At 67.0% G+C, this 57,671-nt stretch carries 27 protein-coding genes (1 of these 27 running past the window's edge); 1 reads left to right on the plus strand and 26 read right to left on the minus strand.

Annotation, left to right across the window (positions count from 1 at the left end; all coding sequences use genetic code 11):
- Positions 1-14,628: non-ribosomal peptide synthetase (locus tag HNV26_RS02445; protein WP_171439486.1), on the plus strand; the 14,628-nt coding region annotated here is incomplete at its 5' end.
- On the opposite strand, the gene HNV26_RS02450 is transcribed toward HNV26_RS02445, so the two are convergent.
- The 26 genes from HNV26_RS02450 to HNV26_RS02575 form a co-directional block, all read right to left on the minus strand.
- Positions 14,615-17,176 carry a patatin-like phospholipase family protein gene (locus HNV26_RS02450; protein ID WP_171439487.1) on the minus strand — a complete coding sequence of 854 codons (2,562 nt, stop codon included), beginning with the start codon at positions 17,174-17,176 and terminating at the stop codon, positions 14,615-14,617. The two genes, HNV26_RS02445 and HNV26_RS02450, sit on opposite strands and share 14 nt — an antisense overlap.
- A gap of 125 nt (positions 17,177-17,301) precedes the next feature.
- Entirely contained in the window at positions 17,302-18,081 is a 780-nt protein-coding gene (locus HNV26_RS02455) for a DedA family protein (RefSeq protein WP_171439488.1), read from the minus strand.
- A gap of 407 nt (positions 18,082-18,488) precedes the next feature.
- On the minus strand, positions 18,489-18,959 hold the full coding sequence (locus HNV26_RS02460) for a cyclic nucleotide-binding domain-containing protein (RefSeq protein ID WP_090492638.1): 471 nt from the start codon (positions 18,957-18,959) through the stop codon (positions 18,489-18,491).
- A 41-nt stretch (positions 18,960-19,000) separates the two neighbouring features.
- Positions 19,001-19,516 (minus strand): gamma carbonic anhydrase family protein, encoded by a 516-nt coding sequence (locus HNV26_RS02465; protein ID WP_171439489.1) that lies wholly within the window; start codon positions 19,514-19,516, stop codon positions 19,001-19,003.
- A 4-nt stretch (positions 19,517-19,520) separates the two neighbouring features.
- Positions 19,521-20,909, minus strand: a complete 1,389-nt coding sequence (miaB, locus tag HNV26_RS02470; protein ID WP_171439490.1) for a tRNA (N6-isopentenyl adenosine(37)-C2)-methylthiotransferase MiaB — start codon at positions 20,907-20,909, stop codon at positions 19,521-19,523.
- A 73-nt stretch (positions 20,910-20,982) separates the two neighbouring features.
- Positions 20,983-21,492: a hypothetical protein gene (locus tag HNV26_RS02475; protein WP_171439491.1), complete on the minus strand. Its 510-nt coding sequence runs from the start codon at positions 21,490-21,492 to the stop codon at positions 20,983-20,985.
- A 32-nt stretch (positions 21,493-21,524) separates the two neighbouring features.
- A complete protein-coding gene (locus HNV26_RS02480) occupies positions 21,525-22,922 on the minus strand; it encodes a VWA domain-containing protein (protein WP_140862901.1) in 1,398 nt (465 codons plus the stop codon).
- A 254-nt stretch (positions 22,923-23,176) separates the two neighbouring features.
- On the minus strand, positions 23,177-24,472 hold the full coding sequence (locus HNV26_RS02485) for a class I SAM-dependent RNA methyltransferase (RefSeq protein WP_171439492.1): 1,296 nt from the start codon (positions 24,470-24,472) through the stop codon (positions 23,177-23,179).
- A 7-nt stretch (positions 24,473-24,479) separates the two neighbouring features.
- A complete protein-coding gene (locus HNV26_RS02490) occupies positions 24,480-24,848 on the minus strand; it encodes a TIGR02266 family protein (protein WP_090492651.1) in 369 nt (122 codons plus the stop codon).
- A 62-nt stretch (positions 24,849-24,910) separates the two neighbouring features.
- A complete protein-coding gene (locus HNV26_RS02495; protein WP_011553802.1) occupies positions 24,911-25,567 on the minus strand; it encodes a CoA transferase subunit B in 657 nt (218 codons plus the stop codon).
- Between the two features lie 11 nt (positions 25,568-25,578).
- Entirely contained in the window at positions 25,579-26,277 is a 699-nt protein-coding gene (locus HNV26_RS02500) for a CoA transferase subunit A (RefSeq protein WP_090492653.1), read from the minus strand.
- 81 nt (positions 26,278-26,358) lie between these two features.
- Complete coding sequence (locus HNV26_RS02505) at positions 26,359-27,540, minus strand: thiolase family protein (protein ID WP_171439493.1); 1,182 nt, start codon at positions 27,538-27,540, stop codon at positions 26,359-26,361.
- A 221-nt stretch (positions 27,541-27,761) separates the two neighbouring features.
- A complete protein-coding gene (locus HNV26_RS02510; protein ID WP_171439494.1) occupies positions 27,762-30,161 on the minus strand; it encodes a WD40 repeat domain-containing protein in 2,400 nt (799 codons plus the stop codon).
- Positions 30,162-30,397: 236 nt separating this feature from the next.
- Positions 30,398-32,110, minus strand: a complete 1,713-nt coding sequence (locus HNV26_RS02515) for a 30S ribosomal protein S1 (RefSeq protein ID WP_002639616.1) — start codon at positions 32,108-32,110, stop codon at positions 30,398-30,400.
- A gap of 370 nt (positions 32,111-32,480) precedes the next feature.
- Positions 32,481-33,626, minus strand: coding sequence for an acyl-CoA dehydrogenase family protein (locus tag HNV26_RS02520; protein WP_090492665.1), 1,146 nt, complete (start codon positions 33,624-33,626; stop codon positions 32,481-32,483).
- Between the two features lie 10 nt (positions 33,627-33,636).
- Entirely contained in the window at positions 33,637-34,089 is a 453-nt protein-coding gene (locus tag HNV26_RS02525; protein ID WP_171439495.1) for an AgmX/PglI C-terminal domain-containing protein, read from the minus strand.
- Positions 34,090-34,094: 5 nt separating this feature from the next.
- A complete protein-coding gene (locus HNV26_RS02530) occupies positions 34,095-35,237 on the minus strand; it encodes an acyl-CoA dehydrogenase (RefSeq protein WP_011553809.1) in 1,143 nt (380 codons plus the stop codon).
- Positions 35,234-35,941, minus strand: coding sequence for a hypothetical protein (locus HNV26_RS02535; protein ID WP_171439496.1), 708 nt, complete (start codon positions 35,939-35,941; stop codon positions 35,234-35,236). Before HNV26_RS02535 ends, HNV26_RS02530 begins: the two co-directional genes overlap by 4 nt.
- Positions 35,942-35,945: 4 nt before the next feature.
- Positions 35,946-36,722, minus strand: coding sequence for an enoyl-CoA hydratase-related protein (locus HNV26_RS02540; protein ID WP_140798526.1), 777 nt, complete (start codon positions 36,720-36,722; stop codon positions 35,946-35,948).
- A 39-nt stretch (positions 36,723-36,761) separates the two neighbouring features.
- The gene (locus HNV26_RS02545; protein WP_140862915.1) at positions 36,762-37,610 is read right to left on the minus strand and encodes a 3-hydroxyacyl-CoA dehydrogenase family protein; all 849 of its coding nucleotides are present in this window, start codon (positions 37,608-37,610) and stop codon (positions 36,762-36,764) included.
- Between the two features lie 76 nt (positions 37,611-37,686).
- Positions 37,687-38,130 carry a hypothetical protein gene (locus tag HNV26_RS02550; protein WP_140862917.1) on the minus strand — a complete coding sequence of 148 codons (444 nt, stop codon included), beginning with the start codon at positions 38,128-38,130 and terminating at the stop codon, positions 37,687-37,689.
- A gap of 2 nt (positions 38,131-38,132) precedes the next feature.
- Entirely contained in the window at positions 38,133-38,633 is a 501-nt protein-coding gene (locus HNV26_RS02555; protein ID WP_171439497.1) for a hypothetical protein, read from the minus strand.
- A 16-nt stretch (positions 38,634-38,649) separates the two neighbouring features.
- Positions 38,650-39,735, minus strand: a complete 1,086-nt coding sequence (gene apbC, locus HNV26_RS02560; RefSeq protein WP_011553815.1) for an iron-sulfur cluster carrier protein ApbC — start codon at positions 39,733-39,735, stop codon at positions 38,650-38,652.
- 554 nt (positions 39,736-40,289) lie between these two features.
- The gene (locus HNV26_RS02565; protein WP_171439498.1) at positions 40,290-40,901 is read right to left on the minus strand and encodes an immunity protein Imm33 domain-containing protein; all 612 of its coding nucleotides are present in this window, start codon (positions 40,899-40,901) and stop codon (positions 40,290-40,292) included.
- Complete coding sequence (locus tag HNV26_RS02570; RefSeq protein WP_171439499.1) at positions 40,898-54,724, minus strand: RHS repeat-associated core domain-containing protein; 13,827 nt, start codon at positions 54,722-54,724, stop codon at positions 40,898-40,900. The genes HNV26_RS02565 and HNV26_RS02570 overlap by 4 nt, the downstream gene beginning before the upstream one ends.
- 223 nt (positions 54,725-54,947) lie before the next feature.
- Positions 54,948-57,671, minus strand: partial view of an RHS repeat-associated core domain-containing protein gene (locus HNV26_RS02575; RefSeq protein WP_171452761.1) — the 3' portion only. 999 nt of this gene lie beyond the right edge of the window; the window shows 2,724 of its 3,723 coding nt (coding positions 1,000-3,723); its start codon lies off the right edge, out of view — the gene reads right to left on this strand; its stop codon occupies positions 54,948-54,950.

A 57,671-nucleotide genomic window follows, 5' to 3' on the forward strand; every position in this document is an offset into this window, starting at 1 on the left:
GTGCACTTCGTGCCGTCCATGTTGCGCGCCTTCGTGGAGGAGCCCGGGCTGGAGGGGCTGGGAAGCCTGCGGCGGGTGGTGTGCAGCGGCGAGGCGTTGAGCGCGGAGTTGGTGAAGAAGGCGTACGTGCGGCTGCCCGCGTCGGTGGGGGTGCACAACCTCTACGGCCCGACAGAAGCAGCGGTAGACGTCACGTACTGGCCCTGCCCTCGTGGCGAGGACTTCCACCGCGTCCCCATTGGCCGGCCGGTGGCGAACACGGTGCTGTACGTGTTGGACACGCATGGGCAGCCGGCTCCGGTGGGCATCCCGGGCGAGCTGCACATTGGCGGCGTGCAGGTGGGACGCGGCTACTGGCAGCGCCCGCAGTTGACGGCGGAGCGCTTCATTCCCGACGCCTTCAGCGGCATCCCGGGCGCGCGCCTGTACCGCACCGGAGACGTGGCGCGGTGGTTGCCGGACGGCACGCTGGAGTACCTGGGCCGAGCCGACTTCCAGGTGAAGCTGCGCGGCTTCCGCATCGAGCTGGGTGAAATCGAGACCGCGCTGCGCACGCATCCCGGCGTGCGTGACGCCGTCGCCGTGGTCCGTGAGGAGACGCGAGGGGATGCCCGCCTCGTGGCCTACATCACGGGTGACTCGGCGCCGCTGGAGGCCGAGACGCTGCGAGCACATCTGCTGAAGCAGCTCCCCCAGCACATGGTGCCGTCGACCTTCGTTCACCTGGGCGTCCTGCCGCTGACGCCCAGCGGAAAGGTGGACCGCAAGGCCCTGCCCGCCCCCGAGGCGCCCACCGTCCAGCGGGGCCTCTACGTCGCACCGCGCACGCCGACGGAGGAGTCCCTGGCCGAGCTCTTCGCCCAGGTGCTCAGCGTCCGCCGCGTCGGCATCCACGATGGCTTCTTTGAGCTGGGAGGCCACTCGCTGCTGGCCACCCAGGTGGTGGTGCGTGTGCGGACGCGCTTCGGCATCGAGCTCCCGCTGCGCGCCTTCTTCGAGTCCCCCACGGTCGCCGGACTCGCCGCGTACCTGGACGGCCAGAAGAACGCGCCCGCGCAGTCTGACGCCGCGGTGCCGGCACTGACCCACGCGGACCGGCGCGCCTCGCTGCCGCTGTCCTTCTCCCAGCAGCGGCTCTGGGTCATCAGCCAGTGGAGCGAAACGGGCAGCAGTGCCTACAACCACCCGCTGGCGCTCCAGCTCACGGGCGCGCTGAACCTGCCCGCGCTTCAGCGCAGCTTCGACACGCTGGTTGCCCGCCACGAGGTGCTGCGGACGACGTTCCGCATGGAAGGCGACGCACCCGTCCAGGTCATCCACCCGCCCTCTCAGGTTCCCATCCAGGTCCTGGACTTGTCGGGTGAGGCCGTCGCCCATCTTCGTGAGGCGGAGACGCTGCGACGGGTCCAGGAAGAGGTCCAACGCCCCTTCGACCTGGCGAATGGCCCGGTGGTCCGAGGCATCCTGTTGAAGCAGTCCGCGACGGAGCACGTGCTGGTGCTCAACATGCACCACATCGTCACCGACGGTTGGTCCAACGGCGTGATGGTCCGGGAGATGGCGGCGATCTACGGCGCCTTCCGGCAGGGGCAGCCGTCTCCCCTGCCCCCGCTCCCGTTCCAGTACGCGGACTTCGCGGCGTGGCAACGGAAGTGGCTCCAGGGCCAGGTCCTGGAAGCGCAGCTCGACTACTGGCGCGGGATGCTCGCGGACGCGCCGCCGTACCTGGAGCTCCCCACCGACAAGCCGAGGCCGGAGCAGCCGTCCTTCCTGGGCGACAACACGCCCATCCAATTGCCGGCGGCCCTGAGCGACGCCGTGGACGCGCTCGCGCTGAAGGAGCGGGCCACGCCCTTCATGGTGTTGCTCGCTGCCTTCCAGGTGCTGCTGAACCGGTACTCCGGGCAGGATGACGTGCTGGTGGGCTCGCCCATCGCCGGCCGTCGCCACGCGCAGACGGAGGGGCTCATCGGCTTCTTCGTCAACACGTTGGTCCTGCGCGCTCGCTTCGGACAGGATCCGACCTTCCGGGAGCTGCTGGCCCAGGTGCGTGACACCACGCTGGGGGCCTACGAGCACCAGGACCTCCCCGTCGAGCGGCTGGTGGAGGATCTCCACCCCGCTCGAGTGGAGGGCCGCACGCCGCTGTTCCAGGTGATGTTCGCCCTCCAGAACACGCCGGTTCCCGAGCTGACGCTCCCGGAGCTGTCCCTCCGTGGCTTCGAGTCGAAGCACACGGTCAGCCGCTTCGAGCTGGAGCTGATCCTGTCCCGGGTGACGGAGGGTTACCAGGGCGGGCTCGTCTACAGCGCCGACCTGTTCGAGTCCGCCACGGCGGAGCGACTGGTTGCGCACCTCCAGGTCCTGCTGGAGGAAGCCGTGACGTCGCCGGACACCCCCGTCTCCGCGCTGCCACTCGAAAGGGAGGAGGCTCCGCAGCCGGACGACGCAGCGGACATGGCCCGCGAGGCCACCTTCCACCTGCGCGTCGAGGAGCAGGCGGCTCGGACGCCCGATGCCCCCGCCGTGTCGCTGGAGTCCCAGGTCCTCACGTACGCCCAGCTCAACGCGAAGGCGAACCAGCTCGCCGCGCAGCTGCGCACGCTGGGCGTCGGCCCGGAGGTCCGCGTGGGCCTGTGCCTGGAACGCACGCCCGATGCCATCGTCGCGGTGCTGGCGGTGCTCAAGGCCGGTGGGGCCTTCGTCCCCATCGACCCGGCTGCGCCGGCGCAGCGCAAGTCCTTCGTCCTGAAGGACAGCAACGCGTCCGTGCTGCTCACCCTCCAGTACCTGGCCGATGCCTGGAAGCCCCAGGTCCGGCACCTGCTGTGCCTGGATACCGAGGCCTCGAAGCTGGCGTCACTCCCGACGCGGAACGTCGTGGTGAACGTCCTCGGGGAGAACCTCGCGTACGTCATCTACACGTCTGGCTCCACGGGCACGCCGAAGGGCGTCATGGTGCAGCACCGCTCGTTGCTCGCCATGCACGCGGGAACGACGGAGGCGTTCCAGGCAACGGGAGCCACCGGCCAGCGCATCAGCCTCAACGCTCCGTTCCACTTCGATGGGGCGTTGGAGCCGCTGGTCCATCTGGCGGACGGACACTGCCTCTGCCTGGTGCCCGAGGAGACGCGGAAGGATCCGGAGGCGATGCTGGCGTGGGTGGGGCAGCAGCGCGTGGACGTGCTGGACTGCACGCCCGCGCAGCTCACGCTCTTGCTCCAGGCTGGCCTGCTGGAGCAGACGCATGTGCCTTCGCGAATCGTGTGCGCGGGAGAAGCGATGGCCCCGTCGCTCTGGAAGCAGCTCGCTAGCTCGGAGCGCACCACGGCGTTCAACGCCTATGGGCCCACGGAGAGCACCGTCTGCGCCACCACGGCGAGCGTCCGGAACAGCACCGCGCCCGTGCCCGTCATCGGGCGGCCCATCCAGGGCACGCGGGCCTACGTGCTGGATGCGCGGCAGCGGGTGGCCCCGGCGGGCATCGCGGGGGAGCTCTACCTGTCGGGAGATGGCCTGGCCCGTGGGTACCAGGGGCAGCCGCAGCTGACCGCGGAGCGCTTCATCCCCGACGCGTTCAGTGGAACCCCGGGGGCCCGCCTCTACCGCACGGGGGACAAGGCGCGCTGGCGGCATGACGGCACGCTGGAGTACCTGGGTCGGCTCGACTTCCAGGTGAAGCTGCGCGGCTTCCGCATCGAGCTGGGTGAAATCGAAGCCGTGCTGCGGACCCACGACCAGGTGCAGGAGGCCGTGGTGCTGGTCCGTGAGGACGTGCCCGGCGACAAGCGTCTCGTGGCCTACGTCGTCGTGGTGGTGACTCCCGAGGCCCCGGTGACCGCGGAGATGTTGCGTCAGCACGCACAGGCGCGGCTGCCGGAGTACATGGTGCCGTCCGCCTTCGTGCTGATGGGCACCCTGCCCCTCACCCCCACCGGGAAGGTGGACCGGAAGGCCCTGCCCGTCCCGGATGTCTCGAACCTGGCCGTCAAACGCGACGTCGAACCGCCCGCGACGCCCCTCGAGGCTCAGCTCGCGGAGGTCTGGAAGGAGCTGCTGCGTGTCCCCACGGTGGGCCGGCGCGACAGCTTCTTCGAACTGGGCGGCCACTCCCTGCTGGCCACCCAGATGGTGGCGCGCATCCGCGCCACCTTCGACGTGGACCTGAACCTGCGTACGTTCTTCGCGGCGCCCACCGTGGCCGCGCTCGCCGAGCGCCTGGCCTCCGCCTCATCCGGTCCCCGGCTTCCAGCCCTGACGCGAGCCCGGGGGGACGGAGCACTGCCGCTCTCCTTCGCGCAGCAGCGGCTCTGGTTCCTGGATCAGCTCCAGCCGGGGAACGCGTCCTACAACATGCCGACGGCGCTGCGCCTGTCGGGTGCGTTGGACGTGGCCGCCTTGCAGCGCGCCGTGGACGAAATCGTCCGTCGGCATGAATCACTCCGCACCACCTTCCAGACCGAGGACGGCGCGCCTCGCCAGGTCATCCACGCGCCGCACCCCGTGGCGGTGGACCGGGTGGACCTCTCGGGCATCCAAGACGAGGCGCACCGGGAAGCGGAGGCGCTGAAGCGCGTCACCGCCGATGCCCGGCGTCCCTTCGACCTGACCCAGGGCCCGCTGCTGCGCGTCACCCTGTTGAAGCTGGCGCCGTCCGAGCACGTGTTGCTGCTGTGCATGCACCACATCATCTCGGATGGCTGGTCCATGGGCGTGCTGGTCCGCGAGGTGACCTCGCTCTACGGCGCCTTCCATGCCGGTCAGCCCGCGTCCCTGCCCGAGCTTCCGGTGCAGTACGCCGATTACGCGGTGTGGCAGCGGGGGTGGCTCCAGGGCGACGCGCTGAACCAGCAGTTCGGCTTCTGGAGGGAGCAGCTCGCCGGCGCTCCGCACGCACTGGAACTTCCGACCGACAAGCCGCGCCCAGCGTTCCTCAGCACCCGGGGCGCGTCGGTGCCCGTGCAGCTCTCCCTGGCGCACAGCCAGGGCGTGGAGACGCTGGCCCAGCGCGAGGGTGTCACGCCCTTCATGGTGCTGCTCGCGGCGTATCACCTGCTGCTGAACCGGACCTCGGCCCAGGATGACGTGTTGGTGGGCTCGCCCATCGCGGGTCGACACCATGCGCAGACGGAGAGCCTCATCGGCTTCTTCGTGAACACGCTGGTGCTGCGCGCGCGCTTCGGCCGCGAGCTGACCTTCCGCCAGCTCCTGGCGCAGGTGCGCGACACCACGCTGGGGGCCTACGAGTATCAGGACCTCCCCGTTGAGCGACTGGTGGAGGAACTCCAGGTGGAGCGCGACCCGAGCCGCACCCCGCTCTTCCAGACGCTGTTCACCCTGCAGAACGCGCCCATCCCCGAGCTCGTGTTGCCGGGCCTGACGGTGCGGCCGGCAGACGGTGAGGACACGGGCGTGGCGCTGTTCGAGCTGAGCCTGGACCTGTTCCGTGGCGCGGACGGCTTCAGCGGGACGCTCAACTACAGCACCGACTTGTATGAAGAGGCCACGGCCCAGCGGCTGGCCTCGCACTACCAGCGGCTCCTGGAAGGCGTCCTGGCCCGGCCGGACGAGCGTGTCGCCGCGCTGCCGATGATGCGTCCCGAGGAGCGTCTGGCCTTACTCGAAGCCGCGAGCGGCGCTCGGGAACCACTTCCGAACGACACGCGCATCCACGCGCTCTTCGAGGCGCAGGTGGCTCGCACGCCCGACGCGCTGGCCGTGGTGGCGGGTGCGGAGTTCGTGACGTACCGGGAGCTGGATGCGCGGGCGAATGCGCTCGCCCTCCGCCTGCGCGCGGCGGGCGTGGGGCTGGAGCAGCGCGTCGCGGTGTGCGTGGAGCGCTCGGTGGAGCTGCTGGTCGCGCTGCTGGGGGTGCTCAAGGCTGGCGGGGCGTACGTGCCGCTGGACTCGGAGTATCCGGCGGAGCGCCTGCGCTTCATGTTGGAGGACAGCGGCGCCCGGGTCATCGTGGCCCGTGCGGCGTTCCGCGAGCGTCTGGGGGCCGCGGAGGGCCGCGTCTGGCTGGACGCGGAGGTGCCTCCCTCTTCCGGCGTGCCCCAGGCCCCCGCTGTCCTGGTGCCCCCTGAGGCTTCTGCGTACGTGCTCTACACGTCCGGCTCCACGGGCCGGCCCAAGGGCGTGGTCGTCCAGCACCAGTCGCTGGTCAACTTCACCCGCGCGGCGTGGACGTCCTTTCCGGTGGCGCCAGGAGACCGGGTGCTCCAGTTCGCCTCCATCAGCTGGGACACCAGCGCGGAGGAGATCTACCCGTGCCTCACGAGCGGCGGGACGTTGGTCCTCCGGACCCCGGACATGCTCGACGAGCCCGGCGCGTTCCTGGCGAAGTGTGAAGCGGCGGGCGTGACGCAGCTCAACCTGCCCACGGCCTTCTGGCATGACGTGACGGCGAGCCTCGATGCGGGCACGGCCCGTCTCCCCCCAGGGCTGAAGTGGGTGGTGATTGGCGGCGAACGCGTGGCACCGGAGCGGGTGGCCCAGTGGCAGCGGAGCGTCGGGGTCGAGCTGCCCCTGCTGAACACGTACGGGCTCACCGAGGTGACGGCGGTGGCCACGTCCGTGAACCTGTCAGCGGCCGGAGTCCTGGCGTCCCCGGGCGTCGAGCGCGAGGTGCCCATTGGCCAGGCGCTGACGAACGTGCGGATGTACGTGCTGGACCGCGAGCTGGAGCCCGTCCCCCCGGGCGTGCCCGGAGAGCTGTTCATCGGCGGACGAGGTGTGGCCCGAGGCTACCTGGGCCGGCCGGAGCTGACGGCGGAGCGCTTCGTACCTTCGCCTTTCGTTGACAGCGAGCGGCTGTACCGGACGGGAGACCTGGCGCGGTGGCGCCGGGACGGGAACCTGGAGTACCTGGGCCGCGGCGACACCCAGGTGAAGGTCCGCGGCGTCCGCATCGAGCCTGGAGAGATTGAGGCCGCCCTCCGCGCGCATCCCACAGTCCACGACGCCGTGGTGCACGTCCGCGAAGACGTCGCTGGCGACAAGCGGCTGGTGGCGTATGTCGTGCCGTCGTCCGCGCCAGACGCGGGCCCACTGGAGGCGTCCGCCCTCCGGGAACACCTGCGCCGGAACCTCCCCGAGTACATGGTGCCCGCCGCCTTCGTTTCACTGTCCGCCCTGCCCCTGACGCCTGGTGGGAAGGTGGACCGGAAGGCCCTCCCCGCGCCGGAGGCCTCGCAGCTGGCCCTCAAGCGCGACAGCATGCCCCCCGCGACGCTCATGGAGGCCCGGCTGGCGGAGGTCTGGCAGGAGTTGCTGCGAGTCCCCACGGTGGGACGCCACGACAACTTCTTCGAGCTGGGGGGCCACTCCCTGCTGGCCACGCGCGTGGTCGCCCGCGTCCGCGCCGACTTCAACGTGGAGCTGAGCCTGCGCGCGTTCTTCGAGGCCCCCACCGTGGCGGCCCTCGCCGAACGTCTGGGCTCCGCCACGCCCGGCCCCCGGCTGCCACCGCTCACCCGGACCCGGCGTGACGGGCCGGCGCCGTTGTCCTTCGCCCAGCAGCGCCTGTGGTTCCTGGATCAGCTCCAGCCGGGCAACGCCTCCTACAACATGCCGTCCGCGCTGCGTCTGTCGGGGGCGCTGGACGTCGACGCCTTGCAGCGCGCCGCGGATGCCCTGGTGGAGCGGCACGAATCACTCCGCACGACGTTCCATGCCCAGGGCGGCGAGCCCCGCCAGGTCATCCATCCACCGCGAGCGCTGCCGCTGAAGGTGGTGGACCTCTCGGGACTCCAGGGGCGGGCGTATCGGGAATCCGAGGCGTTGAAGCTCGCCACCCTCGACGCACAGCAGCCGTTCGACCTGTCCACGGGCCCCCTGCTGCGCGTCACCCTGCTGACGCTGACGCCCACCGAACACGTGCTGGTGCTGTGCATGCACCACATCATCTCGGACGGCTGGTCCATGGGCGTGCTCGTCCGGGAAGTGGCCGCGTTCTATGACGCCTTCCTTCGCGGACAGCCCGCGTCCCTGCCCGAGCTCCCCGTGCAGTTCGCCGACTACGCGGTGTGGCAGCGCGGGTGGATGCAGGGCGAGACGCTGAAGCAGCACCTGGGCTGGTGGAAGGAGCAGCTCGCGGGCGCGCCGCACGCGCTCGACGTGCCCACGGACAAGCCGCGGCCCGCGGTGGTGACGCACCAAGGCGCTGGCGTGCAGGTCCAGCTTCCGCTCGCGCTCAGTCAGGCGCTGGAGGCGTTGGCGCAGAAGGAAGGCGTCACGCCGTTCATGCTGTTGCTCGCCGCCTTCCAGGCGCTGTTGTGCCGGCACTCGGGACAGGACGACGTGCTGGTGGGCTCACCCATCGCCGGGCGCCGTCAGGCCGAGTCCGAGCCGCTCATCGGCTTCTTCGTCAACACGCTGGTCATGCGCGCCCGAATCTCCCCGGAGACGACCTTCCGCCAGTTGTTGGCGCAAGTGCGGGACACCACCCTGGGCGCGTACGAACACCAGGACGTCCCCTTCGAGCGGCTCGTGGAGGAACTCCAGCCCTCGCGAGACCTGAGCCGCACGCCGCTGTTCCAGGCCATCTTCGCCCTGCAGAACGCACCGGGCTCCGAGCTGGCCCTCCAGGAGATCTCCCTGCGAGAGCTGGAGCCGACGCATGGTGTCAGCCGGTTCGAGCTGGAGCTGGCGCTGGCCCGCCTCCCGGAGGGCTACCAGGGCGCGCTCATCTACAGCACCGAGCTGTTCGAGCCCGCCACGGCGGAGCAATTGGTGGAGCATCTCCGGCTGCTGCTGGAAGGCGCCGTGGCGTCACCGGATGACCCCGTGTCCACCCTGCCCCTCCACACGGAGGCGGAGCAGCACCAGTTGATGGTGGACTGGAACAGCACCAGCTCCAGCGTCCAGCGCGGTGGCATCTTCCACACGCGCTTCGAGCAGCAGGTGGGACGCACGCCCAACGCGCCCGCCGTGGCGCTGGATGAGCAGGTACTGTCCTTCAGCCAGCTCAACGCGAAGGCGAACCAGCTCGCCGCGCACCTGCGCACGCTGGGCGTGGGCCCGGAGGTCCGCGTGGCCCTGTGCCTGGAGCGCACGCTGGAGGCCATCATCAGCCTGCTGGCGGTCCTGAAGGCCGGAGGCGCCTTCGTCCCCCTCGACCCGATGGCGCCCTCGCAGCGCCGTTCCTTCATGCTGGAGGACAGCGGGGCCACCGTGCTGCTCACCGTCCAGCACCTGGCCGAGGCCTGGCGGCCCCAGGTCCGGCATCTGCTGTGCCTGGACACCGAGGCCGCGAAGCTGGCGTCACTGCCCACGTACAACGTCCCCGCGAACGTGCGCGGAGAGAACCTCGCGTACATCATCTACACGTCCGGCTCCACGGGCACGCCCAAGGGCGTCATGGTGCAGCACCGCTCGCTGCCGTGGTTGCTCCAGGGAATGACGGAGTCGCTGGAGATGGCCGCGCCCGCCGGGCAGCGCCTCAGCCTCAACGCGCCGCTCTACTTCGACGGCACTGTCGAGCGGCTCATGCACCTGGCGGAGGGACACTGCCTGTGTCTGGTGCCGGAGGCCACGCGGAAGGACCCGGAGGCGATGGTGGCGTGGCTGGAGCAGCAGCGCGTCGACATGCTGGATTGCACGCCCGCGCAGCTCGCGCTCCTGCTCCAGGCCGGGCTCCTCGAGCGAAGCCACGTCCCCGCCAGGATTTTCTGCGGAGGCGAGGCCATGTCGCCCATGCTCTGGAATCGACTGGCCGGCACGGAGCGCACGACGGCTTTCAACGTCTATGGCCCGACCGAGAGCACGGTGTGCGCCACCTCCGCGCGTGTTCAGGGCAACCCGAGTCCTGTCCCCGTCATCGGCCACCCCATCGTGGGAACGCGGGTGTACGTGTTGGACTCGCGCCAGCAACTGGCTCCGCTGGGAACCGCGGGCGAGCTGTGCATCGCGGGAGAAGGTGTGGCCCGGGGGTATTTTGGCAGGCCGGGACTGACGGCGGAGCGCTTCATCCCGGACGCCTTCAGTGGACAGCCGGGGGCCCGCCTCTACCGCACGGGAGACAAGGCCCGGTGGCGGCATGACGGCACGCTGGAATACCTGGGGCGGCTCGACTTCCAGGTGAAGGTGCGGGGCTTCCGCATCGAGCTGGGCGAAATCGAGGCTGCCGTGCGCACCCACGGCCAGGTCCAGGACGCCGTGGTGCTGGCGCGCGAGGACGTGCCGGGCGACAAGCGGCTCGTGGCCTACGTCGTGGGCGACTCGGTCACCGCCGAGTCGCTGCGCCAGCACCTCCTGCAGCGGCTGCCGGAGTACATGGTGCCTTCGGTCTTCATGTCGCTGGCCGCCCTGCCGCTGACGTCCACCGGCAAGGTGGACCGCAACGCGCTGTCGGCACCGGACGCATCCCAGCTCGCGCTCACGCGCGCCGTCGAGCCGCCCGCGACGCCCACGGAGGCTCGGCTGGCGGACATCTGGAAGGAGCTGCTGCGAATCCCCACCGTGGGCCGGCATGACAACTTCTTCGAGCTGGGCGGACACTCCCTGCTGGCCACTCAGGTCGTGGCCCGCATCCGCGACGCCTTCGATGTGGAGCTGAACCTGCGCGCGTTCTTCGCGGCCCCCACCGTGGCGACGCTCGCCGAGTGGCTGGCCTCCACGACGCCCAGGCTCCGGCTCCCGCCCTTGTCGCGCGCCGAGAGGGACGGAGCATTGCCGCTCTCCTTCGCGCAGCAGCGGCTGTGGTTCTTGGATCAGCTCAATCCGGGTGACGTGTCCTACAACATGCCGTCCGCGCTGCGGCTGTCGGGGTCGCTCGACGTCGAAGCCCTGCGGCGAGCGGTGAGTGCCATGGTGGCGCGGCACGAAGCGCTCCGCACCTCGTTCCAATCGGTGGCTGGCGAGCCCCGGCAGGTCATCCACCCACCGCACGCCACGGTGGTGGAGGTGGTGGACCTCTCGGACATCCAGGACCGGGCCCAGCGGGAAGCGGAGGCGATGACACGCGCCACCCGGGATGCCCGGCAGCCGTTCAATCTCTCCACGGGGCCGCTGCTGCGCGCCACGCTGCTGAAGCTGGAGCCGTCCGAGCACGTCCTGTTGCTGTGCCTGCACCACATCGTCACGGACGGCTGGTCCATGGGCGTGCTGGTGCGTGAGGTGACCACGTTCTACGAGGCCTTCCACAACGGGCACCCCGCGGCCCTGCCCGAGCTCCCGGTGCAGTACGCCGACTACGCGGTCTGGCAGCGCGGGTGGCTCCAGGGCGAGACGCTGAAGGAGCAGCTCGGCTGGTGGAAGTCGCAGCTGGCCGGTGCACCCCGTGCGCTGGAGTTGCACACCGACAAGCCCCGGCCCGCGGTGCTTCGTCACCACGGCGCGGCGGTGCCGGTGCGGCTGCCCCAGGAGCTCGCGCTGATGCTGGATGCGCTGGCGCAACGTGAAGGCGTCACGCCGTTCATGCTGCTGCTCGCGGCCTTCCAGTCGGTCCTGGCCCGTCATGCCGGGCAGGACGATGTGTTGGTCGGCTCGCCCATCGCCGGCCGGCGCCACGCGGAGACCGAGCCGCTCATCGGCTTCTTCGTGAACACGCTGGTGCTGCGCGCCCGCTTCACCCCCGCGATGACCTTCCGTCAACTGCTGGCGCAAGTCCGTGACACCACGCTGGGCGCATATGAGCATCAGGACGTGCCCTTCGAGCGGCTGGTGGAGGAACTCCAGCCCTCGCGAGACCTGAGCCGCACGCCGCTGTTCCAGGTGATGTTCGCGTTGCAGAACACCCAGGTCCCCGAGCTGACCTTGTCCCAGCTGTCGGTCCGTCCCGCGGACGCCGACGACTCAGGGGTGACGCTGTTCGAGCTGAGCCTGGACCTGGCGCGTGTCCAGGACGGCTACGAGGGGGCGCTCGTCTACAGCACCGAGTTGTTCGAGCGCGCCACGGCGGAACGGCTGGCCACCCATCTCCAACTGCTGCTGGAGCGTGCCGTGGCCGCGCCGGACCTGGCCCTCGCCACGCTGTCCCTCCACACGGAGTCGGAGCAGCAGCAGTTGATGGTGGACTGGCACGACATCGAACCAGCCCGCGAGCGTGGTGCGCTCTTCCACACGCGCTTCGCGCAGCAAGCCGCGCGCACGCCCGATGCCCCCGCCGTGACACTGGGGGCGCAGGTGCTGTCGTTCGCCCAGCTCGACGCGCGGGCCAACCAGCTCGCCGCGTCCCTGCGCTCGCTGGGCGTGGGCCCCGAGGTCCGCGTGGGCTTGTGCCTGGAGCGCACGCCGGACGCCATCGTCGCGGTGTTGGCGGTGCTCAAGGCGGGGGGCGCCTTCGTGCCCATCGACCCGTCCGCGCCGGCACAGCGCAAGTCCTTCGTCCTGAGGGACAGCGACGCGTCGGTCCTGCTCACCGTCCAAGCGCTGGCGGACGACTGGAAGCCGCAGGTCCAACATCTGCTGTGTCTGGACACCGGGGCGTCGAACCTGGCGTCACGGCCCACGGATGAGGTCGTGGTGGAGGTCCGCGAAGAGAACCTCGCGTACGTCATCTACACGTCCGGCTCCACGGGCACGCCCAAGGGCGTCATGGTGCAGCACCACTCGCTGGCTTCGCTGCACGTGGCCTCGAGCCTCGCGTTCCACCTGGGGCAGGCGCCGGGGCAGCGGTTCAGCCTCAACGCACCGCTCTACTTCGACGTCAGCATGGACCAACTCGTCCATCTGGCGGACGGGCACTGCTTGTGCCTGCTGCCCGATGACACACGGAGAGATCCGGAGGCGATGCTGGCGTGGCTGGAGCAACAGCGCGTGGACGTCCTGGACTGCACGCCCGCGCAGCTGACGCTCCTGCTCCAGGCCGGGCTGCTGGAGCGTGCCCACGTCCCGGCGCGGATCCTGTGCGCGGGTGAAGCCATGGCCCCGTCGCTCTGGAGCCGCCTCGCGAACACGGAGCGCACGACGGCGTTCAACGCCTACGGCCCCACCGAGAGCACCGTGTACGCCACCTATGCGCGCGTGCAGCACAGCCCGAGTCCGGTCCCTGTCATCGGCAAGCCGCTCGCGGGGACTCGGGCGTACGTGCTGGATGCGCGGCAGCAGCTGGCCCCCCTGGGCACCGCGGGCGAGCTCTATCTGGCGGGGGATGGCCTGGCTCGAGGCTACCTGGGCCAGCCAGGCCTCACCGCGGAGCGCTTCGTCCCCCACCCGTTCGCGTCCACGCCGGGCGAGCGGCTCTATCGCACGGGCGACAAGGCCCGCTGGCGGCATGACGGCACGCTGGAGTACCTGGGGCGGCTCGACTTCCAGGTGAAGCTGCGCGGCTTCCGCATCGAGCTGGGTGAAGTCGAAGCGGCCCTGCGTACACACGAAGCGGTCCAGGACGCCGTGGTGCTGGCGCGCGAGGACGTGCCCGGCGACAAGCGGCTCGTGGCCTACGTCGTGGGCGGCTCCGTCACCGTGGAGGCGCTGCGTCAGCACCTCCAGCAGCGGCTGCCCGAGTACATGGTGCCGCCGGCCTTCGTCTCACTGCCGGCCCTGCCCCTGAACCCCAGTGGCAAGGTGGACCGCAAGGCCCTGCCCTCGCCCACGCTCGCGGACACCCGAGGCCAGGAGGTCCACGTGGCGCCGCGGGATGGGCTGGAGCTGCGGCTCGTGCGGACCTGGGAGCAGCTCCTGGGCGTGGAGCCCATCAGCGTGCGCTCCAGCTTCTTCGAGCTGGGAGGCCACTCGCTGCTGGCCGTGCGTCTGGTCGCGGCCCTGCGCGAGTCCCTGGGCCGGCCGCTTCCCCTGTCCGCGCTGTTCCAGGCGCCCACGGTGGAGCAGCTCGCCGCGCTCCTGCGCCGCGAGGACACTGGACCGACGTCGTCGCTGGTCCCGTTCGACGTGGGCCGGAGTGGAACGGAGGTTCCGTTCTTCTGCGTGCACCCGGTCGGAGGCAACGTCCTGGCCTACGCGGAGCTGGCCCGGCTGCTCGGGCCGGAGCGCCCGTTCTACGGACTCCAGGCGCAAGGGCTCGACGGCAGCACCCCGCCGCTGGGCACGGTGGAGGAGATGGCCGCCGCCTATGTGGAGGCCATCCGCACGGTCCAACCCGCCGGGCCCTACCTGCTGGGCGGCTGGTCCGTGGGCGGCGTCATTGCCTATGAAATGGCGCGCCAGCTTCGCGAGCGTGGCGACACGGTGGCCCTGTTGGCGCTCATCGACGCCTACACGCCCGCGGTGCTCAACGCCGCCGAGCCGGAGCCCGACGCCGCGCAGGTCGTCTCCGCTTTCGCGAGCGACCTGTTGGGCATCGGGTTCACGGACCTGGCCACGCCGGACGCGTCCCAGTCACCCGAGGCCCAGGTAGAAGCGCTCTGGGAAGCCGGTCAGCGCGCGGGCGCCCTGCCGCCCGGAATGGAGCCCGCGCACCTGCGAGCCCTGCTCCGGGTCTTCGAGGCCAACCTCCGGGCCGCCCGCCGCTACCAGCCGCCCGCGCTGAACCCGGGCCGGGTGTTGCGGCTCCAGGCGACGGAGGGCGCGGAGGGCCTGCCCGAGGACGGCGGTTGGAAGGCGCTCGTGGGAGCCGGACTGGAGCAGCACGCCGTGTCCGGCGACCACTACGGCGTGCTGCGCGCCCCGGGGGTCCGCGAGCTGGCGGACCGGCTCCGGAGCGCGCTGAAGGTCACCACCGCGTGAGGAGGAACTCGATGCCCAGGCCCAGCTCCTTGAAGTACTTGGGCGTCCCCCTGATGAGCCGCCGCTCTCCCTCCGTCTTCTTGAAGAGGTAGACCGGCATCGTGAGGCGCACGCCCACCATCTCCGCCAGGTCCACGCCCAGGCGGGCCTCTGGGACCGTCAGCGCCCATTCGTTGGGATGGCTGAGGTAGCCCGCGGACACGCCCAGTCCGGCGCGCCACCGGGCGTACGGCCCCAGGTCGAGGAACGGAATCGCGCCGGAGAAGCCGTCCATGTCGGAGACACAGTCGATGTAGAGGCCCAGCGAGGCCCAACGGATGCGGGTGTCGTTGGGCACGAGCTGGTCCATGTCCCGAACGCCCAGCCCGGACAGCACGGCGCCGAAGCGCCACTCATTGCGGCTGTAGGTGTAGTCCTCGCGCCCCTGCTCGGACGCGAGGAACGGAAGCTCCACGCCCACGCCCACGCCGCGCTGGCGCATGGCGCTGAGCGTCCAGACGTGGTGCGGCTTCGAGTACGTCAGCCACTCGTCCAGGAACGCGGCGCCCGCGGGACGGAGCGGAATCTTGAGGTTGCCCCGCTGCTGCGTGACGAGGCTGTGGAAGGCCGTGCCCACGCGTTGGCGGACCGGGATGAGGTCCTCTCGGGTCCCCGTGGCTTCAAGCTCCTCCATGACGCCTTCGCTGTACTGGTAGCCCACGTCGCCCAGCACGGAGAGCAGGTCGTCGACCCGCCCCTTCTGGAGCTGTCCCGCTTCCGCCCTCCGCGTCAGGGCATCGGTGGCCTGACGCAGCCGCCCCAACTGCGGCGTCGTCGCGCAGTCATTGCCCACGACACAGCGGAAGCCGGGCGAGTCGATGCCCAGGACGTTCAGGACGCGGAGCTCGCGATCCTTCAGGCGCTCCTTGCCGGTGCGAGGCACCAGCAGGTCGACGGCGCGCGTCGAGGTGAGCTGGGTTGACAGGAAACGGATGGCGTCCTGCATGCCACGGTAGAAGTCGTGCTCGCGGAAGCGCCGGTCGAAGAAGCCCATCATCGCGAACTGGAACTCCGACGGGAGCACCGACGTGCGGCGAGGAATCTGGATGCGGCCCGACAGATTGATGTCGTGCTCCAGGGTGTTGAGCACGGCGCTGTCGCGCGCGGCGTTCAGCACGTTGCCCAGGTACTGGAAGTAGGCCTCGTCCAATGGGCTGCGGGAGCGATCCGGCCGTTCGGGCGCTGATGCCCAGTCCCAGGCGACCGCGTCCTGGTCCAGGTAGACGACGGGGAATCGCTCGCGATTGAGCGTCGTCTCCCCCGAGGTGCTGCGCTCCACCCACCGCGAGCCGAGCCGCACCGCCAGGTCCACGGGGTTGTTGTTGAGCACGCCGCCGTCAATGAGCTTGAGGGACTCCAGGGGCCCCCATTGCGTCTGGTTGAAGAAGGAGACCTCGACGGGGACAGGCGGGAACGCGAGCGGAAAGGCCCCGGAGGCCTGCGGCGTGAGCAGCAGGTTCGACAGGGACACCTCATGTCCGCCGTCGCCCGTCGGTTGGGCGCCCAGCGCCGGGTAGTACGCGAACTCCTTGGGCTTCACCCCGATGTGGGGGAACGACGCGCTCGCCGCGCCTTCCATGAATGGCAGCCGGGCGGTGAGCTTCCCTTCGCCCTGCGTCATCACCTGGACGACCAGCTTCTCCGTCACGCGCTTCAGCTTGAACTGGGCGTCGGGGCCGCCCTCGCCGAACGGAACTTCGCGCCCGCGCAGGTTCGTCACGGTGATGCCGTAGGCGAAGCTGCAGTCCTCCTTGAAGCGGGTCGTCTGGGCCTTCTTCAGGATGAGCTGCAGGGTGTCCTGCATGTGGGGCTCGCTGAAGAGGTGCGTGCCCTGAGGTGGCTCATTCCGCTCTTCGGGGAGCAGCCGGCCCAGGTCGAGCTGGTCGATCCACACGGTCCAGAAGAGGCTCTGCTCTGGAGACCACGTGGGCTGTGCGAACGCCGTGTCACACGAAGCCAGCCCCCCGAGCAGCGCGTTCACCGCCCCCGCCGAGGCGCCCGTCCACACACGCGGCGCCGGGTTGCCCAGGTCCGCCTGCGCGCCTTCTCGCTGCGCGACGCTCCAGAACCGGACCAGCGTGGAGAGGAACCCCGCCTGATACGCGCCCAGGCTGATGCCGCCGCTGACGACCAGGGCCGGCGCGCTGCGCTCCGTCTCCTCGGCCAGGGCGCGGGCCTGCGCGGGGTCTTCGATGTGCAGCGGCAGGAACGGCGTTCCCTCGGGGACGAGCGCGGTGTCCTTCGCGAAGGCGCCACCGTTCGGCGGAACGGGCGGCGCCTCGGGGCTCACCGCCGGAACGTCTTCAGTGACAGCGCTGGCTGGCACTTCGCCCGGTTCGGCCTGGGGTGGCGCCGCTGGCGCATCAGGTGAGGCGTCCGCCGGCACGGGGTTGGCGGGCGTGGAGGCGTCCTCGGCCTCGGAGGGCGCCGGTGGGACGGCTTGCGCCTGCGCGGTGCTGCTGGCTGCGAGCAGGACCACGGCACAGGCACGAAGAAGGATCTTGGGCATTCGCGGGCTCAGATGAGGGTCGACGTTGAGGCTATCCCTCAATCCTGACCCTGATCCCGGAAGCCCGGCAACCACGGAAGGCGCCGGGGAAGCTGTCGTCCCCGGCGCCCTCGGTTCGAAGTGGCCTACGACTTCTGCAGCTCGTGCGAGCTGTCGGCGGCGGCCTGCTCCGGCGCCGCGACGAACAGGGCGTCGCCCGTGCTGGACACCTGGGGACGCAGCGGCGCGGCCACGGACTCGTGGACGAGCGCGGGAACCGCCACGGGCTCCACGATGGCGGCGGCCTGGGCGCGCTGCGCGGCCTGCCGGCGGCGCCACACGAAGTAGCCGATGGCGGCCACGGCCAGCACGCCCATTACGGCGAACTGCCCTTCCTTGAACTTGGAGATCATCGTGTCCAACTCGCCACCGAAGTGGAAGCCGAGCCAGATGAACACGGGCGCGGACAGCAGCGCGGCCAGGCCGTCCCAGAAGATGAAGCGCCAGTAGGACATGCCCACGGAGCCCGCGGTGAAGTACGTCACGGCGCGCACGCCCGGCATGAAGCGGGCGATGCAGACGATCTTCTGGCCGTGCTTGACGAAGAGGCCCTCCACCTTCGCGCGTTTCTCGGGTGTGACGATGCGGGCGAAGAAGCCACCGCTGCCTTCACGTCCCAGCCTCCCGCCCAGCCGGCGGCCGGCGAGGTAGATGAGGCTGTCGCCAACGATGATGCCCGCGAAGCCGACCACCATCATGACCGATAGGTTGGCGGCCCCCTTGTGGGCCAGGAAGCCCCCGAGGATGAGGGAGATGTCCTCTGGTAGAGGGACACCCAGTCCGCAGGCCACCAGGATGCCGAACACCGTGGCATAGGCGAAGAAGCCCTGAGAGTCGCCGAGGAGGTTGGTGAGAAGTTCTTGCACGCGTCGTCCTGTCCGTTCACGTCCGAAGGGCCCGCCCCGGTAGTCACCTGAGGCCGCCCCTCTAGCGCCCAGACATCAACCGGGCGCGGGTCGTCAAAACTCCGAGTCAACAAGGGGAACCGACCCCAAAAGTCCCTGAAACCCGGCCTCTGCCTGGGCGCTCTTCGGCGCCCGTCATCTCTTCATATTCTCCGACCGCCGCCTCCCACTGCCCCACTGTCCCGACGTCTCGCCGCCCCTTCGGGCAGCCTGCTCACCTGGGTTCCAATCGTCCAGGAGGCCCATGCCACCTCGGCCCGCACCGCGGAACGAGGTGCGAGCGCTAGCCACCAGGCCCTACTCGATCCGCAGAGCCAGCGCCGCCGCGCAGCTTAACCACCGCCTGCCCGAATGGCGTCTCCTTCAGCTCAGGCCGCGGGCGCTTTTCCGATGAGCGTGCGCAGCATGTCCCGGTTGTCCCGAGCCTTCTGGCCGAAGTGCGCGACGATGCCCATCAGCAGCTTCACGCAGGCCTGCGGCTTGGTGGCCAGGAGTTTCTGGAAATCCGCGGCGCGAATCTCCAAGGCCAACACGTCGGTGACGGCGGTGGCGGTGCACAGCCGCTCACCCTTCTGCACCAGGGCCAGCTCCCCCAGGGGTTCGCCGGAGCCGACCTCACCCAGGGATACATCCTCGCCCCCTGCGCTCTTGGCGCTCAGGCGCACGGTGCCCTCGCCCACGATGAGGAGCGAATCCCCCGTCTTGCCTTCAGCGAAGAGCGCGGTTCCCTTGGGGAACGCACGGGCAACGGCGACCCCGGCGAAGATCTGGATGCCGGTGTCCGTGAACCCCTTGAACAGCGGACACGCCTTGAGCGTTGTGGCAGGCACGAGAGCCATGGATGTGCTCCTAACACGCCCAGCGTAGGCCCGCGAGCGACTCAGCGGTCCGTGTGGTACTCGGCCGCGAGCAGCACGTAGTGCTGGGCGGACATCAAGAGGAACTCACGCTCCGCCTCGGTGATGGGCCGCTTCACCCGGCCCGGGGAGCCCACCACCAGGGAGCCTGGGGGGATCTTCGTGCCCGGCGTCAGCAGGGCGCCCGCGCCGATGATGCAGTCGTCCCCCACCTCCGCGTCGTCCATCACGGTGGCGCCCATGCCCACCAGCACCCGGTTGCCGATGGTGCACCCATGGAGGATGACGTGGTGCCCCACCGTCACGTCGTCCCCCACCGTGGTGGCGGACCTGCCGCTGGTGACGTGAATCAGGGACAGGTCCTGCACGTTGGTGCGCTTCCCGATGCGGATGGGATTCACGTCCCCGCGCAGCACGCAGTTGAACCAGATGGAGGAGTCCTCCCCCACCTCGACGTCACCCACCAACTGGGCGGAGTCGTCCACGAAGCAGCCGGGGTGGACGCGGGGGGAGACACCTCGGAATGGCCTCTGGGGCATGGGGCTACGCCTCCGCGACGACGTGGAACGGCGCCTCGGCCATGGGCACCTGCAGCGGCTCCACCGTGGGGGGCTTGAGCAGGGCCACCTGCTTGCCCGCGAGCTGGTTGGGCGTGGCGCGCTCCACCTTCACCGTCACGAAGGCGCCCGCGGGGGCGTCCCCTTCGAAGTTGACGGTGCGGTTCTCCGGCGTGCGGCCGAAGCGCTTGGTGGCGTCGTAGCGCGAGTGCCCCTCCACCATGACCTCCACCTCCGAGCCCACGAGCGCCGCGGTGATTTCGCCGCTGATGCGCCGCTGGAGCTTCTGCAGCCGCTCCAGGCGGGCGATCTTCACCTCGTGCGGCACCGGGCCCCAGTCCTTCTCGCGCAGGGCCGCGCCCGTCTTGGGCCGCGGGCTGTAGACGAAGGAGAACTGGTTGTCGTAGCGGACCTGCTCGGTCAGCTGCATCGTCATCTCGAACTCCTCCTCGGTCTCCCCGGGGAAGCCGACGATGATGTCCGTGGTGACGGCGATGCCCGGCCGCGCCTCGCGCAGCTTCGCCAGGCGCTCCAGGTACTGCTCCACCGTGTAGTCGCGGCGCATCATCTTGAGGATGCGGTCGCTGCCGCACTGCACCGGCAGGTGGAAATGCGGGGTGATCTTCGGCTGGACGCGGAAGGCTTCGATCAGCTCGTCGGACAGGTCGTGCGGGTGGCTGGTGGTGAAGCGCACGCGCTCGATGCCGGGGACCTCCGCGGTGCGCAGCAGGAGCTGCGCGAAGGAGATGCCGCCCGCGTACGAGTTCACGTTCTGGCCGATGAGCGTCACCTCGCGCACGCCCACCTTCGCCAGGTCCGCCACCTCGACGAGCACGTCGGGGAACGCCCGGCTCACCTCGCGGCCACGCGTGTGCGGCACGATGCAGAACGAGCAGACGTTGTCACAGCCCTTCATCACCGTGACGAACTCGGTGACCTTGCCGCGGGACGTCTCCGGGTCGGCGCGCGGGAAGACGTACTCCTCCGAGTTCACGAAGGCCGTCTCCACCACCCGCTCCCGCTCCGCGGACACCCGGCCGATGATGTCCGGCAGGCGCGCGATGTTGTCGGGGCCGAAGACGAAGTCCAGGTACGGCACCTTCTTGAGGAGCTTGTCCTTCTCCTGCTGCGCCACGCACCCGCCCACGCCAATCAGCGCGCCACGGCTGGCCTTCACCGGCTTGTACCGCCCCAGGGCGGACAGCATCTTGTCCTCCGCCTTCTCCCGGATGGAGCAGGTGTTGAGGATGATGAGGTCGGCGTTGTCCGGCACCGGCGTCGGCGCGTAGGACATCTGGCTCAACACCTCGCTCATGCGGAGCGAGTCGTTGACGTTCATCTGGCAGCCGAAGGTGTGGATGAAATAGCGCTTCATGGAAGAACCCTGAGCAAGTACGTGCCCTTATCCGATGGCCGGACGCGGAATGCAACCAGCCGCCCGCCCGCCTTCATCCCCGGCTGAGCAGGTGCGTCAGGCGGGTGTGCAGGTCCACCAGCTCCGCTTCGCGGGCCCGGAGCAGCACCAGGGCGTCCTCGCCGTAACGCCGCGCCAGGGCGTTGGTTTCGCGCTCCTGCTTGGCCAACTCGTCCTGGATGCGGCCCTTGAGCTCGTCCGCCGCGCCGCCCTGGAGCTGCCCCAGCTTGTCCTGGAGCTTGCGGACCGCCCAGCGCCGCCCGCCGAAGGCTCGCAGCAGCGCGCTGCCCTGCTCCGCCGTCTTGGGGTCCAGCCCCGACGCGGCCAGGGCCTCGGTGTGGGCCTTGGCCAGGGTCTCCGTTCCCTGCCCGGAGGCCTGGGCAAGGTAGGTCTGCTGGTAGCGGACCAGGGCGTCGAGCATCGCCGCGTCCAGCGGGGGGGCGGCCCAGCGGAGGGTGCGGTCGTCGGCGGCGGTGAGGTCGGTGGACGACTCCCGGTTGGGGACGTCCTGGAAGCCGTTGTCGTCGAAGAGGAAGGAAGACATGGGAGGTGCCTTGCGGGGGAATGGGCCCGGGACTACGCGGGCACGAGCTGGTCGGCGATCCGGGCCAGGTCCGACACGGAGGTGACGACGACGGCCTGGTGGCAGTGCTTCTCGTAGGTGAGCATCTCGCTGTCGCCAATGCCCCAGTTGCCACGCTCCTCGGGGCAGATCCACAAGAGCCGCTTCGCCTTGCGGCGCAGGTCCTTGAGGGCCCAGGCGTTGTTCGCGTTGTAGTTGTTCCGCCCGTCGCCAATCACCATCACGGTGGTCCGGCGGGTGATGCTGCCCAGGTGGTCCCGGGTGAAGTCGGCCAGGGCCCGGCCGTAGTTGGAGTTCGCGCTCAGGGACACCGTCTTGCCCGCGGTGGCCATGTCGATGGCGGCGTCGACCTCCAGGTCCTTGAAGTACTGCGTCACCTCGCCCACGTCGGACACGAAGACGAACGAGCGCACGCGGACGAAGAGCGACTGCATCGTGTGCATGAACAGCAGCATCATCCGTGACGCCTGACGGACGGAGTCGGACACGTCGCAGAGCACCACCAGCTCCGGGCGCTCGGGGCGGCGGCTGCGGAACTGGGGCACCATGGGCACCCCGCCCCACGGCAGGTTCCGGCGCAGGGTGCGCCGCACGTTGAGGGCGCCCTTGCGGTGCGAGCGCTGCTTCCGGATGAGCCGGCTGCGCAGCTTCTCCGCCAGGGTGCGCACGGCAGACTCCATCTGGTCCACCTCCGCCTGGGTGAGCAGGTGCAGCGGCTTGTCCGCGGCGGTGTCGGTGCGGCGGCGGATGCGGGCCTCCGCCTGACGCTTCACTTCCTGGCGTGCGGCGTCCTCGATCTTCCGCATCGCGGCGGCGACATGGCGCGAGACAATCTCCACCCCTTCGGGGGTGAGGCCGCGGGCTCGCAGCTCGTCCTCGAGCGACTTCATGTCGTTCCGGGCCTTGTCCGCCCCAGCCGCCGCCAGCATGCGCCGGGAGAAGAACCCCGCCTGGAGCGGGCTCTCCATTCGCGACAGGTCCAACTGCAGCGAGGCCATCCGGAAGATCTGCGCCAGCCGGGCCCGGTCTCCCATCAGCACGGCCTGGGCCAGGGGGGACATCTCCGGGAGGAGCTGGTGCATCTGGATGAGGACCATCTTCAGCAGGTCGCCCTCCAGGTAGCCTTCCTCCTCCAATTGCTGCGCCAGCGACTTGTCGATGTCCTCGAACGTCCTCGCCGCGCCGGAGAAGTAGAACTCGAAGGCCCGGTTGAAGGTGTCCACGTCCAGCTCACGCTTCACCAGCGTGGTGCGGAGCACCGAACGGAACAGGTTCCGGTCTTTGAGGCCTACCTCGGACGTGGCGCGCAGCGCGTCCTGGACCTCGGACGTACTGACACGCACACCGTTCTGGCGAAGGACCTCGGCGAACTCGACGATGCGGGCATCCACGCAACCATCATGTCCGGGGATGGCCCGCGCGCAATCGGGAATGCACGACCATGAAGCGAGCGGCCGCCTGCCCCCCCTGGTACACGCGGTGTAATCACTAAAATTTACTGAATTACTATTTATTCCAGACTGGGGCTGCGGGCCACCCACTGCGGTTTCAGAGAGGAATCCGGCAAGCCGTGGCCTGAGCGCCGATGGGCGCCCGAACCCCGCTGCTCAACGAAGCAAAGACTCACAGTGCGTGCTGGCGCGATTCAGGCCGGCCGCTCGAAGGACATCACGGCCTCGACGTGATGCGTCTGAGGGAACATGTCGACCACCTGGAGGGCCAGAGGCTTGTAGCCCGCGGCAACCAGGCCCGCGGCGTCCCGAGCCAGGGATGCTGGATCGCACGCCACGTACACCACGCGGCGCACGCCCAAGGCGGTCATCCACTTCGCCAGGCCCGGGGCTCCCGCGCGCGGCGGGTCCGCGAGGCACACGTCGAAGCGGCGCTGCTCGGCCACCAGCCCGTCGCACACCTTGCGGGCGTCGCCCTGGATGAAGCGCACATTCGTCACCCCACCCTCACGAGCGCTCCGCTGGGCCAGCTCGACGCCCACGGGGGAGGACTCCACGCCCAGCACGGACGCGGCGGTTCCGGCCAGGGGGAAGGTGAAGTTGCCGTTGCCCGAATACAGCTCCAGCACGGTGTCGGACTCGCGGGCCCCCAGCTCGTACACGGCCGAGGTCACCAGCCCCACGTTGGCCTCGGCATGGGCCTGAGCGAAGGCATCCGGCCGCAGGTACAAGGGGACTTCCGGACGCAGCGGTGAGTAGGAGCGCAGCGCCGGCTTGCCAAGAAGCCGAGCCGAGCCTTCCTTCGGCGTCAGCACCGCGCCCTCCAGCCGCAGGGCGCGCACGGCCGCCTCGGCGGCTTCCAGGTGACGTGCCGTCACCGGGCCGCTGAGATTCACCGCGAACGCGGCCTTGTCCCCTTCCGCCAGCAGCAGCACTTCCTCGGCGTCCTTCGCCAGGGGCTTGAGCAGCGGGGCCAGCTTGCCGGGAAGCGCCGTGAGCACGGGCGTGAGCGCACCGCAGACTTCCACCGGCACGCGTTCGTGGCTGCGTCGGCCGAAGTACCCCAGCGCGCCCTTGCCCGCAGGATGCAGCACCGCGCGGCGCCGGTAGCCCCAGTCGCGAGGGGCCACCAGCAGCGGACGCACGGTGAAGCTGTCCCGAGCCAGGTGCCCCAGGTGCTCCAGGGTGGAGAGGACAATCTCCTGCTTCGCGCTGCGCTGAGCGGGCTCGGCGAGCCCCAGCCAGTCACAGCCGCCGCAGTCGGACGCGTACACGCAGGGCGCGTCACGCCGGTCCGGGCCTGGCGACACCACCTGTCGCAGGATGCCGCGCAGCACACGGCCTTGCGTCTCCAGGTGGACGCGCACGGTGTCGCCCGGGAAGGTCCCCGGGATGAAGACGGTGCGCCCCTGCCAGGAGGCCACGCCTTCGCCGAGCTGGCCGAGGCGTTCGATGGTCAGTTCAATGGGAAGTTCGGGTAGCGGCAGCATTCAGGCGCTATTCGGGCGGGAGCTCCGAGCGCAGGCGCTCCACGAACTCCGCGATACGCGTTCGCTTGTCTTCATCAACGTCCAGGAACTCCACCGCCATCCCTGGGGACTGGGGCGCGGGCACGCCCACGGCATTGGTGCGCGTCACCCGCCCCTTCAGCTCCACGGGGAAGTGCGCGCCGGGCAGCGTCACCAACAGCCGCACCACCGTGTCCACGGCCAACGGCTTGTCGGTGTTGATGTAGAGGCCCCCCTTCGACAGGTTCACCGCCCAGTCGGTGACGAAGCCAGAGACGCTGCGGTAGGCCACCGGCAGCTCGTACTCGAGACGGGGCGCGCGGGGATGAGGGGTCGAGGTGTTGGGACTGTCTGCCATGGGATGCGCTCCGCCGCGGGGTTCGTACAACGCCCGCGGCGGTGCACCTTATCCCCACACGCTCAGACTTTCATCTCACGGACGTCGGGGGCCACCGTCAGCTTCGGCTCGGTGAGCTTCTGCACCTGCTCCACCGTCACTCCGGGTGCCACCTCGCGCAGGATGAGCCCCTGCGGCGTCACGTCGATGTACGCGTGGTCCGTGACGATGTGGTGGATGCACTTGAGGCCCGTCAGCGGCAACGAGCACTTCTTGAGGATCTTGGGCTTGCCGTCCTTGTTGGCGTGCTCCATGGCCACGAAGATGCGCTGGGCACCGACGGCCAGGTCCATGGCGCCGCCCATCCCCTTGATCATCTTTCCGGGGATCATCCAGTTGGCCAGGTCGCCCTCTTCGCTGACCTCCATGGCGCCCAGCACGGCCATGTCGATGTGGCCGCCGCGGATCATCCCGAACGAGAGGGCCGAGTCGAAGAACGCGGCGCCGGGCACCGCCGTCACCGTCTCCTTCCCGGCGTTGATGAGGTCCGGATCCTCCTGGCCTTCCACGGGCCAGGGGCCGATGCCCAGCAGGCCGTTCTCCGACTGGAGCACGATGTCCATGCCCGGCGGGATGTAGTTGGCCACCAGGGTGGGCATGCCGATACCCAGGTTGACGTAGAAGCCGTCCTGCAGCTCCTGGGCGATGCGCTGTGCAATCTGTTCACGAGTCAGTGGCATGGCTGGGCTCCTCAGGCCGACTTGCGGACGGTGCGCCGCTCGATCCACTTCTGGAGGTTCTTCGCCTGGACGATGCGCTTCACGAAGATGCTCGGGATGTGCACCAGGTCCGGGTCCAGTTCGCCGGGCTCCACGATGTGCTCCGCCTCGACGATGGTGACCTTGGCCGCCATGCACATCATCGGGGAGAAGTTCCGCGCCGTCTTGCGGAACACCAGGTTGCCCCAGCGGTCCGCCTTCCACGCGCGGACAATGGCGAAGTCCGCCTTCAGCGGCGTCTCCAGCACGTGCAGCCGCCCGTCGATGACGCGCGTCTCCTTCCCTTCGGCCACCTGGGTGCCGGCGCCCGTCGGGGTGAAGAAGCCGCCAATGCCGCAGCCGCCCGCGCGGATGCGCTCGGCCAGGGTGCCCTGCGGGTTCAGCTCCACCTCCAGCTCACCGGAGAGGAACTGCCGCTCGAACTCCTTGTTCTCTCCCACGTAGCTGGACACCATCTTCTTCACCTGCTTGTTCTGAAGCAGGATGCCGAGCCCCAGCTCGGTGGTGCCGCAGTTGTTGGAGATGATGGTGAGGTTCTTCACGTTCTTCCGGTGAAGTGCCTCGATGAGATTCTCCGGGTTGCCGCACAGCCCGAAGCCGCCGCTCATGAGCGTGCAGCCATCCGGGATGTCGGCGACCGCCTCGTCCGCGTTCGCGTAGACCTTGTTCATCCGCCCTCCCGCATGTGCGAACGGGGTGACGGCCCTTGGCGGGCCCCTACCCCGTGCCCCTCCCCTATCGGGAGAGGAAGTTCAGCGCTCCACCATCAGCGCGATGCCCTCGCCGCCGCCGATGCAGAGCGACGCGACGCCACGCTTCTTGTCCAGGTCCTGCATCGTCTGCAGCAGCGTCACCAGCACGCGCGCGCCGGACGCGCCAATCGGGTGACCCAGCGCCACCGCGCCGCCGCGCACGTTCACCTTCGACGCGTCCAGGCCGAGCAGCCGGTTGTTCGCGATGGACACCACCGCGAACGCCTCGTTGATCTCCCAGAGGTCCACGTCACCCGCGCTGATGCCCTGCTTCTTCAGCAGCTTGTTGATGGCGTCCGTGGGGGCGATGGTGAACTCCACCGGCTTGCGCGCCGCCTGGGCGTAGCCCGTGATGCGGCCCAGGATGGCGCGGCCCTCGGCCTTCGCGCGCTCCTCGCTCATCAGCACCAGCGCCGCGGCGCCGTCGTTGATGGAGGACGCGTTGGCGGCCGTCACCGTGCCGTCCTTCTTGAACACCGGCTTCAGGCCCGGAATCTTGTCCGGCTTCGCGTTGCGGGGACCCTCGTCGTCGGAGACGGTGACGACGTCCTCCGGCTTCTTGCCCGGAATCTGGACCGGGACGATCTCCGCCTTGAACAGGCCTTCCTTCTGGGCCTGGATGGCGCGGCGCGTAGACTCCAGCGCGTACTCGTCCTGCTGCGAGCGGCTGATGTCCTGCGTCGTGGCGCACTCCTCGGCGCAGATGCCCATGTGGACGTTGCCGTACACGTCCCAGAGGCCGTCGAGGATCATCGCGTCCTTGAACTCCACGTTGCCCATGCGCGCGCCGCCACGCATCGTGTGGCTGATGTACGGCGCGTTGCTCATGGACTCCATGCCGCCCACGACGACGACGTCCGCTTCGCCCAGGGCAATGGCCTGCGCGCCCGCGCTGACGGCCTTGAGGCCGGAGCCACAGACCTTGTTGAGCGTGGTGGCGGGAACCGTCTCCGGTAGGCCGGCGAAGATGGCCGCCTGGCGAGCAGGCGCCTGGCCGACGCCCGCGGTGAGCACACAGCCCATGATGACTTCCTGAACGGCCTCGGGCTTCACGCCCGCGCGCTCCAGGGCCGCCTTGATCGCGATCGCGCCCAGCTGCGGGGCCGTCAGCTTGGCGAGCGCGCCCTGAAAGGCACCAATGGGGGTACGGGCCGCGCCCACGATGACGACGTCACGAGCCATGAAACCTGCCTCCTCTTGAGGATGTGCGGATGCTCTTCGATAACAGTGTCGGGGGCCCTTATCACCGGCCACTTCCCTGAGTTCAAGCATCCTTGCTCGTCACACGGACGTGAGCGTCCACTGTGCACGACGCAACGCGCCAGCCCTCGTAACCGCGCGAAGTGACGAGGGCTGGCGGTGTGCTGGGCGGGCCCATGCCCGCCCGACCGGTCGGACGGTTCCTAGCGGGCGCGCCAGGTGACCAGCGCCATGTCCGCGCCACCTGTGGTGAGGACCGCGCCGTCCCCGCGCCATGATGCGCCCAGGACCATGCTGTCGTGGGCCCCCATGACGCTGGGCAGAAGATAGCCGCGCTCATGTACCTGCCAGTCGAAGACGAGCCGCTCCGCACCGCCACCTGAGAAGCGCGAGCCGTCCGGATGCCACGCCAGGGCCAGTTGCGTGGTCCACGTGGGGGTCTCCGCGATGACAGCCCCCGTCCCCACATCCAGGACGGACACCCCCAGCCGGTCGCTGCATGCCAACCGGGTTCCATCAGGACTGAGCGCCGCGGTGGTCAGGATTTCCGGGGCGGACTCCACGCGCTTGAGCACCCCGGAGCTGCGGTTCCAGACATCCCAGGCTGCGTGGGTGTAGACGATGATCAGCGACTGGCTGTCCGGCGTCCATCCCAGCTCCACGACGGGGCTGTCCGTCTCTGGGATGTTGAGTAGCTCCGTGCGCGAAGCGACGTCCCAGACCTGGACGCTGGTCATGCTTCCCGTGAGAAACAGTGTCGCGCCCGCGCTCGCCAGCGTGCGGCCGTCCGGACTCAGCGCGACGTGCGCCACCGTGGGTGGATGACCCTGCGCCCGTTGCATCATCTGCAGCGGCGGCTGCGTCAGGCGGCCCTGCTCGACGTCCCAGAGGCAGATGCGTCCATCGTTTCCCCCCGACGCGAGCCGTGCGCCGCTCGCGTCCCATCCGAGCGCGCGGACCGTCTTGCCCTCGTGACCGTCCAAAGTCGCCAGCGCCTGGCCCGCGGCGCCCCAGAGCCGGACCTTTCCGTCGTCGCCCGCTGACGCCAGCCGGTTCCCCGCCGGGCTCCACTTCGTGGCGTTGATCGCGGACGAATGGGCCACCAACTCGTGGCGCAGCAGCCGCGACTGCTGCGCGTCCACGCTGAAGGTGGAGACCGACGCGGGCCTGCGGGCCACCGCGACGAACGAGTCGTGGACCGGGTGGAAGCGCACGGCGCTGAAGCCCAGGGCGTCCAACGGATTGGGGGGCACCTCGGTGTTGTTTGCGACCACCCTCCCGGTGTTGACGTTCAGGACCGTCAGGGAGTGGACCAGGTCCACGATGACGAGCCAGTCCTGGGTTGGGCTCCAGTCCATGCGGGACGACACGCTCCACGGTCCAAACCAGGAGGCCTGGAGCTCGTGGGTTGCCGTCTCATACACCCGGACGTTCCGGTAGCTCCCCACGGCGTAGCGAGCGCCGTCCGGACTCCAGGAGAAGCTGTCGCCATGCCCCACCTCGTGGACCTGCACCCAGGGGTCCAGACTGTGGATTTCCACCTGCTCGCCCGCCATCTCCAACGCAACCCGCGCTCCATCCGGGCTCCAGTGGATTTTCCGGAGGGTGCGCGCCGTCCGCAACGGCGCCCGGCTCTCCGTCCCCGAGGACGCGGCCCAGAAGCGCACCTCCGCGCCGCCTGTCTCCGGGTGGCTGACGCTGGCCAGCTCATTTCCTCTCGCATACCAGGCCAGCCCCACCACGGGCCCAGCGTGGGCGCTCCACGTCTGGTGGAACGCTCCCGTCGCCGGGTCGATCAAGGCCAGTCGCCCATCCGCGAGCCCCACCGCCAGGTCCTCGTCCCGCGGGCCCCAGGACACCGAACGGATGTCAGTGGAGTCCTGGTGGATGATGCGGGCAACCTGCCCAAGGCCCGCATTCCAGATGCGCAGGCCGCCGCGCGAGCCCCTTTGATCCAACACCGCGAGCAGCCGGCCATCGGGGCCCCACGACGCATCGCTGGGGTAGGAGGCGCCCGTCTGGCGCCACTCCACGGCCTGCTCCTCCCTTCGGGCGAACCCTGCCCCACAATGATAGTTGTGGTCGACCCGGACGACCTGGGACGCGCGCTCGGTGCCACAGCGCAGCAACCCCGTGAAGCGCCAGCCGGGCTGTGGCTCTACGGACAGAGTGACTTCGGCTCCGACCTCGAAGCGAGCGCTGCAGGTGGACGTGCAGTCGATGCCGCTCGGCGTGCTCGTCACACGCCCGTGGCCAAAGACCTCCACCGTGAGCTCCCGCTTCCCGTCATCCAGCGGTGGCGCCGGGTGCACTTCGAAGAGCGCGTATTCGGACCACGCCCCCAACTGTCCGTGGGTATCGACCGCGCGGCAGCGGGCCGAAAACTGCCCCTTCGTCTGGAAGACGGGAGCCACATCACCGGCGGTGCCGCTGGGAACACGTTCGGACAGGCTGACTTCCGCCTTCGCGCGCCCCCAGTCGAACGCATAGGTCAGCGCGTCACCGTCCGGATCCTCCGCGATGCACCGGAAGCCTCCCGGCAATCCCGCCGTGAGCCCTACGACGGGGGCCTCGATGCGTGCCTGGCCCGGAGGGCGGGACACAGGGGGATTCGGGCTGCTTCCATCCGAACAAGCAAACACCGCACTCAGCACGAGTGCGCAGGCCACCCCGGAGCAATGGCCCCAGGCAACAGAACGAACAAACATGGATTGTCCCCCGCGCGCTCGGCCCCGTAGCGCGTGGTACCTCCATAGCAGGCCCCGCCCCGAAACGGCAACGGCCGGGCCCCCTCTCGGGAACCCGGCCGTCTCGCCGTGCTGGCGCGTGCGGCTGAAGACTACTTCTTCAGCTTGCTCGCCATCACGTCGCCGAGGCGCGCCTTCGAGCCTTCCGCCTGCTTGCGGAGGTACTCGCGGTAATCCTCGCCCTCGCCGATCAGCGCCTTCATCGACAGCGCGACCTTCCGGTCCGGGGTGTTGATGTCGATGATCTTCACCTCGACATCCTGCGCCTCCTGCACCACGTCACGCGGGTTCTCGACACGCTCCTCCTTCAGCTCGGAGACGTGGACGAGGCCCTCGATGCCCGGCTCGATCTCCACGAACGCGCCGAAGTCGGTGACCTTGGTGACCTTGCCCTTCACGCGGCTGCCCACGGGCAGGCGCTCGGACAGCGTCTCCCAGGGGTCCGGCTGGAGCTGCTTGATGCCCAGGCTGAAGCGCTCGTTCTCGACGTCGATGTTGAGCACCACCGCCTCGACTTCGTCGCCCTTCTTGAACATCTCGCCCGGGTGCTTGATGCGCACCGTCCAGGAGATGTCGGAGACGTGCACCAGGCCGTCCACGCCCTCCTCGACGCCGACGAACACGCCGAAGTCGGTGACGTTGCGGATCTGACCCTTGATGACGGAGCCGATCGGGTACTTGTCCTCGAGCAGCGTCCAGGGGTTCTGCTCGATCTGCTTCATGCCCAGCGCGATGCGCTTGGCCTTCGGATCGATGTCCAGGACGACGGCCTCCACCTCCTGGCCGACCTCCAGGATCTTGGACGGGTGCTTGAGGCGCTTGGTCCAGGACATCTCGGACACGTGCACCAGACCCTCGACGCCCTGCTCGATCTCGATGAACGCGCCGTAGTCCGTGATGGACACGACCTTGCCGCGCACGCGCGTGCCGACCGGGTACTTCTCGTCGGCGCGGTGCCACGGGTCCTCCTGGATCTGCTTCAGGCCCAGGCTGACGCGCTCCTGCGTCGGGTCGAACTTGAGGACGACGACGCGAACCTCGTCACCCACGTTGAACATCTCGCTCGGGTGACCGATGCGGCCCCACGACATGTCCGTGATGTGGAGCAGACCGTCGATACCGCCCAGGTCGATGAACGCACCGTAGTCGGTGAGGTTCTTGACCACGCCCTTGAGGACGGCACCCTCCTTGAGGTTCTTGAGGGTCTCCTTCTTCATCTCCTCGCGCTGCTTCTCGAGGAGCACGCGGCGGGAGAGGACGATGTTGCCGCGCTTCTTGTTGAACTTGATGACCTTGAACTCGAATTCCTTCGAGATGTACTGGTCAAGGTTCCGCACGGGGCGGATGTCAACCTGCGAGCCGGGCAGGAACGCCTTCACGCCGATGTCGACGGACAGGCCGCCCTTCACGCGACCGACGATGGTGCCCTTGACGATCTCATCGCGCTCGCAGGCGGCGCTGATCTCGTCCCAGATGCGCATCTTGTCGGCCTTCTCCTTGGAGAGGACGACCATGCCGGTGTCGTTCTCGCGGCTCTCCAGGAGGACCTCGACGGGGTCACCGGCCTGAACCGAGACCTCTCCGCGAGGGTTGGTGAACTCGGAGATCGGGACCTGTCCCTCGGACTTGTAGCCGATGTCGACAATCGCGAAGTCCTTCGTCACCTGGACCACGGTGCCCTTGACGATCTCCCCTTCCTTCAGGATGCCGTCACCACCGCGCTCCTTGAGCGAGGCCTCGAACATTGCGGCAAAGTCTTCGTCGCCGCCGTCCATCCCGACCTGCTGGTTCACGTTCTGCTGCATGAAATGGAAGTCCTTTGAAACCGGTACAACTGCCCCCTGATGGTGGTTTTTCCGTCGCGGCCTGCGGGGAGCAGCGGGCAGTGACGTTCGTCCTCCTCATTGAGGACTTGATTTGATGGAAGCCGCGCACCCTAGACACCGGTGATTCCGGTAGTCAAGCGAGCTCGTGCCCCCTGTGCTGTTGGGTGGATGTCCTACCCCGGAGCTGTCAATGGCTCCTAGTTAAGAACGCCTGCCCTGTCGCGCAGCCCCGTTCCGCAGGATGCCTGCCCCCAGGCTGGTGTCCGAACGAGCGGCCAAGGCCCTGAAATTCCAGGGCCAACTCCGGGCCGCGCTCAACCGCCGACGGCCCCGGATGTCTTCCCGGCCGTCAGCCCTGGAGCTTGAAGCTCTCGCGGGCGATCACCATCCGCTGCACCTCGCTGGTGCCTTCGTAGATGGTCTGCACGCGGGCGTCGCGGAAGAACCGCTCCACCGGGAACTCGTCGATGTAGCCGTAGCCGCCGTGGAGCTGCACGGCCTTGTCAGCCACCTTGTTGCTCATCTCGCTGGCGAAGAGCTTCGCCATGGAGGCCTCGCGGGAGAACGGCTGGCCCTTCTCCTTCATCGACGCCGCGCGCAGCGTCAGCAGCTCCGCCGCCTCCAACTGCGTCTGCATGTCCGCGAGCATGAAGCGCGGGCCCTGGAACTCGCCAATGGGCTGGCCGAACGCCTGGCGGTCCTTCACGTAGGCCACGGTCGCCTCGAGCGCCGCGCGCCCCACGCCACAGGCCTGCGCCGCGATGCCAATGCGCCCACCGTCCAGCGCCACCATGGCCAGCTTGAAGCCCTGCCCTTCGGCGCCCAGCAGGTTCTCCGCCGGAACCTCGCAGTCCTCGAACGTGAGCGACACCGTGTTCGAGGAGCGCAGGCCCATCTTGTCCTCGTGCTTGCCGATGATGAGCCCCTTCGTCCCGCCTTCGACGATGAAGCACGACAGGCCCTTGTTGCCGGCGGGGGACGTGCGCGCCCACACCACCATCACCCCCGCGTGCGCGCCGGAGGTGATCCACTGCTTGCTGCCGTTGAGGACCCACACGTCCCCGCGCCGCACCGCGGTGGTGCGCAGCGCGCCGGGGTCGGAGCCCGCATGGGGCTCGGACAGCGCGAACGAGCCCGCGATGGCCTCACCGGACGCCAGCCGCGTCACGTACTTCTCGCGCTGCGCGTCGGTGCCGAACGCGTTGATGAGCTCGCCGCACATGTTGGTGACGGCCATGGCCACCGACGTAGACGCGTCGGCCGCGGCCATCTCCATCATCGCCAGCGCATAGGCCACCACGCCGGCCTCCGAACCGCCATAGCGCGCCGGGAGGTTCACCCCCAGCAGCCCCATCTCGCCCAGCTGCCGGAAGAGGTCCGTGGGAAAGCGCTCTTCGCGGTCCAGTGTCCGGGCCAGGGGGGCCACGCGCTCGCGAGCGAACTTGCGCGCGGTGTCGCGGATGAGGGTCTGCGTCTCGGTGAGCTCGAGGTTCACGGCGGTTGTCCTACTCGATGGCCTTGAGGTTGAACGGGTACTCGATGGGGCGGTCCGTGCCATCCGGAGGCTTCGGGAAGGTCATGGACGACAGGACGGCCTGGACGCAGTCGTGCAGGCTCGGGTCCTTGAGCGTGCTGGTCTTCTTCACCACTCGGGCGTCCTTCACCAGGCCGTTGGCGTCGATGGTGAAGGTCGTCATCAGCCGCCCCTCCACCGTCCGGTCCTTCTCCGCCATGTGGTCTTCGTAGCACTCCTGGATGCGGCGCTGGTGGTACTGGACGACCTGACGGATGGAGTCGGGCGTGAAGGGCATCCGCTCGACGTCCGGCCCGTCGCGCTTGGCGGGGGCCGGCGTCGTGGCGGCGGGCTTGCCGCCAGCGGGCGCCTTCGCGGGGGCGGCGCCCTGCGCGAGCGCAACCGCCGAGGCCAGGACGACTGCGGAGAGAAGCGCTCGGGTCATGACGGTTACTCCCTCAGCAGGTTGGCGGCGATGACGATGCGCTGGATCTCGCTCGTCCCCTCGTAGATCTCCGTGATGCGCGCGTCGCGCACGTGGCGCTCCACGTCCATCTCCTTGCTGTAGCCCATGCCGCCGTGCACCTGCAGGGCCTTGTTCGCCACGCGGCTGGCCATCTCGCTGGCGTACAGCTTGGCCATGGCGCTCTCCGCGCTGTGGCGCACGCCCTTGTCCTTCTGCAGGGCCGCCCGCCACACGAGCAGCCGGGCCGCGTCGATCTCCGTGGCCATGTCGGCGATCATGAACTGGATGGCCTGGTGCTCGCGGATGGGCTTGCCGAAGGACTTGCGCTCACCGGAGTAGCGCACCGCCTCCTCGTACGCCGCGCGCGCGATGCCCAGCGCCTGCGACGCGATGCCGATGCGGCCGCCGTCCAGCGTGCTCATGGCGATCTTGAAGCCCTCGCCTTCCTTGCCGAGCATGTATTTGGCCGGCACGCGCATGTCCTCGAAGAACATGGAGCAGGACCAGGCGGCGCTGATGCCCATCTTCTTGTCCGGCTCGGCGCGGATGAACCCCGGGGTGTCCGTGGGGACCATGAACGCGGTGATGCCCTTGTGGCCCGCTTCCTTGTTGGTCATCGTCATCAGGACGATGGCGTCGGCCTTGGGGCCGTTGGTGATCCAGTTCTTCGAGCCGTTGATGACGTACTCGTCACCCTTGCGCACGGCGACCGTCTTCTGCGCGGCGGCGTCGCTGCCGGCCTCGGGCTCGGTGAGGCCGAAGCAGCCCAGCTTCTCGCCCCGGGCGAAGGGCGCCAGGAACTGCTCCTTCTGCGCGTCCGTGCCGTACTTCATGATCGGATCGCAGTAGAGCGAGTTGTTCACGCTCATGATGACGCCGGTGGATGCACAGCCGCGGCTGATCTCCTCCATGGCGATGGCGTAACAGACGTTGTCGAGCCCGGCGCCGCCGTTCTGCTCGGGAACGGCCACGCCCAGCAGGGACAGCTCGGCGAGCTTCTTCACCGCGTCCGTCGGCCAGGCGTGGTGCTCGTCCCACTTGCGGGCGTTGGGGATGAGCTCCTTGGCCGCGAACTCGCGGGTCATCCGCTGGATTTCACGCTGGATGTCGGTCAACTCGAAGTTCATGGAACCTCCATAATATGAGGGGCTTCCCTCTGGAACAGCGAAGACGCGGCGCGCGCGCGGAAGCGCGCCGTGGCGTGCCGGTGAGACACCGTCCGGTCGCCTGAGACCCGGGATTCCCCGGGAGTACCCCAGAACATATTGAGGGGCACCGTGACGTCGAGGCTGACGTCCAGCCGGTTCCCCTCCCCCGTCCATGCCCGCCGCACGACCACGGACAGGGTCCACGGCACCGTGTCCGGGTGCCGCTCGACGAAGTCATAGGACAACCCCAGCCCGGCCACGCCGCCCGAACCGTCCCGCCCCCACAGCCCCGCGCCTTCGGCCAACACTCCAAAGCGCGCTGCGTCAGGAAACGCATACACCCGTGCCCCGGCGAGCATCCGGAAGGCCGTCCGTCCCAGCCGGAGCTGAGGCTCCAGGAACGGCGACACCACCAGCGTGGGCCCTGGCACGTCCAGCGCCGGCAGGGCCCACGGGTGGATGGGCCAGGACAGGACCCAACCCTCCTGGGCATCCGGCCCCCACTCGTAGCGGACGTCGGGCACGAGCGGGTCCAGGAAGCAGCCCGTGTAGAGGCACAGCGAGCGCTTCCAGGACACCAGCACGGGGGCCCGCCCGTCGTCGTCCTCACCTTCGTCCGAAGCCTGGGCCGGCGCGGCGGCCAGGAGACACGCCAGCAGTCCCCCGGCCGCGAGCCCCTTCACCGCGCTACTTCCCGGTGAAGGTCGCGGGGCGCTTCTCCAGGAAGGCCTTCATGCCTTCGCGCTGGTCCTCGGAGCCGAACAGGTCGCCGAAGGCCTTGCGCTCGATGTCGTTCGCCGCGCGCAGGTCCTGGTCGGCGCCGGCCTCGATGACCTGCTTGGCCTTGGAGATGGCCAGCGGGCTGTTCTTGAGGATCTTCTCCGCCACGGCGCGGCAGTGCGCGAGCAGGCCGTCCGCGGGGAGGACCTCCAGCACCATGCCAATCTCCTTCGCCTTCGCCGCGTCGATGCGGTCGCCGGTGAAGATGAGCTCCTTGGCGCGGGCGCGGCCCACCACGCGGGTGAGGCGCTGGGTGCCGCCGAAGCCGGGGATGACGCCCAGGCCGACTTCCGGCAGGCCGAGCTTGGCCTTCTCGGAGGCGTAGATGAAGTCACAGGCCAGGGCCAGCTCGGAGCCGCCGCCGAGCGCGAAGCCATTCACGGCCGCGATGGTCGGAATGGGCAGCGCCTCCAGCGCGGCCATGACCCGGTGCCCCAGGGCGCCGAACTCCTGGGCCTGCGCGTCGGTGAGCGCGGCCATCTCCGCGATGTCCGCGCCCGCGACGAAGGCCTTCTCGCCGCCGCCGGTGACGATGAGGACGCGCACGTCCGCGGGAAGGGACTTCAGCGCGGACTCGAGCTCCTGCAGCGTCTTCGTATTGAGGGCGTTGAGCGCCTTGGGGCGGTCGATGAAGAGGGTCGCGATGGCGCCCTCCTGCTCCAGCCGGATGTTCTCGTAGGCCATGTTCGAGGCTCCTGGGGTGGAAGTGGGTAACCGCGAGGCTCAGTACTTGTAGAAGCCGCGGCCGTTCTTCTTGCCGTACCAGCCGGCCTCCACGTACTGCCGCAGCAGGGGGCTGGGGCGGTACTTGGGGTCGCCCAGGCCCTTGTGGAGCACCTCGGCGATGTAGAGCACGGTGTCCAGGCCGATGAAGTCCGCCAACTGCAACGGGCCCATGGGCTGGTTGGTGCCCAGCTTCATCGCGGTGTCGATGTCCTCGACGGAGCCCAGGCCCTCCATGACGGCGAAGCAGGCCTCGTTGAGCATGGGGATGAGGATGCGGTTGACGATGAAGCCCGGGTAGTCCTTGGAGACCACCGTCGTCTTGCCCATCTTCTCCGCGAGGGCCCGCGTGGTGGCGTACGTCTCATCGGACGTGGCGGCGCCGCGGATGATCTCCACGAGCTGCATCACCGGCACCGGGTTCATGAAGTGCATGCCGATGACGGACTCGGGGCGCTTGGTATACGCGGCGATCCGGGTGATGGGGATGGACGACGTGTTGGTGGCGAGCACGCCGCCCGGGCGCACGATTTCGTCCAGGTCCAGGAAGATGCCGCGCTTGAGGCCCTCGCTCTCCGTCACGGCCTCGACGGCGAAGTCCACGTCCTTGGCGTCGGTGACCTTCGTCACGGTGACGAGGTTGGCCTCGGCCGCCTGCTGCTTGGCGGCGTCGAGCTTGCCCTTCTCCACCAGCTTCTTCAGGCCGGCGCGGATGCGGTCAGCGCCCTTGGCGAGCCCCGCTTCGGAGACGTCCGCCAGCGTGACGCGAAGGCCCGCGACGAGTGCCACCTGCGCGATGCCCGCGCCCATCTGCCCTGCCCCGACGACGACAATGTGTTCCGTTGCCATGGCGTGTACGCACCTCTTGGGTCGGAAAGTGTGAAGAACGTTGTGCGGGCGGCCTTAGCCCACGCCCCCAGGTCGGTCAACGAACTGCGGCGGGCAACTGAAGCTGCTGGACGATGTACTGCCCTTCGCCGACGACGAGCTCCGTCTCCAGGCGCACACGGGCGTCGCTGCCCTCACGTTTCACGAAGAGCGCCGCGTCCCAGGTGCCCTCGGGCAGGTCCACCTTGTACGTGAGCTCAGGCGGTGGTCCCGAGGGGAAGAACCGCTCCTCGCGCTTGAGGAGCTGGCCTTCCGGGTCGGAGATCTGCAGGTCCACGGCGCGCACGGAGGCCCAGCCCGGACCCGCGAGCTGGAAGGCGACGTCGCGCTCGGGGGTGCCCGTCACCTGCCACAGGTAGAGGCCGAGGGCGACGAGCAGGAGCAGCGGCAGCCGCTTGGCCAGCGCGCTCTTCCGTTCGTTCGGGCGCGGAGGCGGCGCGGCGCTCGAGGGGGACTCAGCGGGAGGGGGCGTGTCCGCCACCGTTACTCCTTCTTGGTGCGCTTCGCGCTGGGGCGCTTCGCGTTGAGCTCGGAGATGACCACGCTGGGCGTGGCGGACCGGCGGGACCTGGTGGGGGCTTCCGACTCGGAGGGCTTCTCCTCCTTCTCGGGAGGCACCAGGCGGATCTGCGCCTTGATCTCCACCGTCATGCCGGACATGAGCTTGAGGAACTCGTCGCGGAGCTTCTCGGACTGGAGGAAGCGGCGGAGTTCCTCGGTGACGGCGCGCGTCACCTCGTCCTTGGTCTTCTCGGCCTGGCCGAGGATGAAGCCCAGGGCTTCCTTGGGGAGTTTGAGCTGGCCCGCGAGGTTGCGGATGCCCTCTTCCGTCATGAAGAGGGCACCCAGGCCGGCCACGGCCATGCGGCGGACGAACTCCGGAACGAAGCCCGCGGGCCCGTTGGAGCCACTGGAGCGGTCCTGCCGTTCGTCTTCGTCGAGCAGCGGATCGGGCGGGAAGTCGTCGTTGCCGGCCGGGGCCATGATGTCTCCTCGATAGTTAGCGGGCCTGCATCACCGGCAGCGGAACGCTCTTGATGCTCTGAGCGGACACGCGCCCCGCGACGTTCCGCGCGACTTCCTGGAAGGCCTTCGCCTCCGGGCTGTCCTTGGCACCCACGACCACCGGAACGCCGGAGTCTCCAGACTCCCGCACCTTCAGGTCCAGCGGGATTTCACCGAGGAATGGAATCCCGAACATCTGCGCGGCCTTGCGGCCGCCGCCGTGGTTGAAGATGGCCGTGGTGTGCGAGCAGTTCGGGCAGACGAACTGGCTCATGTTCTCCACGATGCCCAGCACGGGGATGTGGACCTTGTCGAACATCTGCTTGGCGCGAACCACGTCCGCGAGCGCCACGTCCTGCGGCGTGGTGACGAGCACGGCGCCCGCGGCCCGGACGGACTGGGACAGCGTGAGCGCCACGTCGCCGGTGCCGGGCGGCAGGTCGAGGACGAGGTAGTCGAGCTCGCCCCAGTTCACGTCCCGGACGAGCTGCATCAGCGCGCCGTGGAGCATGGGACCGCGCCAGATGAGCGCCTGGTCGGCCTCCACGAGGAAGCCGATGGACATGACCTTGAGGCCGTGAGCCTCGAGCGGGTTGAGCGACTTGCCGTCCGGGCTGACGGGGCGCTTGTCGCCCAGGCCGGTCATCAGGGGGACGGAGGGGCCATAGAAGTCCGCGTCGAGCAGGCCCACCTTGGCGCCGTGCTGGGCCAGGGCCGTGGCGAGGTTGAGGGCGACGGTGGACTTGCCCACCCCGCCCTTCCCCGCGCCGACGAGGATGATGTTCTTGACCTGAGGGAGCAGCGCGCCAGCGGGCATGCCCCCGCCGGCCGGGCGGACCCGGGCGCCCCACTCGATGTCGAAGGACTTGAGGCCGGGGACGGCCTTGAGGGCGGCCTCGGAGTCGGCCTGGATCTTCCCCTTCATGGGGCAGGCAGGCGTGGTGAGCTCGATCTTGAGTTTCGCGGTGTCCCCACTGACGTGGATGTCCTTCACCATTCCCGCCTTCACGAGATCGATGTGAAGCTCGGGATCCATCACCTTCGACATCGCAGCGAGGATGTCGGCCTGGGTAACGCTCATCAGGACACCTGAAACCTTTGGAAAACGGGCGGTTGTCAGCCGCCAACGGGCGCGGAATCTGCCAGCCCAGGGGGGGCTGTCAACGTCGTTTAACGGGGCTGTACGCCCAGCGCACCCTGTAGGCCCCAAGTACGGCCGGTGAGTGTCGGCCCGCTGAACGGGCCTATCAGGAGCGCTGGTGTGGGCCCTGGACGGAGGGCCGAGGGACTGGTGCGCTGGCTTATTGGCGAGCAGCACCGTCGGCGATTTTCGTCCAGGAGAGGCGCCAATTCGCATGCTCATCGCGCACGCAGGGGCATGTTTTCACCCGCTCCAACTCTAAACGTGCGCATTGAGGGCGAAGCGGAGGCGTTGCTCCGGGCGTGGGCGATGTAGAAGGAGACTCTTCCATCCGCGAGGCTCTTGCGAAACGTAACCGACCGACGACCGATGTGGCCCCATCGGTTCTTGCCGGCATGCGACGCACGAGTCCGGATAAGTGGAACCAGGGACGCCTGTTGCGAGTCGTCACCTCACCCCTTGAATCACATTCAACAAAGATGCGCGCACCAAGCTCATTCCGCGATCCATCGTTCGTTTTCATTTGAATCTAACACTGAAAGAACAGCTTCACCATCCCAGACCACTAGAAAGCCGCTTGGCAAAGCCATGGCTCCCACTATCGACGGCCTAATGTGAAGCAATTGCCAAATGCGATAAGATTTCAATATCCGGTCGCGCTCGACCTCTGACGCAAAACCAACAAACCATCCAGAGTCACCAGGGGGGACATCAGTGGCCCTCTCCATATAAACATGAGCCTCAGACAGACAGTCCTCCTCAACAATTACCTTGTCTTGAAGATTGACCTGCTCCGGAGCAGTGCCGACTTTCTTCGCAAACGAAATCTGCCTAAGCAAAAGAAGTAGAAGTGGAGATAAATCATCACCAGGGCCGAAAACAGCCGCGCCATCAATAACTGGACGACTCACGACAAGGTCTTCCCCTGCCGACCTCAGTGAGAACGGAATGCCACCAAAATTAAACACATCTGCATCTTTAAAGGCGCTGCCCTGGAGAGCCATCCTCTCAAGGACATTCAACATTCCTTTCGCCTGTCGTTCGAAGCGCTCATCGCAAAACACAGCAAAGCGCCTCCCTTGGACTTCGCGAATATACTTACTCATTTCTTGGCCCCATCATCCGTTGTTTTCTTGGCATCAATATACTCCTTGATTTTTGCCTTTACGGCAGCTTTGCCAGTCTCCTCAAGCTCGATCATCTTCTTTTTTGCGTCTGCAGGCACCGGTCCAAGAACCGAGTGTCCCGGCCATTCCTTGAAGGTCAAATCTTGCTTGGATGCATTAGTGGACTTTCCGAGTCCATGGAAGTTCTCAGGAAGATTTACAACGCTGAGCATTTCTGCATCCGTCAGGTCCCCAAACCCCTCCTCCTCGACAATCTGGTTGAGCGGATAAAGATGGTCGGCCTCATATTTTTCGACTTCGTACCCATAAACCGGATCGAGTTTGGGCCCATCTCCACTATTCACTAACTTCCGAATAGCCTTTGATGGAGATTTCTTTCGAAGCGACTTGTATATTGCTCGATCGACTTTAGCGCCACTAGCCCCATCGTCGTCGCCCGCCATCGACAAGGGGGTGACATCCTGGATTCCCGGATCTTCATACAGCGCTGAATCACCAGCAGGATCGGCAAAAGGCACAACGACTGCTGCGGGGCCATCTGCAAACGGGACACTTTGCGGCGTGGCACTTGGGGCAATTCTTGGACTTCCATCCGGTGCTCCTGGGGCTTCCACTCGGGTGCATCCGCCATCAAGCGTGCACACAATCCGCGCATTGGGCCATTCCTGGTTGCTTCCCGAGTCGCTCGGCATTGTCAGGAAGAACAATGCAACTCCAAGGACCCGAGAGACAATGAGAGGTCCTAGGCTGGGGCCAACTGAAGGCTTTCCACCCACCAAGGTGGGCCTCGGTGGCGCCCTTGTTGCGGTTGTCGGGGGAGAGTGGGGCGTCGGATCTGATGGAGGCCGAATCATTGACGGCGGGATTGGCTGCCTTCCTCCTGGACCTGATAGCCCAGCGGCTTGGCGCCCATCCGGATCTGTATATTTGAGTGGATTTCCATTGGCATACAACCATGGCTGCATGCCGACGGGATTGCTTATGTATGCAAGTGCTTCAACGGGATCTTCCGAAAGAAAACGCCCTGTTGAAGTTTCAAGCCACCTTTGCTGAGAGTATGTAAATCCAGAGTCTGGATCAAATGAGTGCCCCGCGAACCCAAGCTCCTCACTTCCAAAGGCGGGTGGCGCTCCTTCGCCTCGATGATTTCCCCAGGCGTCGAATTTTCGCGGAGATATCGTTCCAGCGATATCTAGCCAGCCAACAGCACTACCCAAACCATCTTGCAAGATTCGCTGTTCGCCTACGGCTACGACAACACCTGCTATGCGCTGATAGAGTTTTGTGTCTCCGCCCAGCGTTTCCTCCTCAATCAACTCCCCTCGGCCCCATATGTATTTTTTTGTCGCTATTCCAGCAGTCTTGGTTCGACGAAGGCCGGCATGGTCATACTGAAAAGTGCTCCGGCGAAGTTCCTCGTCGAGAGCAATGATCTCTACCAGTCGACCAGCAGCATCAAAATGCATCGTCTGAACAGATGACCCATGCTGCTTGCGCACAAGCCGTCCTGTTGCGTCCGTTTTGTATTTGACGATGGATTGGTCGGCCTCGGCCTGCCCCTGCATTGTGTCGGCACTTCTTGCCTTAATCTCGTTCAATCCACCCAGCGAGTCATAGTGGTAGTCCCAATGGCGCAGGGGCAGTTCGATATCGTCAAACCCATTTGGGCCAAGAGTCCCCGTATATCCACTGGCGTGCTTTTCCTGCCAGCGTGATCCGTCAGGGTGGAGTCGATAGAGCGTCGACACGTTGTCGGGGTATCGAACTCCGGTCAGCCGATCTGCCTTGTCGTAGCCATACTCTGTCGTCTCGTCTTCACCGGCACCCTCCCTGCGAACAACCTCCGTGGTGCGGTTGTCTCGATTGTCGTACGTGTAGCTATACCTGAGGCGAGGAGAGTTGCTCAGGCTGTTGCAATTCTCCTGTTCCTCGCCGTGCGTTACCGATGACAGTCGGTCTCGTGCGTCGTAGCAATATGAGTGGCGAAGTGTTGAGTTTCCAAGCATTGCCACTTGGCGGCCGCCTGGCTCCCATTCGACAGACAATGCGCTGCCGTCGTCAAGCGTAACAGTCGTTGGGCGCTGGAGTTCGTCAACATCATATTTCACAACCCCAGCTGGGGAGTGGATGCTCTTTATGGTTCCGCTGTCGTGGTATGTGTAGTTGATCGACGTCGAACCGCGAGTTGATACTGCCAAGCGATCACGCGCATCGTAGTCCGACCGAGAGGTTATCGCGTCACTCCCTCGATGCTCAACTGCTCGACGCAGCCTGTCTGCTCCGTCGTAGGTATAGTCAACGCTTTCTAGATCTTTGACAACGCGTAGATTCCCCGCTGCGTCTATCTGTGCGTCGCCAGCCTTAAATGCCTCATGGACGATACGGCCGCGCCCATCATAAGCGCGCTCCACTCTTTCATTTAGAGCATTGACCGTTTCAGAGACGCCGTCCTTCCAGTTCGTCGTCCAAGTAGACGCTCCTCGCCGTCGGGACCGCTCCCGCCCTAGTGAGTCATAATTGAACTCTGATGCAACAGTTGCTGCGCCAGTTGGAGGGGCCACGCTATGCAGTCGGCCCAGCGCATCGTAAGAATATCTGAAGGTGCCAAGGTCGGAATTGAATACCTGCAGCAACTCTCCCTTTGGTCCGTATTGGTAGTTCCAAATGCTTCGGTCCGTGTTGGATGTGGCTGCATGCCAGACTTCCGTTGGGTTCCCGGCGCCATCATAGGCTGCATAGTGAGTATTTCTGGTGTCCGATCCGCGGCCATAGGACTCCGAATCAAGAAGCCCTCGTGCGTTGTATGTCAATGTGCGGATGCGCTGATCTGGCGTAAGCACAGCCTGAAGTAGGCCGTCTGCGTAGTAGCCAAAAGTCGTCTGCTCTGCTCCGAAGCGCGTCTCTTTGACTCTGCCACTTGTGTCGTATCGCCATGATGTCAATGCCTGGCTGGCATCAAAACCGTGCGGTAGTGCCCAGATTGGCTTGCCATCTGCATAGTAATCCCACTGATCCGTCCCGCCTCCCTGTGCACGCAGAACAGTGTTGCCAAGGCTATCAACCTGAATTGAAACGGTTCGAGTGCCTAACTCGTTCGAACCCCATTTCCACGACTCAGTCGCGGTAGACTCTCGTGCGCTCCAAAGAGTGTTCGTTTCATATCGATACCCGCGCCCAAGTGACGCCCAGGTTTCTACTTCGTTGCGCGTGCGCCCGCGATCATCAAGCCCATTGGCGGAATCACGTTCTATTAATTGCCGAGATTCGCCTTCGGTGGACTCTCTCCGCTTAACCCAGAACCCGTCATAGCGAGTTCGAACCGTGCGAGCTGCTCCCCATTGCTCCCAAACCTCCTCCTCTGTCAGTCCGCGAGCATTCAGCGTCCGCGAAATGACTGTGGAGTGCGGGCCCAGTTCCTTCTCTACCCCGTTCCCAAGGTACTCGTATCGCCACTCGGACTGAGCGCCATCCGGCCCTCCTTCATGCAGGGCTTGTGTGCGATATTCAATCCGCCCCAAGCTATCGTAGTGCATTGTCGAGAGTTCATTCTCTCGTGGACCAATTTTTCTACGAATGCGCCCCTGTTCATCAGGGTAGTATTCTGTTGTTCCTGTGGAGGGGGTGCTGACTTTTAATAAATTTCCGGACGAATCGTATTCCCATTTTGTTTTTCGGCTATGGGCCGAAGGGTCAGTGTACTCAACGCGTCGACCGAGCGTGTCATAGGTCCACGAGTGAAGGGCAAGTTGCCCGTCAACGGTCTCCTGCATTGTTCGAGCACGTCCGAGCGTGTCGACAGTGAATGTCCTGACCTCCTGTCGGTCTGCCCCCTCGTCTGTGCCGTTCAGATTCCTGGTCACGACAAGCGTCGTCGTTCCTGAGGACGAGTCGCTGTAGGCGCGCGTCTCTATTAGGGTTCTTGTTCCATGAACGGATTGAACCGTACGCTCGTGACGCGTCAGTCGCCCCATGGCGTCGGCATACACATAAATGTCTCGGAGACCCGTCTCGCGGTCTTCCCGGAGCGTTACCCTCCCCACCGCATCGTACTCAGTTCTTGAATTGATGCCGCCATGGCTATCTACGCGGCTGGCAACACTTCGTTCGCGACCAAGCGCGTCCACTGTCGACTCAAGAATATGAGGCCTTGGAGTAGACCCGTCCTTGAGCGAGCCAAACGTCCGCTCAACAACCGCGCCAGATGCGTTCAGAACAACCGTTTCGACATCGGAAAATGAGCAATGTCCTGGACAGCCGGGATCGTTGATTTTTGATTCATATTCCCAACGGACTGCGCGCCCCAGTGCGTCATAGCCAATACGCGTTCGCAGTCCATTGCTATCGGTTTCTTCAATAATCTTGCCGTCTTCATCGAGCGCGTAGGTATAAAGAGAGATTTTTTCAACCCTCTCTCCGGTCAACCGTCCTGCCGAGTCATAGACGAGTTCATGGAGCTTCCCGCGTTCATCCCGGAACGAGCGCAACTGTGTCCCCAAGTAGCCCGTGTAGGATACCGTCGCTGGCTGGTTGTCCCGCCCGTAGTGAACGGTTTCTTCTCGCTTGAGCCCCTCCTGCGTCACTGTCTTCCGAATCTGGGTTCGGCCCCAATGTCCAAGGGGAAGCGATTCCGTGACGGTCAGTTCATCATCACCAAGCTCGTATGAGTAGCTCCACTCCTGAGGGGGGTGGCCCGCAACAGTTCGTGTGAGCACTCGTCCGACTGCGTCATAGGTCAATTCCACCTGTGCCCCGGTGGTCTCGTTGAACTCTGAAACCCGGTTCCCCAGATCGTCGTAGGTGTAGGCGACACTATAGCGGAGCAATCCCCCAGTGGGCGTCCCGGTTCCGTGAGCAGGGTGCGTTACTGTCACGAGAGTGGGCAGGCCCAGCGGCTGGGTCTCGTGCCCCGAATGGGTCACCGTGTTATCCGCAGGGTCCGTTCCTTCGACGATCACGCCGTCCGGATCAGGGAACTGGGACGCGGTGTATGCAATCCCAAAGGACGTATCACTGATGGTGACCCCCATTGAATCACCTGCGTTCGACAGAGGCGTGGTGACGGCAGCTTGTTGAGTGCCAGCCTTGAGTACAGACATGCTCGCTACGCGTCCAGTCACCTCATGCCGGGATTGGACGGACCAAAGTTCGGTGGAGTTGCCTATGCCTGGCACTGGGATGCTGTTCGGAGGCGATTGTTCGAGCAGCCTGCGATCGAGCTGCATCCGGCTGTTGTGTTCGTTCCGGATGCTCCGCCCCAAGGGTGACACCGAGACTTCCATCTGCACAGGGCCGCCACGAGCATCGCTGCCCCACGCCATCGTGCTGGGCCCCAGCTCCGGGGCGCGCACTGTGTTCGTGTTTCCGTAGGCATTGAGCTGAAGTGTGACTTCGACGCCATCCGGGCGGTGGATCTTCCTCGTCCCGGAATCAGGCGCCACGATGCGCCAGCCCGGGCTGGGCATCCCCGTCCCGTGGACAGACGTCACTACTTCGCGAACATCCACATGCGCATAGGTGCCTTGCGCTGCCGTGCGGCCGTACGTAGCTTTCCACTGGATCTTGCGTTCGCCCCCCAATGGGGGGCTCAGAAGGTACTTCGCCGTCTCCAGCTCATTTGAAGCGAGCCACTGCTTGTGCCCGGACACGCTGGCAGGAAGTGGGAGGTACGTGTACTCCCACGACTGCGTTGCACTTGAACTCGTCCCTGGCGTTGCGCTGGGGAGCGGAATGGAAGTCCTTGTGACGCGAGCCAGGTTTCCGCGTGTGTCATGCCCGAAATCCAGGCTGTGCAAGACGTCTTCGCCAGAGACAAGGATTAGTTCCACCGATTTCAGTAGCTTGAACCCTTGGTTTCGCGACAGGTTCCGCAACCGATAGGCGATGGCGGGATTCGCAACATCAATCGTTTCGTAGTCAAACTTAAGGCGAAGCTTGCCGGGCGACCGCTCCACGGTATCCAGGAGCGTGTCCTCAGCGCGATAGGTCAGCTTCGTCCACCCCTCGTCGCCCTCTCGACCTCGACCATCATGGAACCTGTCGAGCAGCCAGCGCCGCCGCGTCTTTGTCGAAGACCCACGAGCCAACGTTCCAAACTCGTAGACGACCCCTTCCGGGGTCTTCACCTCCACCACGTTCAGGCCATCACGCTTCACAAGCTTTACGTCCAGACCATGTGAACGATCGGTGGCGCAATCCGTCGCCGTGGACGCCTCTTCGTCGATGGCGCCGCACAACGGAACGTCATACGCCTGTCCGGCGAGTACGACAGTGTAACGCCCGGCCTTCTCCTCTTGGACATAGCCCTCGTAGTTGTGCGTCCACCCCACTCCTGTGGGCCCCACTCGACTGCTCTGGTTGTTGTAGGTGCGCGCGAAGCGGACCATCTCGGCCATCTGCGGAACGGCGAAGTCCTCGTGCTCGAAAGCCAGGTGCCCGTCGGCCACGTTGATGCCCTGAATGGTCGCTTGCCCCGGAGCTCGGGCATTGGCCCCCTCGAAACTGCCGCGAGGCCGCCCCAGCCTCTGGACGAGCCGGCGAGGCTCGGGAAGCTCAATCTCCTGGATCAGGTAGAATCGTGTCCCGGGATCGAGTGCGCCTGGCATGGCGACCAGATGCGCGGGGATTGGGAGATGGAAGAATCGGGCCGCGTTGAGCCCCATCTCGTCAAGCTGTTCGAGCTTCTGCTGCGCTGTCCCCGTTTCGCCTTGAACCTGGTAGGCGCCGTTACCAAGCATCTCTATGTCTGCTTGCTTGAGCAGGCTGTCCGCGGCGCACGTCTCGGACGTGCAGACTTTCACACGCCCCCGGTGGATGACGCCCGGGTCGAGCGCGAACCGGGCAACGGCGGGAGTCGAAACAGGCCGGTCGAGGACAGCGTGACCTTGGTCATCGACTTCGACGGAGCGTTGCGCCGTGAAGGAGCTACCTGCCTTCAACAGGTCAACGCGAGGAGACACCCCCATCAGGTTGAACCGATAGAGGACGTTCTCGGCGTTTCCGCTGAGGTACAGCTCCATGTACAGGATGTCATTCGCAGCGAGGACGTCGTCGATGAACTCGTTGTCACACGAGCCCACCAACGCGCCGTCGTCGAAGCTGACATCACACTCCACGCCATATTGGTCGCTACCGAAACGCACCACGTAGTCGCCAGTCAACGTCCCGGCACGCCCGGGATCGTCGGGCTCCAAGAGGGCCGCGAGGAACCTGTAGGCAAGGTCGTCGAGAGCCGCCTCCGTGGACTCGCCGCTTCCCACGTCGCGTTGGCCGACGCTGTTCTGGGCCACGACTCGCGGATTGGTCAGATCGAGGACGCGGAATTCGTGCTCACGGTCGCGGTCGTAGCGAAGGACCCGGAAGCCATCTGGGTCCATGCTGGAATAGACGTTCTTCAGCCCGAGCGCTCGTGAGGGCATCCCAGGCAGGTCAACCTCCTCCGATTCCGTAAAGTCGGGTGGACTCGAATTGCGCTCACTCGGAGCAAGAACGCCATCGCCGTCGAGGTCTCGAGGAAACACCTGATGCCCAACGACGTGGAGGTAGAAATTGGCGCGCGGCAGACTGCCCACGGTCATCTGCTGACCGTCAGCTCCCATGATTCGCATCGCGGCCTGGAGCGCGCCAGAGCCTCGGCCCGGCACCACCGCGAACTGCGTCACCTCGGGCTGCTCCATAGCGGAGTCCGTGACGCGCACCACCCGCCCCGCCAGCGGCGGAACGCCAGCAGGCACGTCCTGGAGATCCTGGCTGCGGAGGCACGCGGCCTGCTTGGTCGCGGAGGCCGCCGCGCCTGGCCCGTACTCCGAGCACGTTTCGAGCAGCACGCCCGAGATACCGACATCCCGCAGGACGTTCGGCGTGCAATTCGGATTGGCACCACCATCCGGTCCGCTGCCCGCCCCGCATTGGGACACGCCGCCGTCCACTCGGTCCGGGGGTAGCCCCGCGTCGATGGGCGACGTCCGCACACCGCCGTCTTCACTACGCCACTCGACCGGAGCCATCGTCCGAACACGCCAGTGGGTGTCCAGGTGCACGTAGTTGTCACGCGTCGTGGCGGCGCCGCCATGACGGACGAGCGTCGGCGGCAGGTCCTGCTGAATGCCCCCGGCCTCGGCACTGCGCCAGATGCGCACGTCGATTTCCGGCGGGAAGAGGAAGACAGGGGCCTCGATGCCAAGCTGCGCGACCGAGCAACGGGAGAGTTTGACCGTCTGGCCGAACTCCACGACCGTCAGCGGCCCTAGTTCCTCGTCCTCGGCGCAGCGTCCTTCCTCATCCAACTGTTTCTTCGAGAGCGGAGGAATGGGCAACCGTGTCATGCCAGTGTGCCCTGTCGCATGGTTGACCGCGACAACAACCAGAGGCTCTCCTGCCTTCAGGCGGAGAAAGTTGGTGTGATTGTCCCGGCACTCCGTCTCATAGAACGCGCGGTCCGCCTCATTCAGCTGGCGCGGCGCGGGGGCGCTCGGGTCCTGGATGAGCGCCGGATTGAGTTCCCGGCAGCGTTCGCGGATGACCCGCTTGAAGGGCGTCGTGGGGCCCATGCGAACGCGCGAATAGCGGCCCTGGGGATTCATCTGGCCCTGCGACGCGGGCGAGCACTCCGTATCCGGCACGCCTACCGTGAATTGGGCAACGGGGCGTGTCAGATCGTCTTCACGAAAGAAGTGCACTTCCGTTTTGGGGATGTCTGCGTTGGCAATGGAGACGTAGGCCCCGGCATCCAGGCTGTATTCGCTGGACGCATTGGCCTGGCAGTCGTGACGGAGCGGTTGACCTTCACGGTCAACGAAGTGCAACGCCCCATGAATCAAGCGGGCATCCACCAAGATGTCCGCGCGGGTCTGGCGGCCCGCGGAGGCCTCGAACGTTGCAGAGCACGTCGGGTAACTCGCTGTGACGATGGATTGGACAACCGGAGCACCTGTCGCCGTGTCCCGCCCGAGCAACGGACGGGAACCCAGCGGGACGTCCGCGCAGGCGATGCCCATCCCGTCCCCAGAAGCAACGGACACGGGGATGCCATACTCGCCTGTCGGCCCAGTCTCGCCGCTCATCACCGGGCCGGGCCCGGTGACGGTGACTTTCATCCCCGGGAAGCGAACAACAGAGTGCATCTCCGCTGCGCCCGCGGTGATTTCCTCATCCAACGTGAACACCAGCCGGTGCAAGCCAGCACCTGAGCCAGCATCCGCTTCGGTGCCAGCGTCGACAGAGGTTCCACCATCCGTTCCTGCCGGAACGGTTTGAACCCGAAGGGCATAGGTGTGGCGCTCGCTTCCCATGCGCCCGACCAGCGAGACGAAGGTGGTGCCTTGGGACAACTCGATGTTGCCTGTCAGCGAGACTTCCGTCTGCGTGTCATGATTGCTGCTCGTCGCCCATGCCTCGCCAGCGGGCGGGGCGATCTCGGCACCACCCTCCTTCTTCGCGAACAGGAATGCGTCGATCCGGCCGGCTGAAACGCCCGCTGAAACGCGTGTTACCTGCATCGACACTGGGAGGCGGTAAGGCAACGTCACCTGTCGGGGAACGGCGATGAACGTGCGTGTGGCCTCCGACAGGCCCACGTGGATTTGCCGGTCCTCAGGAGCACGGAGCGCTCCAACGATCGCCGCGGGGACCTGGTTCTGAATCGACGAGTCGAGAGGCGCATATACCTGAGGCCCCAAAAGAAACTGCGCGTGGGCCTCCCCCAGGAACGCGTCGAGCGCCTGCTTCCAGAGCGGTCCCATGGGGCGTGAAGGCAGCCTTCCCGGAAACAGGCTGCCCTGAACGCCACCGTCATCCGAAGACGTCCCCTGCCCGCCCATGCTCGCGAGAGCTTGTGCGACGATCTCGTCCTGCTCGTCGGTGAGCATCATGTAGCCGATGACTTCCACCGATCGGACATCCAGCGGGGTTTCGGTCCGGACGAACCTGCCATCTCCGGACACTCGCGCCAGGCCCATGCGCGCCAGCGTGTGGTTGCGCGGCTCATGCGCCAGCACGACGGCATAGTGCCCGGCGCCCTTGGCCGTGACGTTCGGGAACTGGAGCAACAACGGCTTCTGGACCCGGAGCCCCGCCGGACCGATCTGCCAGACGGCCGTGGGCGTCGAGTAGCTCTCCAGCTTGATGGGCAGGGACACCGTCTCGAGCCGGGTCGCGGTCAAGGCCCCCTGCGTCTGCCCATCCTCGAACAGCAGGGTCTCTACCGCGCCGCTGGGGAATCCATCCAGGACCAATCCCTCGTGGCGCGATGAGAAGTCCGCATGCAGTGCCGCGGTCGTATCCACCCGAACCGCGCTGTCAGTATCCACGGCGGTCAGCACGATGGGCGAATCGATCGTCTCCTCTTCGGCCGGGATTGTCAGCAGCCGCCGCACCGTCGGGAGCGGCCGTCCTTCAGGCGTCATTCCGCCTTCGTAACGAACCACCTGCGGACCCGACAGTTCGGTGCTGAGGGCCCAGTTTCCGTCGGTGCCCGTCCGAACAGCCTCTCCCGAAGTCTCCAGGACCACGCGGGCCCCGGGGAGCGGCTGGAAGCTGTCGTCCATGACGAAGCCACGGAGTCGCGTCAGCGGACGGCGCACCGTCAACGCACTGCGGAACTCACCTGACTGACCAGGCCCGACCGCGGCCGCCACACCAGCCACACGCACTTCAAGCAGTTCGCTTTCGGGCAACGGAGAACGCGCGATGAACGTCGCCGTCTGCCCGCCCGGGGCGAGCGAGTGGCCACCCGGGATCGGCTCGCCGCGATGCAGCACGCGGAAGCCCTCGCGAACCGACTCGAGCGTCGCCGTCTTGTTGAACGACACGCTGATGAGCGAGTCCGTCTTCACGTTGATCGCGCCGCGTTCCGGCTGGACGCCCGTCACGACCAACGGCTCTGTGGCCGGGTCCCGGTAGAACACCGTGACACTGTTCGTCCCGGTGAACCCACGCGCATCCGTGGCGGTCACCGTGAGCGTATTCTCACCTAGCGCGAGGGGAAGCTCCGCCGTATAGATGCCGGGAGACTCCTCAGTGGCCAGGCCCGTGCCGATACGGACCTCGCTCAGCGCCGCGAACGCGACTACGCGAGCACGAACGCGCACGGTCGCGGACGCAGCTTCGCTTCCGCTGGCGGGTTCGAGCACGGTGATGAGCGGAGGCGCGTTCTCCACGTTCAGCACGAGTTCTCGCCGCTCCTGGTTTCCGGCGCGGTCGCTCGCCACCACGGACACCACCGTCTGTCCCCTGGACAGCGGCACGGACGCACTGAAGCTGCCGCCCACCACCGAGACGGGCACATCCTGGACCATGACCCCCGCCAGGTGCGTGTCTCCCACGGTGCCCTGAATCAAGTAGGGCGATTCGCTCACCGTGATGGGGCTCGCGGCCGGCCGCGTCACCACCAGGGAAGGCACCGTCCGATCCACCGTCACCGTCCGCGAGGTGCTCGCGCTCCGGCCCTCCGCGTCTGTCACCACCAGGTTCAGCGTGTGCTCACCCTCCGGCAGCGAAAGTGACTGGCTGAAGTTGCGCACCATCATCGTCGCGCTGACGCCGTTGATCTTGACGTCGAGGGGCAGCGTCCCGCCCTCCACCTGCCCGATGACAGCCAGACTCGAGCCGCCCAGCACCGCATCCGGCGCGGGCGCATCCACCCGCAGAACCGGCGCCGCCGAGCCTGTGCCCGCATCGCTTCCGGATGTCCCGGAGTCGACCTGGGGCTCCCCGCCCGCATCCGGACGACTCCCGGCATCCGGATCCGTCCCCGCGTCCACGAGTCCACCATCGGGTTGTGTGACCACTCGCGTCACATCGATGGTCTGTTCCGCCTGGAGCCCGTAGCCGTCCATGGCCACGACACGAAGCGTCTGGTGGCCGGGGGAAAGCTGCACGGTCCGAACGAAAGCGCCGTTGTCCGAGATGGCCGCCAACGAGCCAGACACCAGCACTGTGACCGAGTCCTCGGAGTCCGCCGCGGATGCGGTACCGCGCACGGTCAGCGTCCGCTCTTCCGTCTGCACGGGACTGGGCAACGGCTCCGTGACGATGAGGGTCGGAGGCACACTGTTCGCGCGCACGTGGAGTGTCCGCGAGTCCGAGAGGTTGATCGCGTCCGTGACCACCAGGTTCAGCGTGTTGTTACCCTGCGTGAGGGAGTGGTCGACCTCGAACGAACCGTCCGGAGCGACCTGGACCGGCGCCCCGTTCAGCGTGAGCACCACTGGCGTCGTATCCGTCGCGGTGCCTCGCACCTTCACGGACGTGCCTCCGATGCGAGCCCCTTCGGAGGGGCTGGTCACCACCAGTCGCGGCGGCGTCGAATCCCGCAGCACCGTCACCGTGGAGGAACTCGCATTGCCTGCCGCGTCCATCGCCGTGACAACGAGTCGGTTGGCCCCTTCCGCCAGCGCGACCGTCCGCCGCCACAGGCCATCACCGCCGCGAACCAGTCCCTGCCCACCCACGCTCACGCTGGCGACGACGTTGAGCTCCGTCACGGCGGCGACCAGCTCCACCTGGGCCTCCTGCGTGACGTGTCCCGAAACGGGCGACTGCACGACCAGCTCGGGCGGAACGGAGTCGATGGTGAAGTTCCGGTGCACCTCTTCGGAGTTGCCCGCGCGATCCACCGCGGTCACCGTCAGCACGTGCGGACCGTCGCCGGTAACTGTCCCACCGCTTTCAAAGGGCACGCCGTCCAGCGTGGCTGTCACCGTATCGAGGTGCGCATCCTCCACCGTGAAGGTCAGCACCACGGGGCCTCGGACGTACTGGCCTTCCGTGACTCCCGAAACCGTGATGACAGGCTTCTGATTGTCGAGCACCACGGCGCGGCACGAGCGCCGCACATTGCCGCACGCATCCCGGGCCGTCGTGACCAGGGCATTCTGCCCAGGCGTCAGGGGGACGGAAGCCGTCCACGTTCCACTCGTCAACGTCGCGGGAACACCATTCACCTCCACGCGCGTGACATCGTGCGCGGCGGAACCACTCACGTCCCACGGAGTGGCGGTCGCCAGGGTCCCAGCCTCCGGGGACGTCACCTCGAACTGTGGCGCGAGCGTATCGACATCCACCACTCGGACCCGAACCGATGGTCCCGGAGCTCCGGAGAGCTCGACCTTCAGCGTGTTCGCCGCCTGCAGGGGCACTTCCAGGACCCGCGGCTGTACAGGGCCCGTCTGGGGCGTGAGGCGCATGACGACGCGCTCGTTCAACACCACCTGCCCCATGAGGCCGCCGCTCGCTGGAGCCTCCACCACCAGGACGCCTTGCGCCCCCGCCCCGGCCGAATGGAAGCTGCGCGTCACGCGCGCGGGCGCGCCGCGCCCGCGTCCGACAGTTACATCGAGCAACGTGCATGCGAGCTGGTCGATGGGCGCCACGGAGGCCCGGGCCGTGCTGCCCCCCGTGGTTCTCACCTCCAGTGCATTGCTCGCGCTCAGCCACACGGGAACGGCCTTCAGCGCGATGCCGCTGCTGGCGGTGGCGACACGTTGTCCGTCGAGGAAGACCTCGGCGGTCCCTGCGGCGCCCTGCCCCAGCCCGTCACCGTGCTGGAGGGCCAGCAGGCCCCACTCACCGGCGTTCGCGGTGAACGACGCAGTCGCTGGGGCTCCGGTGGACTCAACGGGCGCCGCCAGCCACGCGGGTGCGTGGTCTACGGGCACCACGTCCGCGCAGACGTCCGCCTGCGCCGTGTCGGCGCTTTCAATCGCTGCGCTCACGGCCTTTGTGGCAGCCGCCTCGGTGGGACGGGCCTCCTGCGTGCACGCCGCAACCCAGAGCCCCAGCGCCAGCACCTGCAGCAACCGACTCATCCGACGCCCCCTCTTCGTACTGCCATAACGAAATCGCACACCGCGAGGTGACACGCGACCCACGGCCCCCAACGCCGTATCGCACCCGCCGTCTCTGCTCGAAGGGGGCGTACCGCCCACCGCTTGCAGGCACCCGGCCTGGGGACGCGCATCCCGCGCCCCGATGGAGGTACTTCGCTGCATGTGTGAACCGAGACTCATCGTGGCACCCTCGCCCATTCCCCTACCGTGTCGTCCCAAGCGTCTTCCCACCCGCGCCATCACGCGCCAGGGCTGGGAGCAACTCCACGTCATGTGCTGGCTGCGCCCCCAGCGTTGCCCCAGGTACCGGCTGGCTGCTCCTCGGCGTTGCCTTGGGGAATCCCACCTGCCGCTCGAGCTCCGTGGAGAGGCTCCGCAGCGGGTTGTTCTGGGCGAAGAGATAGGGCCCGACGCTTTGGCCCTGGAGCGCGTTCCAGACGATGAACTCCGGGTCCAGAACCCGGGGATCGGGCTCGAAGTAGCGCCCCACGTTCGGGTCGTAGGATCGGAGCCCATCGTCGAACAGGTCGGTCTCGGTGTCGTAGTACTGCCCCACCCTTCGAAGTGCCGTCCAGAACGGCGAGGCACCACTCTCGAAGCGACGGTATTCATACGCGGGCATGGCGACTCCGCGCTTTCTCGCGCCGCCAGGACAGGTACAGGTCGGCGGGACACCCGCGTCCGCGCCACAGGTGGCCGCATCACAGGTCGTGTTGGAGACGAACTGGACGGCCACTTCACCGTTCGTGGCCTCGACCCAGTCACTCCAGACCATGCCCCGGTTGACGCCACTGTAGGGCCCCGCGAGCTGAACCCCCGTGCTTCCGTCCTTGAGAAAGACGTAGTCGTGCGTCGGCTCGGTGTCGATGAGGCTGAACAGAACGCGCTGCTGAAGCTTCAGCGAGGCACTCCGGGCCGGTTGCTGAAACCGGGTCAACTCCTGGTCGAGTCCGTCCGCATAGGGATTCGCCGACATCGCGTAGTGACCCACCCGATTGACATGTCCCAGCGGACCGTACTCCCCCGTTCCCGTGACACGCCCATCCGCATCCAGCACGACCACGGGCCTTCCCGCATGGTCCGTGACGATGAAGTAGAGGCCGCAAGCGGCAGGGTCGGCATTGCGTGAGCACTCTGGAGACGCATCCGAAAGGCGCGTCCATTGCGGCGTGAACTTGCCGCGCACCACGGCGACAGGCCGCCCCCCGAGCCACACATAGTCATCTTCAATGAAGTAATTGACCGGTGCGAGGATGCGATCGTTGCCGCGATCCGACAACAACTGGCCCCGAACGTCGTAGAAGAATTCATCACGGACGCCGGTGGGATAGTCCTTGAGCCGCCGCCGGTCGAACGCGTCATGAAAATACACATAGTACGAAGCCGTCCAGGCCACGCTCATGGACCGCATGTGCGAATCCCGGACCCCGTTCGCTGGATACAGATTCAGATGATTGTATCCATCGCCCTGCGTGAACCGACTCGTACTCTTGCGGTCCACGGCCCCGTTTGCGTGGTAGCTAAAGTTCTCGGCGAACGCAGGCCCGGGCCCCGAGTTTACAAGGAGCAGATGATCCGGGGCCTGGCCTTCATGATAGATGGTCGTCCCGAGGTGGCCCGCTTCCGTGGTGGAAGCACGATTGCCGCGTCGGTCGTAGGCATATGCTAGTGAGGAATACGCCCCGCCCGACGCCGTGGTGTTTCCAGAGGGGCGCATGGCGCTTTTGAGGCGCAACGTCCTGTCGTAGGTGAACTCCTCCGTTTGCGCTGCCTCGGAGCTCAACAGGCACGTATCCATCCGGCGAACCAGGTCCGCATCCCAGGTGTAGGTCCTGCGGTACACGTCACCGGTACCCAGGCCAGGGCTCATCGACCCGGTCGAGACGCGCAACGAGCGGATGCGCCCGGTCAGGTCCGTCGAGGCCATTGACGGGGGCGTCTCCGCGCAGGCGGCCACGGATGACGCCGGGGCCACGGACGCATCATCCCCCAGCATGTACTCCACGGAGCGGAGCACGTCGGACCGGACATGGTGCTGCTGGTAGCCGCGCAGCCCACCGTACGGCTCCCATAGGACACCACTGATGATCCGCTGGGTGTGCCACTCAGTACCGTCGTGGCTTGTCACATCCACGGCCGAGATACGATCGGTTCCCGCGCCGCCCCCGTACACGTACGTCACCACCCGTCCATGCGGGTACGTGATGGACGCGAGGTTGCCGTTTAGCGTGTGGCTGTAGTGCGTGTCCGGGTTGAGGTCGAGCCCCTGCCCGCATCCGGTCGCGTTGGCCCGGACTCGCATCTCACGAAACACCCGTCCCAGGCGGTCATACTGATACCACGTGCGCCCAAAGGTGTCTTCACTGTAGCGAAGACGTCCCAGGCTATTGAGTTGCGTCGCACAGCCGGGCGGTGGTGTTCCTTCGTTGTCGTAACCCAGTTTGTAGTGCGTGAATGGCAAGGCTACGCCGGGATACTGGGCTTGGGTCATGACGAGCCGGGAGAGATGGTCGTACGTAAAGAGGAGTGGCCTCTCCGCGAGCGGAGCAATCTCCACGGCCTTGTTGCCGAACGCATCGTAGGCATAGCGCATGGGGCCCTTCAGGTGGGATGCCGTCGCCCCCACGAGGTTCCCGAAATCGTCATACGTGAAGGCGCTCGCGGGTTGCGTGCACGACTCGAAAGTGTCGCCGCCAAGGCACCCGGCCTTGAGTGACTGGATGTTGCCATGGGCGTCGTAGCGCAGCAGGGTCCGTTGCCCTTGTCCATCCGCGGGAAACTCGTCCAGGCGCTCAAGGCGGTTGGCGCGGTCGTAGGTCAGCGCGGCACACGCCGGCGATGCAGGATGCCCGTTGGGGGCCGCGGCACACCAGGCCGGGGGCGCATTGAAGGCATGGCCGACCCCGGTCAGGTTGTCCGCGCCATC

Origin of the sequence: Myxococcus xanthus (assembly GCF_013116825.1) — a bacterium.
Lineage (GTDB): Bacteria > Myxococcota > Myxococcia > Myxococcales > Myxococcaceae > Myxococcus > Myxococcus xanthus_B.

Coding starts and splice junctions, on each gene's coding strand:
- HNV26_RS02540 (WP_140798526.1), bottom strand. CDS start 36,722: ATGGCCTACGAGAACATCCGGCTGGAGCAGGAGGGCGCCATCGCGACC.
- HNV26_RS02555 (WP_171439497.1), bottom strand. CDS start 38,633: ATGGCCCCGGCCGGCAACGACGACTTCCCGCCCGATCCGCTGCTCGAC.
- HNV26_RS02490 (WP_090492651.1), bottom strand. CDS start 24,848: ATGGCAGACAGTCCCAACACCTCGACCCCTCATCCCCGCGCGCCCCGT.
- HNV26_RS02465 (WP_171439489.1), bottom strand. CDS start 19,516: ATGCCCCAGAGGCCATTCCGAGGTGTCTCCCCCCGCGTCCACCCCGGC.
- HNV26_RS02500 (WP_090492653.1), bottom strand. CDS start 26,277: ATGAACAAGGTCTACGCGAACGCGGACGAGGCGGTCGCCGACATCCCG.
- HNV26_RS02570 (WP_171439499.1), bottom strand. CDS start 54,724: ATGAGTCGGTTGCTGCAGGTGCTGGCGCTGGGGCTCTGGGTTGCGGCG.
- HNV26_RS02545 (WP_140862915.1), bottom strand. CDS start 37,610: ATGGCAACGGAACACATTGTCGTCGTCGGGGCAGGGCAGATGGGCGCG.
- HNV26_RS02525 (WP_171439495.1), bottom strand. CDS start 34,089: ATGACCCGAGCGCTTCTCTCCGCAGTCGTCCTGGCCTCGGCGGTTGCG.
- HNV26_RS02495 (WP_011553802.1), bottom strand. CDS start 25,567: ATGCCACTGACTCGTGAACAGATTGCACAGCGCATCGCCCAGGAGCTG.
- HNV26_RS02450 (WP_171439487.1), bottom strand. CDS start 17,176: ATGCCCAAGATCCTTCTTCGTGCCTGTGCCGTGGTCCTGCTCGCAGCC.
- HNV26_RS02475 (WP_171439491.1), bottom strand. CDS start 21,492: ATGTCTTCCTTCCTCTTCGACGACAACGGCTTCCAGGACGTCCCCAAC.
- miaB (WP_171439490.1), bottom strand. CDS start 20,909: ATGAAGCGCTATTTCATCCACACCTTCGGCTGCCAGATGAACGTCAAC.
- apbC (WP_011553815.1), bottom strand. CDS start 39,735: ATGAGCGTTACCCAGGCCGACATCCTCGCTGCGATGTCGAAGGTGATG.
- HNV26_RS02515 (WP_002639616.1), bottom strand. CDS start 32,110: ATGCAGCAGAACGTGAACCAGCAGGTCGGGATGGACGGCGGCGACGAA.
- HNV26_RS02485 (WP_171439492.1), bottom strand. CDS start 24,472: ATGCTGCCGCTACCCGAACTTCCCATTGAACTGACCATCGAACGCCTC.
- HNV26_RS02505 (WP_171439493.1), bottom strand. CDS start 27,540: ATGGCTCGTGACGTCGTCATCGTGGGCGCGGCCCGTACCCCCATTGGT.
- HNV26_RS02460 (WP_090492638.1), bottom strand. CDS start 18,959: ATGGCTCTCGTGCCTGCCACAACGCTCAAGGCGTGTCCGCTGTTCAAG.
- HNV26_RS02530 (WP_011553809.1), bottom strand. CDS start 35,237: ATGAACTTCGAGTTGACCGACATCCAGCGTGAAATCCAGCGGATGACC.
- HNV26_RS02565 (WP_171439498.1), bottom strand. CDS start 40,901: ATGAGTAAGTATATTCGCGAAGTCCAAGGGAGGCGCTTTGCTGTGTTT.